Raw genomic sequence first — 57,671 nt, 5'->3', positions numbered from 1 at the left:
GCACGCCCAGCGCGAATCCCTCGCCGGCTGGTAGCAGCCTGGCCACCGCCACCACCGGTGGTAGCCCGCACCCCGGCCCGCCGCGACGCCCCTGCCCCAGGGCAGGCGAGTCCGCCCGCCGGTATCGCATGGCGGACCAGCTCAGCCGCTGGCAGCACCAGACGCTGGGACGCACCCACCACAGCCGCCCGCAGGCGGGGAAGCGCCGTTGAAGCCCGGTCACGGCCCTGTTGGGCTTACCGACACAGCGGATAAGCCCCTCGCCCCCGCTGCCACCGCCCGCATGCCGCGCGCCAGCCATGAGCGGCTCGGCGTGCGGGCGGCCCCACCCGATAACCCCCACCCGCAACGAGGCAGGCAGCTAATGGCCCACGCGCAGGTCCGCGACGTCCCCCGCACCGCCTCCGCACGCGGGTCCTTCCCGAAGGCATCGGGCCACCACTGCCCCACCGCCCCCCAGCCCCTACCCGCACCCGCTCCGGCCTCCCCGCCGGCGCCGACCGGCCCCCCGCCGTCCTTCCGCGCCGTGCTGCGCCACCGATATTGCGGCCGCCTGCTGATCGCCTCCGTCACCGGCCGCCTGTCGCTGGGCATGGCACCCGTCGCACTGATCCTCGCGGCGCAGGCCGACGGCCACTCCCTGGCCACCGCAAGCGTTCTGGCCGCGCTCTACGGCATCGCCCCCGCACTGGGACTGCCCCTGCTGGGCCGCCTCGCCGACCACCGCGGACTTCCCTTCCCCATCTACCTCGGAGCGGGCCTGGTCGCCGCGGCACTGAGCATGCTCGCCCTCGCCGGCACCGCCAACCTCCCGCTGACCGCCGTGTGCGTCCTGCTGGCGGGCGCCGGATGCCCGCCTCTGGAAGGCGGACTGCGCTCCCTGTGGCCCACCGTGCTCCCCGACGGCGCCCACGTCCGCACCGCCTACACCCTGGACTCCTCAACCCAGGAGATCGTCTACGTCACCGGCCCCGCTCTCGCCATCGCCCTGGCGGGCGCGGTCTCCCCGGCCGCCGCCCTGGCCCTGGCCGCCGCCGCGACGCTCGCCGGATCTTTCGCCTTCGCCACCGCCCACCCCGCACGCACCTGGCGTGCCCAAGCCCGCGGTTCCGACCGGCTCGGCGCGCTGCGCCCGCCCGCCATGCGCCCGCTGCTGGCCGCCCTGGTCTGCCTCGGAGCCACCATCGGCGCCCTCGACGTAGCCGGGATCGCCACCGCCGAGCACCAGAACGCGGCCTGGCTGGCAGGCGCCCTGCCCGCGACGTTCTCCGCCGCCGGAATCCTTGGCGGCATACTCTTCGCCCGCTACCAGCCCTCCACTGCCCCCCGCCCCCGCCACCTGGCCCTCATCGCCGCCCTGTATGCGGCCTGTTGGCTCCCGCTGCTCGCCCCGCTGCCCGCCTCGCTGCTTCTGGTCGCGGCCATGCTCCCGGGAGCCCTGTTCGTTCCGCTCCTCACGGTCGCCAGCCTCACCCTGACGTCCCTGGCCCCTCCCGGTACCTCCACCGAAGCCATCGGCTGGCTCTCCAGCGCCATGCGCCTGGGCCTGGCAGCCGGCACCGCCCTCGCAGGTCCCCTCGGCGGCCACTTCGCCGTCCCCCTGCTCGCCGCCGCCCTGTGCACGCTCCTGCTCGGCACCCGTGTGTCCCTGCGCCCGACGGCAGGCGCAGCCACACTCTGAGCAGCCCCGAAGCACGCCGGTTCCGCACACCGGGACCGCACCCCAGACGACCATGCCGAGCCCTGACGCCGCGCCGTCCGCGCTCCGTTCGGCTCCGCGGCGAACTCGCAGGCTCCGCAGGAACTCTCTCCCCACACCCCGTCCGGAGCAGGCCTCTCCGCCGTTCGCCGACCGACAGGTCCGTCCCCCGGTCCGTGGGACGGACCGGGGCCGACGCCCCTGCGCCGGTTCCTCCCGCCTCCGAGACCGCGACGCCAAGTCGCTTCCCACCCCTAGGGATAAGCGGGCTATGCCCCGCTTTGCCCCTGGCAGAGTGCTGGCTTCCCTGCTGAGATCACTGCTGTCCGACCACATGACGCCCCTCTTGTCGAAGGAGCCTCACGATGACCGAGCGCCTGCTGAGATCCCGCCCGTACCGTTCGATCCGCTCATACGCAGCGGCCCGCTCGTGTCTGACCGCCGGCCTCGGCGAGACGCTCTGCGCGAGCCCCTGCTAGCCGGCCGCCGCCGCCCGTAGCGACCACGGCGCGTCTCACTCCTCAGCGCCCGCCCGGGCCCTCCGTCCAGCCAGCCCGGGCGGGCGCTGTCGCGTCCGAACTCCGCGCACCCCGCCTCCCAGCCACCCCGCTGTCCCAAATGATCCCGGCTCCCGGCGTGGGCACCGCCCTGGGAGGCGCGCTCGCCCCCGCTCGCCGGGGCCGCGCTGCCCTCACCATCCTGTTCACCGCCAAGCGCCACCGCGCCCCGACCGCCACCCGCTGAAAGGCCTCACACAACCCCCGGACTCCGGACCCCGCGAAGGACAATCCGTGCCCGACACCAGCCGCCTGTACGCGCTCACCAGCATTACCACCAACCCCTGGTGGCCGGGCGAGCCCGGCCCTTCCTTCCTTATCAACGACCCCGTCATGGCCGCGCGCTGGTACCTCGCCAACGAGCAGGAGGAGAACCTCGCCGTCACCGCCCGCATCAGCACCGACAACGGCGCCACCTGGCAAGATCTGCCACCGCGCGACCTGTGGGCGCACGCCCTCAAGCACCTCGACACCACTGGCCAGAGCCCGGACGAAACCGCCCGGCAGGCCGCGGCCGCGCTGCGCGGCCGACTCGAAGCGGAGGCTGCCCGGTGGCTCGACGGCCGCATCCGTTTCGTCGAACCCGACGCCCCCAGCCCGTACCGGCCGCCCACCCCGACCCTCTTCGCCTGGCAACGCGGCGGCGAGATCTGGGCTCTGGCCCTGGGCACCGTCCCCCCGGACCCCGTCCTCACCCACCTCGCCGCCCAGTACGCCGACCCCCAGCCCGAAGCCCCCGACATGGCGCGCACCGCTGCCCGCGAGGCTCTCGACACCCTGGCCACCGCCCACGTGCCCGCCCAAGCCGACGTACCTGAACTCCTCCAGGCCTAACACCGGTTGGAACTGCTCACCTTCTCCGCCGGCCAGCTCCGCGACCTCCTCCTACTGGCGCAGAACAGGATGCTGGACCAGCTCGCCGCCCGCCTGCCCGAGACCGCCGACGTCGTCGCCGCCCACCCCGACCCCCAGCACCCCGTCCGCCAGGCCGCCGCGACCTACCTGCACCGATTCGCACGTCTCGGCCGCGCCCCCGACCCGGCCGACCGCTCCATACGCGAGGCCCGCGACCAGATGGACGCCGCCCTCACCGCATCGGCGACCGACGCCAAAGCGGCCGTCCCGGACAACCCGCCCCCGGCGCTGCCTGACCACCCAAGGCTGATGGCCGACGTCGAGGCGGCAGCCGCGTGGCGGACACGCTCACCCGCCGCGCGCCACGACGCCGAGCGGTACATGGAAGACCTGGTCCGCGCCCATACCAACCTCGCCGTCGCCCAAGCAGCCGCCGCACAGCCCAGCGCCCGCCCGCGCAACCCCGATGAAGCCACCGAAGCCGACCGGCGGGACTACTTCGAGCAGCGGCTCAAGGAGCTCAACAACCGGCACTCCGTGCTCATGCACGGCTCCGTCCTGGCCGAAGCAGAAACTGCCGCGACACAGGCCAGACACCAGGCCGTCGTGGATGCCGCCCAGGCCACCCTGCCCCGCACACCCCGCACGACTGCCGCCGAGACCGAAGCCGACCACGAGGCCTTCACCACGCATATCACCGCCGCCGAGAAACGCATCGATCAGGCTCTGGATGAGCAGCGCCAACACGCCCGCAACGCCTTGGCGCGGCACTTCCCCACGGCCGTAGCAGACCGCGGCCTCCACCATTTGCGTACGCAGCTCATGGACCGTGCCGGCCTCGGGCTCGACTCCTACCGGCAGGCCCACCAGGCCGTCACAGACGCCAGCCGCACCGTATACGACCTCAAGAGCCGACTGGCCAGCGGACGGACGGGATTCGGTAAGTCCCCGGTCACCGCCGAGCAGGTCACCGAGGCAACCGCCCACTACACAGCCGCCGAGCAGCGCTTCGGCGACATCTCGGTGAGCCAGGCCCGGACTCTGGAGGCGCTCAACGCGCTCGGGCGGGTTGCCGCCCTCGCTCCGACCGGCCCGGAAGGCAGAGCCGCCCTGATCGCACAGATCACCGCCCAGTCCCGCGAACGCGCGCTGCCGACACCCGCCGAGCCCCGGCCCGCCGCAAATCAGGCCTGCACGGCCCACAGCGGCGGGCGGCAGGCCCACGACGGCCAGAACCCGCAGAACGCCCCGCGCCCTGGAATGCGCTGACGCGTGTCGGGACCGGCCGCCGGGCCCGGACGGCGGTGCTCAGGCGCCGGCGGGGACCGCCTCCGCGTTCTCCTGCACCGGCACGTCGGCTACCGGGGCGGAGACGTTCTCGGGCGTCGGCCACGTGTAGAACACGGTGCCCTGCTGGGTGCTCTTGTCCAGGACGCCCTTCGAGGCGAGCTTGTCCAGAGCGCTGCGGACGATCGGATCCGACTTCGCACGCTCGGGATGAGCGGCCTCCAGCTCAATACGGATCTCGCTCACCTTCTTCGGCTCACCGGGCTGCCCGGAAAGCATGTCCGCCAGCAGCTGGCCGAGCGTGGGCCCTGCAGCCTTCTTCGCGGGAGCTGACTTCTTGGCGGGGGTTGCCTTCTTGGCGGCCACCGCCTTCTTGGGAGCTGCGGTCGTCTTCTTGGCGGTGAGCTTCCTTGCCGCGGCCTTCTTCCTCACCCTCGGCTGAGGCACAGCCGCCGCCTCCGCGCCGCCGGCCGAAGCAATGCCCGCCGGCTCGGCGGAGTCCTGCGCCGACGCAGGATCAGGACCAACAGACGGCATGGACTGCAGCGTTGCAGCGAGCCACTTTTCCTCCGACCGGAGCTGAGCCAGACGCGCGGTCAGCGCGGCCTGCTCGGACTGGTTGCGCGCGAGGTCGGCTTCCAACTGCTCCGCATACTTGGTCTGAATCAGGGTGTTGACCGGTTCACTAGCCACGGCAGTCCTCGCTCCTCAAAGGGGGGATGTGTGTTGGGGCCGGATGCTACTCGTTGCAGACCACAGCCGGTTGGCGTATGCCCCACCCATCCCTCTACCGAGTCCCTTCACCCGGGTAAGCAGGCGTCAGCCGAACCTCCGCGATTCCGTGGGACGCGACGCTTCGGACACCCCACTCCGCCAGACCTCCCGTCGCGCGGGACAGCGTCCCGGCGCCCCGGCCGACGGCCCATGTCCTGCGGAGACTGCAGGAACGACGGCTGGTCAGGGAGGGCGGGCGGATGAGTACACCGGATCGGGACGGCCAGGCGGGGCCCCTGCGGGCGTTCCAGCAGGAGAAGCGGCAGGTGTGGGCGCGCGACAGAGAGACCGGGGCCCTGGTGTACCTACCCGACGGGCAGGCGGACGGAGAGATCAATCCAGGAGTGTCGTGGCGTGCCTACCTCGCGGGCGGCATGCTGCTGTGCCCGATGCCTGGCTGCGGGCCATTCGCCCGCGTTGTGGCCAGCCCTTCACGGCGCCACCACTTCGCCCACCCCGTCGGAGTCGACCACGTCGGCGGAACCGGCCCGGAGACCTTGTGGCACTTGAGCGCGAAGGAACTGCTGGCCCGGTGGGTCGCCGGGGAACCGACCCTGCGCGGGTGGCGGGTGCACGTCGATGACACGCCCATCACCATGCCCGACGGCTTGCGGCGGCCCGACATATTGGCCATTTCCCCCGATGGCGCGGCACGAGTCGCCTTCGAGGTCCAGTACTCCGAACTCACCGGTGAGCAGTGGCGCGCACGGCACAGCTTCTACGCCCGGGCCGGCGTCGTCGACATCTGGCTCTTCGCCCACCACGGGCCCCAGTGGCGCACCCGGGCGGTCACCGGCCCCGCGCGCCAGACGGAACTGGCACACCACGACCCGCGATGGACCGCCGCTGTCGGGCTCAGCGGCCTGCACCAGGCCATGCTCCAGGACGGCGTCACTCCGCTGTGGCTCGACCCGACCGCCCGAACTGTAGGAACCGCTACCGCGCGGTTCGCTCCCGCCGCCCCACCCCGCCGTCGGCCCAGCCGCCTCGTCCGCGATCCGGCTCTCTACGTCCTGCCCCCGCAGCAGGACTTCCGCGCGTGCTATCTCGAGGCCGACCCCCTGGAGGAGTGCCGCATCGATCTGGCCGGTGGCGAACTCCTCACCCCTGCCCGCGCCCGGCAGCGCCTGGAGCACGAGAGGCTGCTCGGTGACCAGGAGGAGGCCCGGGAGCGTCTGGCCGCCCTGCAGGAGCAGCGCAGCCGGGACAACGACGTTCGCCGTCAGCAGGAGCAGCAGCGGCGGCGGGAGAAGGCACAGGCGTACGCCGCCGAACAGGAGGAGGCCCAGCGGCAGGCGGACCTGCGCGCGCGCCAGGAGCAACAGCGGCGCGACGAGGAGCGGGCGGCGGCCCAGGACCGGCAGGTGGTACCGCCGCTGGACCAGTACCCGCGCCTGTTCGACGTCGGCCCGGCACCTGCGCCTCGAAGGCGCGGCTGGTGGCGCATCAGGCGACGTCGGCAGAGGTGACCTGCGGCAATACCACGGGGACACGGTCACAACCGAGAAGGGAAGGGTCGGCAGAACACATCAGCGGATCATCTCCCCAACGGCTTAGGGTCGTCTTGGAGAGAGCGTTTCGACGGGGAGGGGCCAGGGTGCTGAGCAGGGAAGACCACTGGAATGAGAGCGCGGCCTGCCGGAGCGTCAATCCGGACGAGCTCTTCGTGAAGGGCCCGGGCCAGAACCGCGCCAAGGCGGTGTGCACCGGATGCCCGGTCCGCACCGAGTGCCTGACCGAAGCCCTCCACAACCGGATCGAGTTCGGCGTGTGGGGCGGCATGACCGAACGTGAGCGCCGGGCGCTGCTGCGCCGCCGCCCCAACGTCACCTCCTGGCGGCAGGCCCTGGAGGGCACGTGCCGCGAACAGGGACAGCCACACGCGAGCTGAGCACCCACCACCACCGAACAAATGACCGTTCGGTGCGCGGGCGCGGCGCCAAGACGGCGGTCCTCGGGGGCCGATGAGCGTCTCCGGCTTGCCCTCTCCAGGAAACCGCAGGTCACACGTATGGCGGCCGGTCCGTAAAAGAAAGCTTTCCGTGCTGTATGGTCAGCGACGCTATACAAAAAGTACAGCGGCGTGTCGAGTACGGACTGCTGAAGCACGGGAGGGTGCCATGCCTGGCCTGGTTCACGATGAGGCAATGCCTGGCCTGGGGGACAGTGAGGCTGCGTCTCAGGAGCCAGATGAGCTGAAGAACGTGCGCGTGATCATCCGGCACATTCAGTCTCTGACCCAGGAGACCTACGTCGATCTCGGCGCCGCCATCGGTATGAGGGGACTCCTGGTGGGCCGTCGGCAGAACGGCTCCACCGACTGGTCCGTCAATGAGCTGGGCCGCATCGCCCGGCACTGGGGCTTCGAGCTCTCCTGCCTCTTCACCACCGTCAAGGACGCCGTAGCGGCGATGGACGAAGAGCGCCTGACCGAGCTGCGCGCAGCCAAGGGTCTCAGCCCCCTGGACCTCAAGCCGTCGACGCCCGTCGCGGCCTGACATGGAACGAGCCCGGGACCTTGTGGTCCCGGGCCCTGAAGGTTCCGCGTTCTCCCTCGCTAAAGGTCCGCGGTCCCTTCCCGATCAAGCCGTGATGCCGGTCTGAACCCACATCACTCGTCCCGGGTCACCCCGGGCGCGTACTCCACTGTAACGGGGAGACCGCGTTCATGGGGAGTCGCCGTACAGGGCGTGAGGGTGGAGAGGGCGGCGACACGGCGGGAAAGAGCACAAATGCAGACAACACCGGCACCAGGTCCCGGTTCCTCGGGACGTTCCTCACCATTGAGCGTCGCTCTCTGGTGCGCTCGGCAGGGCTGGTACGTCCATCCGCTGTCCCCCGGCCTGAAGGTCCCGGCAGCCAACTGCTTCCGCTGCCCCTCGGCAGCCAGCGGCCAGCAGCATCCCGACTACCCCGTGCACAAGCCCGACGCGTGCCCCTGCATCGCACTGGGCCGCTACTGCCACGGAGTGCGCGCCGCCACTATCGACCCGGACCTCATCCAGCGGTGGTGGGCAGAGAACCCCGGCTTCGGTGTCGGTGTGGCCGCAGGCCCTTCCAACCTGCTGATCGTCGACCTCGACATGCACCAGTCGACCCCGCCTGCCCCGGACAAGCTCCTGCCCGGCCTTGCCCTGCCCGCGGACCTGGACCTGGCATCGGTGCGCACCGGCGAGCACGCCCTCGGCCTGCTGTGCCGGTTGCGCCGCGCGCCCCAGCTCGTCAGCGACCCGCCCCAGACCTTCACCGTGCGCACCCCCTCCGGAGGCCTGCACCTGTGGTACCAGGTTGCCGACGGCGGTCAATGGCGCCCGGACAGCCGCGGCCACCTCGGCTGGCAGATCGACATCCGAGCCGACCGCTCCTACGCCGTCGCCCCCGGAACCCGCACCCGCGACGGCCTCTACGCATGCGAGGGCGCCATCCGCACCCCCGCCCCGCTGCCCCGCTGGCTGGCCCACGACCTGGCGCGTGTTGGGCTCAAGCACCGCACTCACAGCGCACATCGCGGCCGTCTTCCTGTCTCGCTGCCTCGCGTCGCGGCAGGCCGCGCATACGTTGCCGCCGCCGTACGGGCCGAGCTCGACGCCGTTGCCTCCTGCCGGGCCGGCCGCTCGGATCAGCTCAACCTCTCCGGCTTCGCGCTGGGCCAGTTCGTCGGGGCCGGCCTGCTGGACCGCGCCGAAGTTCATCGGGCCCTGACGGATGCCGCCGAACGCGCCGGAATCGACCCCGCCGAGCGGAAGGCGCAGTCCACCATTGAGCGGGCGCTCGAGGCGGGCAGCCGACACCCGCGCCGAACGGGGGCATCGGCATGACCGAGATGCCCACAGCCGCCCCCACCGTCCCGGCGCCGGGTGCTGCTCACACGCACGGCACACACTCGGAGAACGCAGCGGCTGCGGCGGCGATGACCGCACGGCTGCCCCAGCGGCCGGAGGAGGACAGCCCCCGCAAGGTCTCCCAGGCCGACATCCTGCGCACCATCGGCGAGACCGGCTACCGCTTCGTCCGCCATGACCAGACCATCTACGCGGTCGCCGTCGACGGCGGACCGGTCGCGCGCCCCATCCGCTCCAAGGGCGGGGGAGTGGGCACCGGGTCCCTGCGGCAGTGCCTCATCCGGGAGTTCGTGCTCTCGACCGGCCGCACTCCCAGCCAGGCAGCCCTCGCCGACGCGCTTGCCTCGCTGGAAGCCATGGCGATGGACACCGCCTCGCAAGAGGTGCACCTGAGGGTGGCACCCGACCCCGAGGACGCGAACACCACCTGGCTCGACCTCGGCCACACCGACGGCACCTCGGTGTGCATCGAACCCGGCCGCTGGTCAGTTCTGGCTCCCCACTCCGGCGACGGGCCGCTGTGGCGGCGCTCGCGGCTCCTGCGCGAGATGCCCATTCCCGAGCACCCCCCAGGCGGCTGGCAGCACGGCCTGGAACTGCTGCGCACGATCCTGCCCATGAGCAACGAATCCTGGCCGATGGCCGTGGCCTGGCTCCTTGCCGCACTGCGTCCCCGCATGCCGCGCCCCGTCGCCTACCTCACGGGCGAGTCCGGCACCGGCAAGAGCACCGGCGGACGGATGATGTTGCGAGTGGTCGACGGCATCGACGCCCACCTGCGGTCGGTCCCCAAGACCGAGGACGACCTGGCCGTCACCACCGCCGCCGGCTGGTGCCTGGCCCTGGACAACCTCTCCGGCATCCCGGGCTGGCTGTCGGACTTCCTGTGCCGCGTCGTCACCGGCGACGCCATGATGAAGCGGGAGCTCTACTCCGACGACGACGTCACCGTCGTGCTCTACCAGCGGCCCGTCCTGCTGACCGGCATCGACCTCGGCGCTCTCAACGGCGACCTCGCCGACCGGATGCTCCCGATCGAGCTCTACCCGATCCCCGGCCGGCAGCGACGCACCGAGCGCAAACTCTGGGACGCCTACGCCGAGGCCCACCCGCTGATTCTCGGCGGTCTCCTCGACCTGGCCGCGCTCGTCTGGCAGAAGATGCCGGAGGCCGACGCCCACCTCGACGAGCGGCCCCGCATGGCCGACTTCTCCGAGATGCTCTGGGCCCTCGACCAGGTCACGGGCTGGTCCACCCTGGCGACCTACAGCGGCGCCCAGGAGGCACTGATCGACGACGTCATCGACGGCGACGAACTGGCCACCGCCGTCCTGCAGTGGGCCCTGTCCCACGAGCAGCCCTGGACCTGGGAAGGCCCCGCAGCCCGGCTCATGAGCATCCTCACACCTCCGCCCCGGGCAGAGGACTGGCCGCGCACACCGGCCGTCCTCTCCGGCCGCCTGCAGCGTGCCGCACCGGCCCTGCGCCGCCGTGGTGTCGACGTGCAGAAGATGCCCCGGACCAAGACCGGAAGGCCACTTCGAATCTCCACCGAGCCCACCATCTGATCCCTCCACCTCCAAGCTCGCCCCCCGCCCAGCCAAGCCGACTGGGCGGGGGCTTTCTCGTTCAAGACCGAGAACGGGTAGTGGCGGGAGCCCAACCCCGTCCGCCCGCGCACACTGCCCTCACCGGCTGAGAGTGCATAGAACACCAGCCGGGCCGCGGGCGGCATGGGGCTGGTGACGCACTCTGTGACCTGGTGACGCACCGGTGACGCACTTGGTGACGCACTTCCCCCTCCCCAACAACTCCCTGACCTGCATAAAGAGGCCTAACCTCGCGAACACGGTGACGAGGTGACGCACTTTGCGCCCTTCTCTCTGTTGAGAAAATGAGAGGGAGAACAAGGGTAGAGAGAAGCCCGCAAAGTGCGTCACCTCGTCATCGGCGAGCCGGTCAGCCATAGAAAGACGCAGGTCAGACGCTGTTCTAGCAGGAAAGAAGTGCGTCACCACCTGCGTCACCTGACCGTCACCCTCGTCACCAGGTGCGTCACCCCTGCAACCCGCCCCTCCGGCGGCGGCCAGGGACACCGACACTCCCGGAGTGCTTCCCCGGGGCGAAGCCCCACGCTGCTTGAGGCTGCCCGCCACGGTCGCGAACGAACCGTTCGCCCCTGCCAGCCCGACGCGATCCGGCCAGCCTCCCGGCCGAGTCGCCCTGCGGGCAATCCCGCGCTGCGCAACCGGAGGCACACCCACCCGGCCCGTCGTCCCACCTCGCGGGACAGCGCCGCCCGTACCCGTCCTGGCCCCCGTGCCGCCGCACAGACTCGCCCTGGCGGACAGGACTAAGGCGCCTTGGACCGAACGGAAAGCCCCCTTTTGATTCACCTCGCACCAGAAGCCATCTACGCCGAGCACCAGGAACGGCTGCGGGACGCCGGACAGCAGCGCCTCGTCGCGGCCGCGGCCGCCGAGCGCCGCCGTCGGCTCCGAGCCGCGCTTGCCGCCCGCCCCGGCCGGATACGCCGTGCGGTCCGCACTCTGCGCCGGACCGCCGCCGAAGCCCTTCGCGCACGCCACTTCGCCAGCAGCAGGACGGCGCGAGCCGATGACCCGCCACCCGCACGACGACCGCCCTCTTCGGATGCGCGGTCTGGACCCGGCCGGTACATCTCGGCGCAACAGCCGTCCAGCCGGGCCCCGTTGGCGTCCGCCGGGAAAGAACCATCGCCGTCCGTGAGAGGACCGCGCAGGACGTAGTCCGAATCGCAGGCGAAGGGCAGCACGGATGTGTTCCCGTTCCACCAGAGCACCTTGTAGTCCCTATTGCTCAGGGTTCCCACTGGTGGACAGAGCGAGGGATCGGCATCAGGCGGTGCAGGAGGCACTGCTGCGCCAGTCCTTGAGGCCTTCACAGCACCGGACGGAATGGGCATCCGCAGCGCGGGCCAAGCGGGTGCACCACCTGAGGCACACGCCACCGCCCCCACCCCCTGCCCGGGCAAGCGTCCCAGGCCACGCTGCCGCACCTTTGCCTGAATTCACCAGCGCGCGCCCCAGCCGACAGCGGACAATCAGGCCGGAAAGACAGGAGGCGGCCGGATGGTTGCGGACATGAAGTTCGAGGACGGTACCCACATCAGGCTGCGGGCGCCGGAGCAGCACGGTGTTGCGGCGGTGGGACTGCTGCCCGGCCTGGGCGCGCACCGGCTGGCCGTACGCATCGACGTCGAGCCGCGCCACGTCGCCGAGGGCATCAACCACCTCACGCTCGCCGGCGAGCTCCGGGCGGCCGAAGGCATCGGCTGGATCGGTGCTGTCCTGCCTACCTTCGTGCCACTGCGTACCAGGGTCACCAGTGTGTCCGTGGAACTCGTCGTACAGGTCACCTCCGCCCAGCTCCTCGCCCTGGAAGAGCACCGCGCCGGCGGCGACCTCGCCGTCCTGCTGGATCTGCGGGGGACCCTGCCGCAGAGCACGGCACATCCTGCCGCAGACCTGCAGGAGACCTACCGTGTGGCCGCCAGTACGTGGGAGCAGCAACTCGAGACCGTGGGTCTGACCGCCTCGTTCACCGTCACCATCCCGCTGCCGATGACGCACGGTCCGATCCGCGAAGCCGCCGAGCACCTGCGCACCGCGGACCGGCAGATCAGGGCAGGCGAATACCCGGACGCGATCCGCGAGACCCGCCTCGCCCTGACCTCGATGCGGAAACTGGGCGTGTGGCCCCGCGGCGGGACCAAGAAGCGCGACGCCCAGGACCAGTCCGACCGGTACGGGATCCTCCTGGACCGGATCACCGGGCAGGCCGACGGCTACGCGGAAGTGATCCAGGCGGCGTTCAACCAGGCCAGCGGCCCCCAGCATAACGACGGCGCCATCGCCTCGGCAGCCTGGACCCGCGCGGATGCCGTCGCCCTCAACGCCCTCGCGGCCGCTCTGCTCCACCGCCTCGCCGCCGACTTGAGCTGACCGCCCGGCGCGCGGACTCGCTGCGCCTTCCGTGGTCCTACCGCAGGCGCGGCGACTGCGGGTCCGGACTGGGCTGGTGTCCGCGAAGGCTCTCGGACACCTCACGTGTCGGCGCAGGCAGCGAGGCAGCGGCCGTACGCCGGCGGCTTGCCTCCTGGAGCTTGGCGGCCATGGCCGCGATCTCCGCCTCCCGCCCCGCGAACGGCTCGCCCGCCTCGGCCCGGCGCGGGCGCTGGCCGGGCCTCAGCTCGCCGATGTAGTCGAACCGCGCCCGGTACTGCTCGCTGGCGTCATACCAGTGCTTGGGGGCGATGGCCGCGTCGATCGGTCTGTCGAACTCAGCAGTGTGCGTCACCCACGGCGTCTGCGGAGCCCGCCAGGCCATGCCCATCAGTTCCACCTCGATCCCCGGTGAATCGCGGTAGGAGACCCAGGTCGCCCGCACGTCGTGCCGCGGCACCTCCTGGCCGGCCGCCAGCCGCACCCGGAACGTGACGTGCGTGATGGCGTCCGCCGACGCCGGGTCGAAGACCTGTTCGTGCGCCATGTCCTCGAACGCGGCTCTCACTGTGGTGTGCCAGCCGGCGCCATGCGGGAGGCTGCCGTGCCCGATGTGATCCAGCAGCCGTTCGGCCCGCACAGCCGCATCCCGCTGCCCGTCGAACAGCACCCGCTGCAGCTCGGCCGGCAGCACCAGCCGGAGTCCGCCGTGCAGTTCCCCGGCCGCCGGGTCGGGCCCCTGTACCTGTGCCGGCCGGTATGCCGACGCCCACTGGGTCCCCTCGGCCTCCAGACGCTCGCCGTACCGGTACTCGGCCGTGCTGTGCCCGTCCAGGCCATTCATCCGGTTCAGGTAGGCGTTGCGGGCCCGCTGCGCCATCACCGCCGGGGCCTCGAAGTACTGGGCCCACTCCCGCGGCGGTCGGTTGTGGATGTTGCGCGCCGGGTCCGGGTCGGCATACCGGTTCCACCAGCGCGCTCCGTCCTGGGGCCGGCCGCCATGGTCGATCCATGCCGTCGGGTGCGCCGCATACAGGGCGTCCATCATCACCGAGGCCAGGTTGCGGCGCTGGAACTCCGGCTCCACCTCCAGCATCCACACCGACAGAGCCTGTCCGTCCGGGTGCACGATGAAGTCCAGGTGCCCGGCCTGCACGCCGCCCACCATCGCCAGCACGCGCTTGGGCGTCCACCCCGGCATGACGTCGGCCGGCCAGTCGGTCAGCCACAGGCCAGTTCCAGCGTTGTCGAGCTGCGCCTCAGCCCCCGCCATCCCCGGCTACTCCCGTGTCGGCGGCAGCCCGACCGCGGCCACGAGGCGGCCGCTGGCGCCCCGGACGCCCGGTAGCGCCGACACTGCGGCGACCACCGCCTGCTCCACCTGCTCCGCAGCTGCTGTACCTGGCAGACCCGTAAGCGCGCCCGGCCCGACCTCAAGCCCGACCTGCACGGTCAGCGATGTGCTCTGCCCGGCCGACATCGGATCGGGGGACGGGTGGGTGACCAGCTGTGCGGTGCACAAGACATCCCCCGCGCGGTGGGGCTGTGTGACGGGCCCGTAGATCACCTCTCCCACGCCGCTGAGCAGCCGCATCAGCCGTGCCACTTCATCGGCGGGGCCGGTCAGCTTTATTTCGGTGAACGCCGGACCGGGCGAGGGCTTGTCACTCATCACTGCTCCTGGGATCGTCCAACCCCGTCCCCTTCGGGCCGGGTTACCCAAAAGGGGGCGGCGATCTGCGCCCCCGGCGTTCAGTCTCTCAGGGGGCTGTGGCCGCTCAGAGCCGAGCCTGCCGCGCCCGGCGCCCGGACGGCGCGAGGTCGGCCGACGGATGCCAGGCCCAGACATCGCGACCGCGCCGTGCGTTCCGGCAGACGGGAAGGGACAGCACCACCGGCCATCCGGCGCAAGCTCCTCCGCCGCCGGCCGCCGCACCCTATGTCCCGTGGGGCGGACCGGCCAGCCGCCCCGGAGGGCTCCCGCTCCCGTCCGGCGGGAGAGCTCCCCCTGGGCGCGCCCGCGGCTGACGCCGACGCCGCAGTTTCGTGGCTACAGAACGAGGCCGCGGGGAGGGCGAGGGTGTCACCAGCCCGCAGGAAGAGCTCAGGCTCCAGCAGCACGGGCGGCATCCATGGAACACAGCTCATGCTCACGGCCGAGTACGAGGACATCACGGCCATGCGAGAAGAAGGCGATCTGGGAGCGTTCATGCGAGTCCTGATCAGTACCGTCCCCGCCCCGCCCGCCCCCTCGCCCACCGACTTCCGCGACCCGGCCCACATCCCGGGAGCCTGGCCAGCCCCCCGGCCCCTGGTCCCGGGGCACATGAGGGCACCTGGGGAACGCGTCTACTGCGGCTGCCTCCAGTGCCACGCCCTCGGGCAGCACTTCGAGTCCGAGAGCTGTGCGTGTCCATCCTGCGCACACCGCAAAGCGCAGAAGCCGGCCGGCCGCCTCGCGCAGTGACGGCCCCCTCTACCCCAAGGGCCGCGCCAGAGCCGTCTGCTCAGGGCGCGGCTCCGGCACCCCCGGGACGGCGCCGACCGCTACCCAGCCACCATCCGCCCCCCGGGCGGCCAGGCCATACCCGGCCAGGCCCTGCAGGTGTTGGACCACCGTGCGCCGGGTGAAACCGACGGCCTCGCAGAGTTCCTCCACCCCGCTCTTTTGGCCCTCGGCGGCCTTCAGCGCGCTCCACGTGCGCTGCGCAGACTGGCCGAGGCCCCCATCCGCCTTGCTCGCGAAGACCGACGGCTCACGTTGCGGCACCGGACCGCTGATGGAAGCTCTCTTCTGCGCGGGCAGGACCACGCTGCCCTGCCCCTCCGCGACGGCGCCCGGGGCAGGTGTGGTCGCGGCCGCGCCCCGGGCAGCCCGCTCCGTACGGGACCGGCCGCCCACCGGCCGGGGCGTCCGGTTCACACGCCGGTGCCTGCGGCCCTTCTCACGCTTGCCCACGTCGGCTCCTCCCAGCAACTCGCTTCCAGCTTCTGCCCTAACGACAGTTCGAGCCCGTGCGGTGCGGAGAATCACTGACACGGCCCAGCGCATCACGGGCCTGCGGCACCGCGACGATATGCGGCGCCACCGTATGGGCGACGTGATGGATCCTGCGAAGGCCCGAGTCATTTCGGCCCGGGCGGCTGCGCGGCCTTCGCGCACAGCCGCCCGGAGACTTCCGACCGCTACCGGCCGCGGCTGCGGGATCCGCTGGAGGGGCGGGCCTGGGCGAGGGAGGGGACCGTCAGATAGTGCTGCCAGCCGGGCGCGTCCTTGGAGTAGTACTGCCCGGGCGGCCCGGCCAGCGGCCGGACGCCGACGAGAGGACTGTCGAACTCCTCGAGTTGTGCGTCCTCCTGCGGGTGGGTCCAGCGCAGGACACGCAGCCGGTGCATCCACTTGTCCCCGAAGTCGAAGAGGTAGCCCAGCTTGAAGCCCGGCGCCAGCATCGCGGACAGGGGCGTTCGCGCGATCGGGATGTCACCGGGGGAGAAGGGCAGGGCGGCCGGCTCGGCCCCGGGGCGGTCGATGTCGATGCGCTCGAAGCTGGCGCCGTAGTAGAAGTCGTCCTCGCCGGGCGGGAGATCCCAGGTCAGGGACTGGATGAAGAACGCGGCGAGATGGTCGTCGTCGCGGGCGAAGACACCGTCGATGGCCTCCGCCAGGTGGATCCAGGTGTGCGACGCGTGGCAGGCGAGTGTGAAGTCGATCGGCACGGACAAGGACGCGCCGCTGACCATGATGACCAGACCGCGGCCCGGATCGGGCGACCCGGCGCGGTGGACGACCCGGCGGCGCGTGGAGCGGCACAGCTCCTCGTCACGCTCCAGCAGGACATCGAGTGCGGGCTCCCTGCGCGCCCGGTCGTAGGAGGGGCGGTAAGGCAAGGACGGCGGAACGTGGGGCATCAACTCCTGGTGCGGATCCACCCCGGTGACCTCGGCCAGCGCGGACCGCAGAAGATACTCGCCGGGCCGGTAGCCGTGATGGGTGTGCCACTGCTTCCACAGCCAGGCGCCGACCATCTGCCCGTCGTGGACGGCCGAGCGGGGCACCGCCGGTCCGTGCTCGGCGATCCAGCCGCGCAGGGCTTCGAACCGTGCCAGCCACTCCTGCCCCGGCTGCGCGTCCAGTCCCCGGCGCGCGAGGTTGCTCTGCTGGCCGGGGTTCAGGTTCTGCCAGCACCGGCCCACCGCCATCAGCGCCTGCGCCCAGCCGATCCCGGGAGCGGGGCCGGTGCCATCGGTACCCACCGACTGCCCGCGGTCGAGCAGGACGGCCAAGACCTCCTCGTCACGGTCCGCCGGGTACCCGGCATCGGCCGGTGCTGATGGTGCTGTCGCCTCCGGGGAGCCGAGGGCGGCGGCGAGCGCGTCGACCGCCTTCTGCCGTCCGACGCGGTCCAGAGGCCGAGGAAGCCGGCCCTGTTCGGCAGCGAGCCGGACGCGGCGCAGGGCTTCCTGGTAGCCGCAGGAGGTCTGCGCGTGCAGGGCCTTGGCGATCTGCTGCTGGTGGGTGGTGTTGCGGTGCTGTGTCACGTCGCTCTTCCGCGCCTGGCACGACCGGCCCACCCCGAACCTGCCTGGCGTAGCGGAGCGTCCCGGACCACGGCAGCACCATCGATCACACGCCGTGTCCTGCGGTCGCCTGGTTCTCCAACAGCCGGTGGTGGGACCGGCCCTGAAACGCGCCACGACGCACGCTCGACGGCAGCCTACCCGGGTGGCGCGACACAGGAAGCCCATCCTTGACTATCGCGATCGTTGAACTCGCCGACCTGCTCCACGCGATGCCCGAACCGGGCACCTTCGACCCGGACGACATCCTCGCCGACGTGCGCGATGACGTGGACCGCAAGCGCAAGCAGTACGCCGACGACCTCACTCCAGTGCCCCGAATGACGCCCGGCCCGCCCTCGGACAGACGGCGGCCATGAGCGCGAAGCCGACGGTGGCGCCAGGCCAAGAACGTGGCTGCACCCGAAACAGCCGCAGCTACCAGGCCCGGTTCCCGTCTGGCGGAACAGCACGCCTGATCGCGGTGCCAGGTCTTGGGAGCACGGCTCGACACGCCAGGGCGAAGGGCCAGCCCGGCGGCAGGCTCGCACCGGACGGGCCGCTACCCAAGCAAACCGCCTCTCTCTTACGACACGACGTGCCGTGCCATACGCGCCACCGGCCCGCCCGTTCGCACACCCGCCTCTCACAGGAGAACTTCGTGAAGACCCTCGCCCGCAGGACTCTCACCCGCGCCAGTGCCGCGCTCGCGCTGACCCTCGCCATGTCCGGGGCCGCCGCCGTCACGGCGACCTCCGCGCAGGCGGCCCCGTCCGTCAACAGCTGCTACATCACCGCCTCCGCCGCGAACGTCCGCTCCAAGGCGAGCACCAGTTCCACGATCGTCGGTGTCGCCTACCGCGGGTGGACGTGCACCGCGCTGGACTACTCCTACCCCGGCGGCATCCAGTGGGCCAAGATCCGCGTCAACAAGACCGGCGTGGTCGGCTGGGTCCGCGACGAGCTCGTCCACTCGCCCGGTGAGGGCGTCACGGTCTGCCTCCCCGGCACCTGCTGAAGCCGGCGCCCGCCGGCGTACACACCGACACCAGGCCGCCGGGCGGCGCGCCCCCGCCGTCCGGCGGCCTTCGGATCCCACACCGCAAAGCTCGCCCACCGCAGTGCTTCCAGCTCCTGGACCTGCGTCATGGACGCCGCTCTCACAACCGGCGAAGGTGCCGCGCGATGGGCCGGTGCGCGACGCCGGGGCAAGACCACCACCCCCTGCGACATCCGTCCTTGGGGCGCGCTCGCGCCGCAGGAATGCTCGCCGATGACATGAAGGAGGAGTCACCGTGGTGCCATCGGCCGCGGCACCCCAAGAAGCCACGACGCTGCCGCGCCCGACCAGCCCGCCCGCCTCTTTCACCCCCACTCTCGCCCGTGCCAACGTGCTGCGCGGCGGCGACGCACTGGCCACCGTGATCCTCACCTACGCCCTGCCCCTGCTGGTTTTGACCTCGACCGGGTCGACGACGCTGACAGGACTGGCCTTCGCCGCCGAGTGGGTTTTGCGCCTGGGCGCTCTGGCCGGCGCAGGCGCCCTGGCCGACCGGTACGGAGCCGCCCGCCTCTTCCGCACCGCGAACGCCTGCCGCACCCTGCTGACCGCACTGGCCATCCCGGCCCTGATCACCCTTCCCCTGGGCAGTGCCGTGGCCGTTACCGCCGTGGTGCTGCTCGGCGCCGCGTGCGGAGGGCTCGCCGAGTGGTCGTTCGTGTCCGCCGAGACCACCGGGGCCAACCTCAGCCGCCGTGCCGGATCATACGCCCACCGCGTCCAGGCCTGGCAGATGGGCATCGACCAAGGAGCCATGCTCACCGGCCCCCTGCTGGGCGGCCTCCTCCTGCTCGCCGGCGCAGGGGCGATGCTCGCCGCGGTGGCCGCCCTGTCCGCCACCGCCTTGCTGGTTCACCCCGCCCCCGCACCCCGCCCCGAGCCCGCCACCACTGCGGCCACTGCCGGGCTGCGCACGGGGTGGCGCACCCTCAAAGCTCTGCCCGGGCTCGGTGTCCTTGTCGCGGGACTCGCCGCCTCGTACTTCGCCTCGGGCCTCCTGCAGGCCAGCGCCCCGATCACCGTCACCCACACCTTCGACCGCCCCCCGGCGGCCGTCGGCGTGATCTGGAGCGCGGCCGCAGCCGCGATGCTGGCCGCGACCGCCCTGTGCCGCCTCCTCATCGACCGCTTCGGCCTGTGGCCCATCGGCGCCACGGCCGCCGCTCTCGCCTCCGCCGCCTGCCTGGCCGCCGCCCTCGCCCCCACCCTGCCCCTCTACACCGCCTTCACAGCCCTGCTCATGGCAGCCCAGGGCGTACTGGGAGTGGTGCTGCGCACCATACGCGCCCGCCTGATCCCCGCCCACGTCTTCGCCCCCACCCTGTCCCTCACGGTCCTGCTGACCGTGGCGCCCATGCCCGCCGCCGGCCTGCTCGTCGCCGCCGTCCCCGCACCCCTGCTGCCGGTCCTCACCGTGTGCTGCGCACTGGTGCAGACCACCGCACTGGCCTGGTGTTTCACCAGTCTGCGCCGCCACACCGCCTCCACATCCCCGGGTGAAGCCCGCCCGCCCATGACCGCCAGCCCCCAACCGTCCTGCCTTTCTCCGGCTCACCGGCGCGGCAGGTGCCCCACGCCTGCCGCAGGCGCAACCTCCCGGCCCGCCACCGAACCGACCGCACCCCGCCTGATCCAGGGACACCCGACCGGAGCCCGTACCGTCCGCGCCCAGCCCTCACACACGAGAAGAGAACACCCATGACCCTCCCCGGCCTCCTGCCCGACCCGAGCCTGGTCCAGGGCGGCGACCTCACGCGCCTTCCCGAGGGGATGATCACCCTCGACCTCAGCCTGTGCACCAACCGGCTCGGCCCGCCCCCGGCCGCCGTGGCCGCCCTGAAAGACTTCCTCGACCACCACGCCGGCCGGCTGATGCCCCCGCCGTACGAGGCGCCGCAGCGCCCCTTTCGGGCCGAGCGCCGCTACCTCGACGCCTTCGCCGACCATCTGGGCACCGACGAGCAGGACATGCTCGCGGGCCGCGGCGTCACCGAGTTCCTCCTCATCCTGGCCCGCCTCCTGCGCGGCGCCCGCGTCGCCGTCATCACCCCCGAATACACCGAGACCATGCGGCGCTTCTCCTACGCCGACTTCATCGGCCCCACCGACACCGCGCGCGACACTCCCGCCGCGCGCGCCGACCGCGTGCGCACCGCGATGCGGACCCACGACTTCGTCATCCTGTCCAACCCCAGCAACCCCCTGGGCCACTTCATCGAGAAGGATGAGCTGCTCGACGCGTGCCGGGCCCATCGAGCCTGCGTGCTGATCGTCGACGAGGAGTACATCCAGTTCCAGCCCGCAGCGCCCACCACCGCCGGCGCGAGCGCCGACAACCTGATCGTCCTGCAGTCCACCGGCAAAACCTTCGGAATCACGGGCACCCGGGCGGGGATGCTGTGGACCCGCAACAGCCGCCTGCGCCAGGCCGTCGCAGACCAACTGCCCACCTGGCCGCTGTCCCTGCTCGACATCGCCCTGGCCACCGCCGCGCTCACGGACGACACCTGGTTCCCGAGCGTGCTCGACCGGATCCACCCCGCCGCCCACCGCCTGCACCACCTGCTGACCGGATGCTTCGGCACCGCCGTCACCCCGTCCGACGTGCACTACCGCTTCCTCCACCTCCCCGACCCGCACCCCGTCCTTCAGCACCTGCACACCCACGGCATCACCGCCCGCCTCTTCACCACCGCCACGCGCGGCACAGCCCCCGGCCTGCGCCTGGCGGCCCCCTCCACGGAAGCGGAGTTCAGACAGCTCCAGCACGCCCTGGACACCCTCCCCGGCCGGCTGCGGCCATGAGAATCACCATCGACACCGAGACCGAGAGCTACGCCGACGCAGCCACCCGCCTGCGCACGGCATACACGCCAGCACCACCCCACGGCCGCGTCCCCGCTCCCTACGCCGGCAAATTCGTCCTGGAACCCCTCCCCGCCGACATCGCGCCTGCAGGGTGGGCGCTCACGTCCATGACGGATGAACGGCCGAAGCCGTAAGGGCAGCCGGCGGATGAGGCGCGCCGCGCCGACGTCTCCAGCCCGGACCCGACCGGTCAACCGGCCCAGACGGGGCCGCGGGAGCCTGCCGGTGCTCAGCGTCTCGCCCGCCGGACCGGCCCGCCGACACAGCCGCCGCTTTCTCCCTCCGGGCGGGACAAGCCCCTGAATCCCCGCCCGGCTCTGCCCCGCTGGCGCAGACTCCGCATACGGGTTCGGCGCCACGGCGCAGCCCGGACCCGTCACCCTACGCACCCACATGCCCCTGAAGAACACAAGGAAGGGATCCGATCATGCTCGCAGGATTCGATGTCACCCGCGCCGACCAGGCGTCACGGCGACAGGTCACGGACGGCATCGCGGTCACGATGCTGCGAGAGGGCACCGACGACGAGCTGTCGGCGATGCTCATCGACTTCGAGCCCGGCGCCGTCTTCGGCGAGGAGCTCCACCAGACCTCGGAGGTCCTCTTCGTCCTGGAGGGCGAGTTCCACGACGGTCAGCAGATCCATCCGGCGGGCACGCTGATCACCGCCACGGCCGGCAGCGTGCACTGGCCGCAGTCCGAGACCGGCTGCCGCCTCCTCGTGCTCTACCCCGACGGGATGGCGGGCGAGTAGCCCCCGCACCGCAACCCTGCAGTCACCCCCACACCCTCCCGGCCCCGCAGGGCCCGTATCCCCACAGCAGCACCCGGTTCGGGAGGGACCGCGCCCTCCCCCTTCCGGACAGCCGTATTCCGGCATGGAGTCCGGATGCCTGCGCCGGACAGCAGCGGAAAGCCCTCGCGTGAACCGGCGCAGGGCCTCGTGAACCGATGACCGCCCACCGCCGCAGCACTCACCGCACCGGTCCCCATCGCCCTCCGCCTACAACCGGCGCCCACCTGGGCGAGGTTCAGCCCTACGCTGCCCCCCGACGACCGGCACCACCGGCAGCCTCACCTCTTGCGGGAGACATCTTGGACACCACCGTGCTGCGGCACCCTTTGATCGCCCAGACAGTCGCCACACTCGTGACCGAAGGCGGCGGAGTGCTCACCTACGACCAAGGCATGGGCGGCCGCGAGACGCTGATCGCGGCGGCCGCCGCTCTGGCCGCCCGCACAGGGGCCCATCTGACGGTCGTGGAGTCGGTCGTCCTGCACGACGAGATCCGCTCCACCATCGCCGCACTGCATCCCACAGTGCAGTACACCGTCCTCTCCGCCCACGACGCCGCCCAGCAGCCCAATCCGGTGCCCGGCGGCGTCCTGGCCGTACACGCCGACCAGCTACGCAACCCCGCTGTGCGCCGGCCCCTGCTCGACCTCGCCCGCGCCGCCGACCACCTCCTCGTGGCCCGCCACGCCTACAGCGACACCACCCTGGACGACCTGGCCGGCCCTGCCCACTCCCTGGACCACCGCGCGTTCAGGAGGCTGGGCCCCGTCCCCAACAGCCCCGGCTTCGTCGCCGCGGCCCAGGACTTCGATGCCGGGCTGCCGTCTTTCACGCCCACTCTCCTTGCGCCAGCCGATCCGCCCGAGGGGCTGGTCGAATGGCAGGAGTCGTTCCAGGACCCCACCTCTCACCTCATGTCTCAGATCGTCGAGGGCAAGCGGCGCTTGATCGAGCAGCTCAAGCAACAGAGCGCCCCCCGCCCGGCCCCGGACGGCGCCGAGCCCATCGACGTCGCCGACCTCGCCGAAGACACGCACGGCATCGACTTCGAGCGGCTTCTGGCCGAGGACACCCGGCAGACCGTGGCGGCCATCGAGCAACGCGTCGCCGAACTGTGCGAACAGATCAAACGCGACACCCAGGCTCGCGCCGCAGCCCCCGCCCACCCCCGCAAGGCCCACCAGCAGGACCAGGCGCAGTCGACCGCCCAGCAGCACCCCGCACCCGGCCACCAGACCCCGGGCCGCTGACCCTTCCTCCGCTACGATGGGCGGCACAGGGCCGGTGCGCCGGCCTGCTGCCCCGTTCCCGCGCCCACGCCGCGAGGGGAACCCTGAGGCCAAGAGTCTGCGACTCGCGCACACCCACAGTGCAGTTCTTCTTGTCGGCAGGCTTGGTCTTCCAGCGGCCCGCGAGGCGTGGAGTGCCGGGCCGGGGACGAGGATCGGCATGTCCAAGAACACCAACCGCCAGCACGACCGGGCCGTGCGTGCCTACATGGCCGAGCACGCCGTGTCCTTCAGCCAGGCACGGCGCGCCCTGGCCGCGACCACGCAGAGCCAGACCAGCGTGCCCGCACCTTCGCAATGGGACGGCTTCACCCCCGAGGAACGCCGCCGCTGGGACGGGGTGAAGCTGTCGAGCCTGGCATCACGGCAGGAGCTGCGCCTGCTCGGGGAGGTGGCCGACGAGCTCGGCTGGTCCATGTACAAGCTCGACGTGCTCCGCTGGAACGACGAACCGGTGATCATCGCCGACCTCGACACTTTCGACGACTACGTCATGCCCCGGCTGCCGCGGTGCAGCGACCGCCAGGACCAGGCATGGCGCGCCCGGATGGCCCGCGCGTTCTGCGACCTCGCCGAGGACCTGCGGGCCGGCAAGGCTCCCATCGCCCGCTGCCACGCCGAAGACCTCGCGCTGATGGTCGCCGCCCACAGAACCCGCGAGGTGGTCGAGCAGGCCAGAGAAATGGACGGTGACCCGGACGCGGTCAACCCCGGCCAGAAGCCGCTGGACGCCGCCGGCCACCTCGCCGACTGGTATCCCGCTCTGGGGCGGGTGAGCCTGCGGCGCAGCGACGCCTTCACCTACGAGGCCCTGGAGGAGGCACTCCTCGGCGCGGCGGAGGTCTATCTGCTGTGGGGCGACGACCAGGGCTTCGAATGCCCCGACCACCCCCTGGGCTGGAAGATGATGAGAGAGGACATGCGAGCCGAACGCTGGTTCGACACCTTCGCCACCACCATCCCCCGCGACCCCGACCGCGGCTTTCCCAAGGAGGTGTGGTCCCGGCTCACCGACCACGCCCGCCGCGCCCTGGCGCACGAGCCCCTCTGGCTCGGCGCCGACCCCGAGCCCGCCACCGACCCGCAGCAGGATTCCACCGCTCCGTACCGGCTGGCCAAGGACGTGCCGCTGGGTGTTGTGTCGGCCGCGAACTTCCTCATCGCCGCATGGCGCCAGCAGGTCCTCAACCTGATCGGCGAGGCGATGCGTACCCGGCACCATGTGTGGCACGTCGAAAGCACCGACCAGGCCTGGCAGACCGACGGACGTACCGTGTTCAGCGACATCCCCGCCGTCGCCCTGGCGCAGGCCCGCCGCCTGCTGCCCAGGGCAACACCCCGGCAGGGTGAGGTCGTCGACATCTACTGGGCCCGTCCCGCACCGGTGGGGCACTACTACCGGCCGCTGTGGTTCCGGGTCAGGGTCTGGGAGATCGAGGACCACTCCACCGGCCCGCGTGATGTCCCCTGGATGCGCATCCAGTGGGCCGACGGCACTCTGAGTCCGGCCCACGCGTACGCGGGTGACTCCGGAATGCCCGCCCGTACCGGTACGCACCGCCGGTCCGGCCCACGCGTACTCGGGTGACTCGATCGCCCGCGTCGACACCAAGGCCTCCTTCCTGTCCGGCCCACGTGCACATGGATGGCTCGTGGTCGGCGTCGATCATGGCTACGGTCACGTCGGCCGGCCCACGTATGCGGGTGACTCGACAATCGAGAACTGGCCCCGGCCGGTCTGGCGGCCCGGCCCACGCGTACGAGGGTGACTCCCGGGTCTGCATCCGCTCGACGGCGGCCCGGGTGCCTGGCCCACGCGTACGCGGGTGACTCGACGACCGTCTGCCCGGCCTGGTCGGTGTCGGCGTCCGGCCCACGCCTGTGCGGGTGACTCCCACGGCCACCACAGCTGCGCGGCATCCGCTATGTCCGGCCCGTCAAGGAGGCTGGGAAGGACCTCTTCGTGAAGGTGTCCGTGCGCGATCCGTCGAAGGTGGCGGGGGAGGTCTCAACGACGAACCCCGCTCCGTGGGAGCGGGGTTCGTCGTGTCCCGCGAAGCCGGTCGCGGGGTACCGTTCTGTTGTCGAAGCAGAACAGGAGCCCAGTATGCACTCTCTGCCGCAAGACCACACCGGCGTACGTATCGCGCGTCTGCGCCGTGAGCGCCACATCACCCAGAAGCAGCTGGCCGACCTCGCCGGAATCTCCTACAGCGCGGTGACGAAGGTTGAACAGGGCACCCTTGAGGCCTCGCCGTACGTCGTGGCGGCCTGTGCCCGCGCCATGCGGGTGGAGGTGGCCACCATCCAGGGCCAGCCCTACCAGGACGACCTGCGCGCGGATCAGCTCGACGTCCTGATAACGCCGATCCGGGCCGCCCTGGACGTCTACGACCTGGGGGCTGACCCCGAGATCTCACCGCGCCCGCTCCGCGAGCTCCGCGAAGCCTGCGAGGACCTGTGCGCCGGTGTTCGTGCCGGCGAGATCAAGAGGGTGGCCGGGGAGGTCGCGGCGCTCATTGAGGAGACGACCACCGCCGCGCACACCCACGGCAGCAGCGACGCGTGGCTGATCCTCGCGTCGCTTTACCGCACGGCGTACGACGTGGCGACGAAGCTGGGCTTCACGGACCTGGCGCAGCTCGCGCTCGCGCGGATGGAGTGGACCGCCCAGCGGGCGAGCGATGCTGTGTTCGGCGGCGCCTACCACTACTTCCGAGCCCTCGCCTATATGCGTGAGGGGAAGTTCCGCACGGGCCAGCGGCTCATCGACCTCGGCCTGAGGACGATCGGGCAGGCGGACGCCTCCCGGGAACGCGACGTCGTCACCGGCCAGCTCCACCTCGGCGGCTCGGTCATGGCCGGCCGCGCGCACGACGAGTCCCAGGCCATGGGCCATCTCGCGCACGCCAAGAGGATCGCGGATCGGACCGGCGAGAGCCCGAAGGTGCTGTGGATGGCCTTCGGAGGGACGAACGTCGAGGTCCACCGGGTTTCCGTCCTCGCCGAACTCGACAAGTACGACAAGGCCGTCGACGCAGCCGACCAGCTCCTCCTTCCCGACGACTGGCCCAAGTCCCGCAAGAGCCACCACTGGGCGGAAGTCGCCCGCGCGCAGATGTGGACGGGACGTCTGGAAGCCTCGTTCGCCAGCCTGCAGAAAGCCCGCAAGGCTGCCCCGCAGCAGGCGAAGTACCACCCGCTGGTGCGGGACACCTACGCCAGCCTCGAGGCCGCGCACCGCCGCCTTCCCGATTCGTTCCTGTCCTACGGCAGCTGGCTGACTTCACAAAGGTGACCCACGGTTAACCTTTGGCCCCAACTATCATTTATTGATGGTAGTTGGGGCCTGGTCATGCCTCCACCATGTCGTTACCGCCGAGCGACATGGAGCCCACCATGACGACAACACTCGCGGAGCAGGAGCACTCACGTCGAAGCGCTCCTGCTCTAGCCCCAGGAGCCGCAAGGCGTGTGGGCCCCCGCCCCGCCATCAGGCTCTCCATCAAGCGGTGCCCCGCCCCCGCGTCCGGGGAGATCTCCGAGGAGAACGCCGCCTGGACCCCGCGCCTGAGGCAGATCCTGCGGGCCCGGACGCGGCACTGGACCTGTCCCGATCTGCTGGACAGCGCCGAGCTGCTGCTCACGGAGCTGCTCACCAACGCCTTCCGGCACGCCTCCGCCCCCATCGTGGGCGTCTGCATCCACCGCCGGGGCGGCCACCTCAGGATCGCGGTGGACGACCACTGCACCCGCGGCCCGCTGCCCCGCCCCACGGGCCTCTACGAGGAGCACGGCCGCGGCCTCGTCCTCGTCGACGCCCTGGCCGACGCCTGGGGCATCAGCGAGGACCGCACGACGACCTGGTGCGTTCTGCGCCTGCCTGACGGACTTCCCGAGCTGAGCACCGGCCCCGCACCGGTCCGCCACGAGAGCATGCTCCAGGTTCCCGGCGACCTTGACGGTCTTCACCTGGCCGGCATCCAGGGCCGAACCGCCCTCGCCCTCCTGGACTGGCCCGGTGACCAGCACGCGGCGCTCGAGGCGTTACGGATCCTGGCGAGCAACGCCGTGCAGCACGGCATCACCGAGCAGCGGCCCGGCCGAGGCCTCACGATCTGGCTGCGCGTCACCGCCGCTCACGAGCTGATCATCGACGTCCAGGACCCCAACCCGACGTTCCCCCGGTTCCAGCGGGCCGTCGTGGGAGAGGTGGGGCGCGGCCTGTGGGGCGCAAGACGACTGGGAGCCGTCGTCACCTGGTCCCCCGACCTGGAGAAGGGCGGCAAGACGGTCCGGGCCGTCCTGCAGCCGGGAGAAGTGATCCTGTGACCGCCCCGGCCCAAGAACGGCTGGTCCAGGCCGACCCCACGGCCGAGGAGTCCGGGCCCGCGCCGGAACCGGCCGCCTACATGGGCGACCTCGCCACGGTGCCCGGCCGCTTCATGGGCGTCGTGCTCGACCGCCCCACCCGCGAGCTTGTCCGTGGTGCCTCACGATCCTCGCCGAGACCCACGATCAGGCCGTCAAGAAGCTGAAGACCGCCGCCCGGAACCGGCGCCCCGCCACAAGCCCCCGGCGCGGGAGGACGTACCCGACACAGTCCCCCACTGTGAAGGACACCTCCCGCGCCGGGCTCTCGGCTCGCAGACTGCCATCCCTGGACAGCCGGTCGGCGACAGGGCCGGGCCCGTGGAACTGCACAACAGCTCGACGAGCCCGGCCCGCCAATATGCACGTCCCGCTCACACATCCCGCCCCGGCCCGGCATGCTGGGCCGTACGAGCAAGGAGAACCCGCGATGACCGTGCTGGACACCGAGCGTGCCCCTGGCGCTTCGCTCAACTTCCTGTCCCTGGAGCTCACCGCCCGCTGCCAGTTCACCTGCCCGTCCCAGTGCTACGCCGAGGCCGGCCCGACCCGGGGCCACGGCAGCATGACCGCTCAGGACTGGCACCGGCTCATCGACGAGGCTGTCGCCCTCGGGACGACCACGGTGCAGTTCATCGGCGGTGAGCCCACCCTGTACCCCCAGTTCGCCGAGCTGGTCGAGCACGCGCTGCGCGTTGGCCTGGATGTCCGGGTCCACTCCAACCTGTTCAAGGTGCGTGCCGAGCACTGGCCGCTGTTCGTGGAGCCGAGGGTGACCGTGAAGACCACCTACCACAGCGACACCGCCGCCGAGCATGATGCGATCACCGGCCGGGCCGGGTCCCACGCGGCAACGCGCGCCTCCATTGAGGAGGCCGTGCGCCGGGGTGTGAAGGTGCAGGTCGCCGTTGTCGACCACGGCAACGGACAGCAGGCGCAGCAGGCCCGCGCCGAGATGGAGGCCCTGGGGGTCACCGCCTCCGTCGACAAGGTCCGTGCGATCGGGCGTGCCGCCGGCGGTCTCTTGCCGTCTGTGTCGGCGCTGTGCGGGAACTGCGCCAGGGGCAAGGCGGCCATCCTGCCCGACGGCCGGATCGCACCGTGCGAGATGGGCCGCTTCCTGGCCACGGGCAACGTGCGGGAGACGTCGCTCGCGTCGGTCCTGGCCAGCCCCCAGTGGGCGCGGACGCGCGCGAGCATTCCGCACCGGACCTCGGCGGACCCGTGCCCGCCGGACTGCGCGCCGTCCGGCGATAGCTGCGGCCCGTCCAAGGGCGAATCCTGCGGACCGATGGACAACTGATCGAGCGGGGCACGAAGAGAGGGAGAGGGCGGGTATGGACTGGCGGGATCGTGCGAGACAACTGGCCGATGAGGTCACGCCGGCGTTTTCGCCCTGGCGGGCGGCGGTTGCCACGACACCTCGGCACGAGTTCGTGCCCCGGTGGTGGGTGTGGGACAAGGAAGCCGGCGGCCGGGTGGTCCGGGACGGTGAGACGGACATCGACCAGTGGTTGTCCACCGCGTACGACGACTCGACGATCCTGACGCGTATCGGACCCCTGCACGCGGACCACGCCCGGCCCGGAGACATCGCCACCGGGGCACCGACCGCGTCATCGACGCTGCCGACCCTGGTCCTCGACATGTACGAGCACGCCAGGATCACCGACGGATCCCGCACGCTGGTGACGACCGGCACCGGCTACGGCACCGCCCTGGCCTGCCAACGCCTCGGCTCCCACCTGGTGACCAGCGTCGACATCGACCCCTACCTCGTCACCTCCGCCACCGCCCGGCTCGCCTCCATCGGACTCCACCCCAAGACCGCGGTCTGCGACCTCACCCAGGGGCCGCTGCCCGGCGAGTACGACCGGATCGTGTCCACCGTGTCCGTCCCCACCATCCCGCCCGCCTGGCTCAAAGCCCTGCGCCCCGGCGGCCGACTGGTCACCACGATCACCGGCACCAGCCTGATCCTCTACGCCGACAAGACCCCCGACGGCGGCGCCCGGGGCCGGACCGCCTACGAGCCCGCCTCCTTCATGCCCCCCCGCCAAGGCGACGACTACACCAAGACGATCCCCGACTCCCTCTGGGAAGAGGCGAAGAACAGCGACGGCGAGGTGAGCGTCAGCCGCCACCTGCTCCTGTTCGTCCCCGAAGCCTGGAGCGTCCAATCCATGCTCCAGCTCCACACCCCCGGCATCGAGCACCGCCACCACTGGCACCCCGACCGCAGCCACACCGTCTGGATGACCCACCCCGACGGCTCATGGGCCCGCGCCCACGCCACCGCCCCCCGGGAAGTCCCCGTCGTGCACCAGGGCGGCCCGCGCCGCCTCTGGGACCCCCTGGAAGGCATCCTCGACCGCCTCAACTGGATGGGAGAACTCCCCGTCTACGGCGCCCGGGCCACCATCACCCCGGACGGCGAGACCACCCTGACCCGCGGCAACTGGTCGGCGACCCTGCGCCCGACCGCTTCGGCCTGGCCGGCGAACTCGCCATGTACGGGCATGGCCATCCTCCCGGCGCCGGCGAGGAAACGAACCGGTGTCAGTGGCGACTGATAGACCACCGGCCATGACGGACCTACCGGCAGCCGCGACCGACCACACTGTGGTGCTTTCCCGCCTCTTGAGCGACCTCGCCGAGGTCACTGTGCCGGAGAGAATCCAACGGGCTAGGGCATGGCTTCGGAGCCAGGAGCGGGCTATGGCGGAGGTGTTCCTGGAAGAGGGGCGCAGAGAGCTGCCCGTGGACGGCGACTACACCGACTGGCGTCAGGCCCAGCAGCGCCGGCTCGGGGAAGCTCGGCGAAGCTGGCTGCGGACGCTGGCGGAGGCAGGGTACAACCCCATTAGTGAAGGCGGCCGATCGCTGGCCTACCTGCGTCCCGATCTCCTGGACGAGTACGACTCCAGCCACCCGGAGAATCCGGTCAACCTACCGTTCACTACACGGGTGACCGCGTCGCAGAGCGTGTGGTGGCGCTGCCTCCGGGATGAAAGTCACCAGTGGAGAACCTCGTTCAACAACCGGCATACCGTAGGAACGGGTTGCCCCAGATGCGGCAGGAAAGGAGTCTCCCGCCGGGAGCAGGAGATCTTCACCGCCCTGCGCGAGCGTCTGCCCGATCTGATCAGTCCAGGCTCTGTACCACGGCACGAACCACCCCGGGCAGGCCGCCGCCTCAGGTCGTGGCGGGTCGACATGCTGCTGCCGGGCACTGCGCCGGTCGCCGTGGAGTACGACGGTGCCTACTGGCACAAGGACACCGTCAGGAAAGACCAGAAGAAGGCGGCCGACCTCACAGCCTCCGGGTACATCGTGATCCGCGTACGTGAGCAACCGTTGCCCACCATCACCCCCCACGACATCGTCTGCACGCCGGAACAGTCGGCCGATGCGGTCGCCGAGCTGGTGTACCGCAAGATTGTGGAAGTGACGCCCGATTTCGCTCTGGAATCCCCTGACAGCCCGGAGCCCGCGGAAGAAACCCAACTGCAGCTCTTCCCCGACGACACTCCTACCTGCGAGACCACCCACAAAGACGTACATAGCCAGGCTCAGCGAATCGCCCTGAAAGCGCTGGTGAACGAGCTGCTTCTTCAAACCCAGACCACGTCGGTCAACCAGGACCTGGTCCTGGGGGAACACCTGGTGTGCGGCCGGCCGCTGCAGGATGTGGGAGTAGTACTGAGCCAGGACGCAGGCGGGCTACTTGCTTTGAGCCACGCGGCACGCCGAATCCTCAGGCCGTCTGAGTGAGCAGCTCGGCGGGCCGGGCACCACGCCGCGCGAGTTCGGCGAAACCGGTCTCAGGCCGTCCCGGCTACCCGTAGACCACCCTCGGCGGTCCAGCTCTTCACCGGATACCCCGTGCCGTCGGCGGTGGCGATGAGAGCAAGGACGGTACCGGGCTTGCCGTACAGCCCGAGCCACTCCGTGAAGACCTTCTCGGCGGTCTCCACCTCGGACCAGACGCCGAGGATGGCGGGCCCGTCCGGCCGGAAGCGCAGGGTGACCTCGTACGCGTACGCGATGTCTTGGTCCCCAAGGACTGTGCTGCCCACGGCGATGGCCTTCCCGCTCTGATCGGGGCGTCCGGCGGGGAGGCGTCGGCTTCACGGGCGCGACCCCGCCGGACACCTCCAGCGTGGCACACCGGTCTTTCACCCTGCGGGTCGGCCTGCCGCATCCGGCCTTGGGCGGACGATCAGCCGACTGTCACGCCCCAGCCGATGTCCCCCGTGAGGCCCCACTCCGGATCACCGTCGGCTCCCCGGCCGGTGTCGCCGTATCCCCATCCACTGTCGCGGTCCATCGCCGTCCCCTCCCTGTCGTGCGGCGCCGGTCCGGCGTCATAGATCGACCATACCCGCAGATCAGAACTCTCTGGAGAAGTACGTCAGGTCTCCCAGCACTCCCTATGCACGCGATTCGAACTCACTATGCACGCAGCAAGTACGTGATAAGTGCGTTTCGCGGGCTAGGGTAGGTCTGGAGGTATTTCATGTCCGAGCTGTTCGATGCGGTTGATGCGCTGCTTGCGTCCCGCGCTGTTCTGCCGCCGCCCGAGGAGCGCAAGCGCCTGCGCCAGGCCCACGCTCTGACGGTCGACGAGGTCGCCTCGGCCCTGAAGGTGCGCCGGGCCACGGTCGCGAGCTGGGAGTCGGGCCGGACCGAGCCGCGGCCGCCGGAACGCGACGCCTACGCCCGACTCCTGGACGGACTCGCCCAGCTCTACCCCGCCCCGGCCGATAAGCCCGTGGACGAGGACCCGGCGGCCGCAGCGGTCTCTGCACCCGCCGAACCCGCCCCGGTTCCCGAGACGCTCACCGGGACGCCCGCCCCGGTGGAAGCACGGACCGAGGCCGCGAAGGAGCCGCCTGGGGCGGCGGTCACAACGGCGGCCGAACCCACCCAGGCGCCCGCTGTCGCTGCCCCGGCCCGTACGGCGCCCGCCGCCAGTGCGTCGGTAGCGTCACGCCGTCCCGACGCACGCAAGACGGTCCCGGCCGGCACGCCGGTACCCGGCAACGATGCGCGCTTCGCGAACGGTCCGCTGGCGGTCGTCGACGTCGACGAGTCCGGGCAGGTGCTGGCGTACTGCACCGGCGGCCTGGTCCTGGACGTGCCCGCGAAGTCGCTGCCCTCTTTGGTGGACTGGACACTCAAGGAGGCCAGGCTCGGGGCCCCGAAGCTGTCCGGTCCGGGTAAGGACGCCGATCCGCTGCTTGTCCTCACCGAGGCCGCGTGTGAGCGTTACGGCCTGCCCGCCACCCTCACCGAGGAGGAGAAGCACGCCGGGCGCCTGCCGGAGGGCCACAAGGTCATCAAGCAGCTCACCCGCGCGGAGTGGAAGCTGACCAAGCGCGGCTTCGGCCCGTGGGCGCGGATCTACCGCCCCGCCACCGGTTCGGAACGTGCGTGCGTGCAGCTGTGCATCCCGTCGTGGAACGCGCTGGACACCCGGCACTGGGGCGCCGCCGGGCAGCTCCCGCCGGCGGAGCTCGCCCGCGTCCTGGGCGTCTATGCCTCGCGGGTGATGACGCCGCGCGGCTCGACGGCCGTGACCGGTCTGGAGCTGATGACCGCGCTGCACCCGCCGACCCGCGCTTCCGAGCCGGACGCTGATGGCAAGCGGCACTCCGAGCACAACCCCGGCTCCCTGGGCAGGGACGCCATCGACCCGATGAACTGGCCGCCGTGCGAGGTCCCCGAGGGCCACCCCGCCCTCAAGGACCTGCCCCGTTTCCATGTGCGGGGACCTGCGGAGAAGCTGTTCGAGGAGGCCTACGACTGGGCCCGTCCGATGACCGACGCGGAGTGCACCCTGCGCCACCTGGTCGGCATCGACGTCAACATGGCCTTCGCCGCCGGCGCCAACGGCCTGATCGTCGGCCTCGGCGAGGCCACGCACGTCACGAACCCGGCGTTCGACCCGAAGCTGCCCGGCTCGTGGCTGGTCGACCTCTCCCACATCGACCTGTCCCGCGTGAAGGTCGGCAAGCAGTGGACGGAGCTGGACGGCTCACTGCTGCCCTCGCCGTTCACGCCGAAGGGCGAACGGCCCGAGGGCCCGGCCTGGTACGCGACGCCCACCGTCGCCTACGCGGCAGAGCTCGGCTACGAGGTGCGCCCGCTCGAGGCGTGGGTGCGGCGGGAGCACGGCCGCTACCTGGACGGCTGGTACAACCGGCTGCGCGACGCCTACCTCGCCACCATGGCCGACCTCGGCGTCGACGCGGACCTGTCGCCCGAAGACTTCCTCGCGGCTATGGACGGCTACAAGAGCCGTGATCCGGAGCTGGCCATCGTCACCTCGGCCATCAAGGCGACGGTCAAGGGTGGCCTGGGCAAGCTGCGCGAGCGGCCCCGGGGCGAGGGCTGGCGGCCTGGCGAGCCGTGGCGCGCTCTGTCCCGCCCGACGTGGCGCCCGGACATCCGCGCGGCGGTCATCGCCCGCACCCGCATCAACCTGCACCGCAAGATCGTCAAGCACGCCGCGTTCACCGGCCAGTACCCCATCGCGGTCCTGTCCGACTGCGTCGTCTACGCCGCGAACGGCCCGAGCCCACTGGACTTCCTGCCCTACCGCGACGGCAAGCCGCTGCCCGGCGGGTTCAAGCTCGGCATCAACCCCGGCCTGGTCAAGCACGAGGGCACGCAGTCCGTCCTGTGGGGCGAGGAGGTCCGGGAAAAGTTCAACACCCCGGAGCTCAATCTCGCCCGGTACATCAAGGACGGCACCGTCACCGACGCCGACAACGGAGAGTAGGAGTAGGCCACGATGAGCCTGTTCGGGGACGGCCTGGAGGCCGCGGTGCACAAGGCGTTCACCCGCCCGGCGCCCAAGACCGCAGGTGCACAGGTGCGCTACCTGGTCAAAAAGGTCGGCGGCACCAAGGCCGCTGCCGACCTGCTGGGGATGTCGCAGCGGCAGGTGGAGCGGTACGTGGCGGGCAAGGCCAAACACCCGCGCCCTGCCCTCGCCGCACGCCTGGAACGCGAGGTGAAAGCACGCTGGCAGCCCCAGATCCGGGCCAAGGCCAAGGCGAAGGCCGCCTCCACCGGCGGCATCATCATCGACACCCGCGCCCGCATGGGCTACACCGCACCCATCGGCACCACCGACCAGGACCGCATCCGCCACCTCACCATCGCCCTGCCACCCCACCACGCCGCCCGCCTCTTCGACGCCCAGGACGCCGGCGCCGGCGAACGCGAACTCGAACGGATCGCCGCCGAAGCACTCAAGGAGGTCTACTTCCAGGACGGCGGCCGCCGCGCCGGATCCCTGGAAGAGGTCCGCTTCACCGACGTGGAGCACCTGGAGTTCGAGCTGTAGCACGGCTCCGCGCACCACGCGCCTGGCCCCCTGTGACTGAGCGCTTCAGGTGGCCGGTGAGCGGCCGAGTTGGCCGGCCGAGCGTTCGGTGTTAGGCGCCTGGCGGGTCCAGAGGGTTAGGTCGCTGCTGGTAGCGACGGCGAGGGTGCGTCCGGACGGCGAGAAGCCGGCTGCTCGCAGTTCGGAGTGGCGGGAGTCGAAGATGTGCCACCAGCTTTCGCCGTGCGGTCCGTCGTGGGGGAGGCCTCCGTCTGTGGACAGCAGGACGCGATGGTGCGGCCACTGGGGGCTGACGGCCTCCAGGGTCCAGCCGTCCTCGGTGGTGGTGTGCAGGCCGCCTCCGAAGAGTCCCGCGATGCGCACACGGGTCGAGGCGATGGGGCCGAGCCCCGGGCAGGAGAGATCCGGCACCGCGTCCGGGGTGCTGCCCTCGGGGTCGGGGTCACGGTCCCGGGCGACCTTGTCGCCGGTGACGGTGTCGAAGAGCCCGTGGCCGCCGGCGGAGACCACCATGACCAGGTCGCGGCCATCGTCGGGAGCGGGGGCGAAGCCGATGCCGAGCAGGCCGCCGATGGCGATGATCCCATTCGGTACCGGGCGCCACGGGTCAGGCGGCGCAACAACAGGGACGGACAGCAACCGCTCGCGCAGACGCCGCTGGTAGTCAGAGAGCACAGTTCCTTCTCGCCTCGGCTGGACGTTGACCGCCCCAAGGCGATGACGTGAATCGTGCCAGATTCGCACGAGAGTACGTCTCGCACTCGATCGGCCAACTGAAGCGCTCAGTCACACCCCCCGGACATGAGAGCTGACGGGGGGCCAGGCGTTTCGCATCCTGCGGTCAGCCGGCCGGCCGGGCAAGGCGACGTTCCCGCCAGGTCGCCGACGGCGCGGTGGCGGTCTAGGCCGTTTCCTTCGGATCACCTTCAACGGTCTTGTCCAGCCTGGATACGGTGATGGCATGACGACAATCCTGCGGCACCCTCGGCCTGGATTCATGTGGGATTGGTGGGCAGTGGACGCTGAGGGCTTCCTCGTGCAGTTCAGTGGCGGGGCTGCTCCTGAGCGTCTACTGGTGCATGTGGATCGTGTCGACGCCGCGGCTGCATGGGCCGAGGAGAACTGTCCCGCGTGGTTCAGCGATGCTTCCCCATCGCTTCACGCCTTCAACTGCAACGGCGAGCTGCCGGTCTACACCCGCAACAGCGTTCCGGACTCCTCATTGCGACTGTCCGACGCTCCGGCAGCCATCGCCGACGTTGCAGCCCTGGTTGAACTGCACAAGGCAGTGGGAGACGCCTGGACGGTTTACCTCGACCAGGGATGGGTCTAGGAAGCCGCGATCTTCATCTGGTCCGCGAGATGATCCGGAAGAGGCATCCAGCGGCGATGCGTGGTGGCAGTGACCTGCTCAGTCGTCGAACCACACGACGAGGCGCACGTTGTCATCACCGTGCTGTGTTGCGAGTTCTTTCATGGCTTGCCAGATGGGTTGCCACTCGCCGGTTTCGGTGACGGCATCTCTGCGGCAGATGGTGACGGATCTGTAGAGCGTGTCCCCGACGAGCCACTCACTTCCTTCGGGCCACTCCCGAACCTCACCGGCTTTGAGACCGACAGCCGCGGCGAATGCGCCACTCCAGGATGCCTTGCCCGTCATCCGGAGCCCGTTTGGCGTCTGGCGGTATTCGTGCAGTCGGCTGTCGGGCTTCTCTGCGGGCTCGTCCCAGTCGACGGCCTTCACCTCGGCCCACGTGATCCACGTGGTGCCGTGAAAACCGTCCGCGCCGTACCACTCGGTCAGCTGGGCGAACCGCGCACTCACAGTGGCCGAGGCGTCGGTGGGAAACCCCCGGCCTGCGGCCACGGGACGGAAGTTCGCGTAGTTGCGGACCCCGAAGAGACACCCGAACGCGTCGTAGTTACGGACATCGTTGAGAGAGCTGAGGTCGTGTGCGCAGTACCAGATCGGCTCCTGATCGTCCTGCGGCGCCCGGTACTCGAGGAAGCCGCTTATGTCTGTACCCATGCCAGGCATTCTCTCGATGCCGTCAAACGATTTTGTCTGCCCCCGGACCGACCACCTACGCATACGTGAGCTGCCTAACCAGGAGCTTTGACGCAGGCTGACTATCCTCGCATCGTGAACAGTCAGGTGTTCGAGCTGATGTGGGGTGGCGTCGCTCTCGTGGGCGGGGGGCTTTTGGCCACCAATGTCCGAGGGGTAGCCGACCGGTTCCAAATGATGTCCTACGCCTACCGATCATGGCCCAGCAGTGTCATCACGTGCAGAGTGATCGGAGCCGTCTTCGCCCTCGTCGGGGCAGGGATCCTTGTTGCTGCCGGGCTCTGAACCGTCGGCGGTGCAATGACACCCCTACCGCTCCGCGGCGTTCGGCGGTCAAGGTCTGAGCCATAGCCGGATCGCCGCGACTGTGACAGTGCCGTGGAAGACGTAGGCCCGCTTGCCATAGCGGGTTGCGACGGCCCGGGAGTTCTTGAGCCGGTTGATCGTGCGCTGCCGCCGGCGATCCGGGCCCGGCCCGCGCCGCCCACGCAGGCGAGCCCCGCCAGCAGCATGGTCCGGCCGCGTTCGGCCAGCGTCCCCACAGCATCTGGTTGGCGGTGCCCGCCGCCCGAAGGTCCGCCACCGCCACTATCAGCATGCCCACGTAGTGCTTCTCGTTCCCGCTCCTGGTTCTGGTGGTTGCGGGCGCGGGTGGTCAGCCACCACGTCAGAAGGGCGACGATCCCGCTGGAAACGAGTGCGCCGAGCGCCTCGATCAACTTGTCCATACGCGCCCACTGCCTGCTCACCGGTCCCCGACACCGGCCTGTTGCCCCCGCCCGGCCGGGCCCGGCTGCTCAGTGAGCCTCCGCCAACCTGAAGTCGCTGGTCAAAAGGCTGGTGTGTCCGGCGCTCGGGGTGCTCACGCTGGTCGTGGGCGGGAGTCTGCGGAGAAGATCATTCGGCAGGAGTCGGGAGGCATCGCCAGCGTGGTAAAGCAGTCCATCCTGAGGAACCCATGCCAGTACGGTGGCGCGATGGTTCAGGTACAGGAGATGAATGAGGCCGACATCGAGGCCGTTTCGACGATCCGAGTACGAGGATGGCAGGCGGCGTACGTCGGCATCGTTCCTCAGTCGTATTTGGATGCCATGACGGTGGAATGTGATGCCGGCCAACGGCGGCAGCGGTTTTCTCAACCCGGGCGAACGTCACGAGACCTTGTGGCGCTCGGTGACCGTGGCCCGGTGGGGTGGATCTGCTTCGGGCCGTGTCGAAGTGAGATGCCCGGTCTGGAACGGGTCGGTGAGGTCTACGCCCTGTACATCTCGCCGGGTCTGATCGGCCAGGGCATCGGCCGGATTCTCCTGAGCGAGGCTCATGCTCATATGAAGGCCCAGGGCTTCGAGACATCAGCTTTGTGGGTGTTGTGTGACAACCAACGAGCCCGGTGCTTCTACGAGCGGGCCGGCTACCAGACTGACGGTGCGGCTCAGGACGATGTCTACGACGGGATCACGCTCACTGAGCTCCGCTACCAGCGCGTGCTTTGACATGGGCCTATATGTCGGTTCCCGCTCACCGCGACCGGGCGGCCTTCTACCATCCGGTCCATGCTGGATCCCGAGCTGCTGGAACGGATCACCGCGCGTCGCGCGGAACTGGACGAACTCGAAGAACAGCTGGCCAAACAGCTGACGGAAGTACGCACCGAGCGGGACGAACTCGCCGTCGCCGAACGCGTCCTCGAACGGATGACCGGGCAGCTCGCCGACCTCACGGGCCATGACCGGTCCGGCGGCCTGCCGCACGGCGGCGATGATGCGCTGGTAGTCCCACGGGAGCGAGTCCTCCTCGACGCCCGGCTCGTGGTGCGGGATCAGCATCACCGCCCGTCCGCCCACCTGCCCCGGTGTCGGCGGGGCTGAGGAACGCTCTTCGGCGAACTGCCCGGTCACCCGCTCAAGGACTCGTTCGGCCACCGCGAGTTCGTCCCGCTCGGCCCGCACCTCCCCCAGCCATTTGTCCAGCTGCTCTTCGAGTTCGTCCAGCTCCGCGCGCCGCGCGGTGATCCGTTCCAGCAACTCGGGATCCAGCATGCACCGGATCGTAAAGGGTCATCCGGCCCCAGCAGGCGGGAATTAGTTGTACGGGGATGTCAGGTGCCTGGATCAGCGGGCCGGGAGGGAAGCCAGAGAGAGATCCCACTGGTCAGCCGCCTGAAGCAGCGCTGCGGCGTCCAGCCTGACCTCCACGACGTACTGGTAGATATCAGCCCCGTCCTCACCCTGCTGCCACGGAGGTGCCGCCTCCAGAGACAGATGAACGCGAATCACCGTAGTCCCGCGTTCGATTCGATTGGCGAGACTGAAAGCCACGACCGGCTCGATGAACCACGTGTCCGGCGACAGCTCACCTTCGGCATCAGGCTCGGTGACGTCCACCGTCCCCGCGGCCACCGCGCGCAGCCACGCGGACACCTGGCGGGCCTCATCGGTGAGCAGACACGGATCGGCGAAGGACCAGCCTCCCTCAGGAGTCATCACCGTGCCGTCAATGACCAGCCAGTTGTCGTCGTACGAGTCGCCCCGAACGGTGGCGAACTGATATCGCACTGGGCGGAGGTCGACACTGCTGGAGAGATCGTTCAGGAGCACTGAGCCAGGATGTCACGTGCTGGCCAGCGGGACGGACTGCGCTTCCCAGCCTAGGTGCATGGGCCAGCAGCGTTGCCTCCGACTCCGTTTCGGAGACAGTCCCGACCTCTGACAGACGATCTCCTCGATGGATTCCCGCCCACCAGCAGTGTGAGTACCGCGAGAAACAGTCACACCAGCCCTTTGACCTGCTACTTCAGGTTGGCGGAAGCTCAGTGCTGTTCGGGCGGGTTCTCCCGCCGGTGCCGGGCGTGGGCGGCCATGCATTCCCTGGTCCACTCCATCAGCAGGTGCGCCCCTTCCGGAGCGCGGCTGGTGTCCTTCCCTCCGCCGTCGGTGAACCACTGGACGAGAAGACCGGCGGCCGGGCGGTCGACGTCACCGGTGTCGCAGGCCGCGCACAGCTCCAGGTGGATCGGCCGCCCCTGCTTGTCGTTCTCCGGCGCTACCGCGCTTACGATGAGTTCGCCTCCGCAGCGCGAGCACCGCGGCAGCCGGGCCGAACGCCTGACCCGCTCCATGCCCGGCTCCCTTCGCCGTGGACGTACTGCTCCACCCAAACTCCGCCGGCCTGCGCCGTCAACCGCGCCGACGCAGGACAAACGCTCACCGACGACGTCTTCCCTCGCGCCGATGCCGCCGGAGGTTCAGGCCTGGGCGGGGATGATCCGGACGTCGGACACGCCGTCCCCGGCCTCCTTGTAGTCCTTGTAGTCCTCGGCGGCCGACGGACTGTGCGTGACCGCCGACTCCCGCTCCCGGCCGCCTTGCACCCAGACGATTTTCACGTTCTTCATGCCGCTCCTCATCGCTCCATCGTCTCTGGCGGCACGTCCGCCGGACCTGATCAGGGTTGCATCCGGCACTGACAGTCCGGCCGGGCGGTCCCATCATGGAGTGGATGATTCTCTCCGGCGGGGCATGGAGGCTTCACACACACGCACGGTTCCACAACAGGCTCATGAGAAGGCCTGTCGGGTCTGATGGAGTCTCCGCGTGTAGGGACGGGTCCCAGCACACCGCCCGATTCCGACGTCAGTCTCTCGTGCCAGCATGCTGGCATGCCCTCTACCAGTGATCAGCGACCTTCTGAGTGCACTCTCGGTTTCCTGCGTGACGCGTTCCCGTCTCAGTGGCGGGTGCCGGCGCTCGGCTATGTCGCTGTCGAGGTGTGGGAGGCGGAGAACGAGGTGGTCCTCCCAGAGCCGTACAGGACCTTCGTCGCGGAGATCAGCAATGGGTCACCCTTCGGACCGGCCGGTGAGGACGGTCTCCAGCCGCTCGGCCATCTGCCCGACGCCTGGCCCGTTCTGCGCCCGCGAAGGCCCGGACAGCCCTTTCCTCTGGAAGAGGCCTGGTACTGGTCTGAGGATCCGAACACCGACTACGAGGACCCGCGGATCGACGCCGCGTTCCACGACGGATCGATCGTCCTGGGATCCGAGGATGGAGAGAGCTTCTGGCTTCTGCTGACCACAGGTCCCTGCCGCGGGGAGGTCTGGATGGTCGCCCAGGACGCTGCTCTTCCGGCGACGGGCGAACCTACCTGGGGCTTCGAGGAGTGGGTGCGGTGCTGGCACACCGGCAGGGACTGGTGGTACTGAGACGGAGTTCCTTCTGGGACGGCCCTCTGTGAGGGCTGGCGGTTTCGATGCCGGTGACACAAGATCGGGTTCTATGTCCCAGGCTGCATACGTTCAGAACACGAACCTCTTGCACACGAGTGCGTCCGCTCTCTGGAAGCGGCTCAGGAGCCTTCTCGAAGACCAGGGACTTACCCCGGCGGCGACCGTGCTGGTCAACCTCTTCCCGGACGGAGGTGACCATGAGTTCGGCCAGTGCATGGACGAGGACGGCCGTGTCTACTCGTTCGATCTTGTCTACGACCGGCAGATGCCGAAGGCCGAAGGCAGAGCCGTCCTTCGCAACTGGACCGACGTCACCGACACATGGCAGCACCGTTCATTAGCGGACGAGACCGCCAACGCCTTCATCTGGCGTCCACCGTCACGCAAGACCGCCCTACCTGCCTGATCGCAGGCGAGGGCGGGGAAGTGTCCGGCCTTGTGTTCGTAGCGGAGGCGGAGCCTTCGGCCGGATGTGTACGGGGACAAAACGGTGGGCACCGAGGTCGGCATCAATGTGGACATGGACGTGCTCAAGTGCTGATCCCGGGCACAGCGAGACCGCCCCCACCGCTGAAGCGGTGGGGGCGGTCTCATGCCCCACGAGGGTGGGGAGCAGGCCAGAATCTATGAACTCTGGGGTCATCCCCAGTGGATGGGGATGAGAAAGCGACTGTAGCGGACGCCGCCGGCAAGGGGGAGACGGTTCTGCTCCTGGACCGGCCCGTGCGCGCCTTTGGCCTCCCGTGGGGAGCCGGGAGGCGGGCGCGGCCCTGCCCTCGACCGGCCTGGGACAGGGCCGGAGGGTGGCCCGCTCGGGCAGGGCCGGCGGCATGTCCCGCGAGGTGGGGGCGGGGTGCCGCATGCCATTCACACTGCCACCGGCTGGTGAGAGTGCGCTAGAGGCGTGCACGCACCGGCCGATGGCATATGCGACTCACGGGGTCAGCGCTGGCGGCTGCGGGCGTACCGCTCATGGCAGCGGGAGCAGTATTCACGGACGCGACAAAGCCGCCCTTCCTGATGTGTACAGCGCCGGGAGGGCGACTTCATTTCGAGAGCACCATGTGCGCGGCGCGTTGGGCTCGTCCCTGAACTCCGGCGGTGGGCCTTCGTGTTGAGGTCAGGGCATGTCTGAAAACTTCGTCACCCATACGGGTAACTCTATGGTTGACCGTAAGGGTAACCGAGTGGTTGTCTAGGTGTCGTCCGGGCGAGTCACCGCCCGGACGACCGGCACCGACGCCTTGCCGGGCGACGGCCACCACCAGGGAGTAGACCATGCGGTTTCTTCTGTCGACCAACGAATCCGTCACCCCCGACCTCGACGAGGAGACACGCGAAGCCCTCGCGGCCCTCGCCCAGGCCGGCGCGGAGATGCGCTCGTCCTACTCGACCGACAGCCACGGCCACAAGGCCGCCGAGGTCTGGCTGCGCGGCTACGACACCACCGACGGACAGGAGCGGTGGGCCGTCATCAGCACCGGCCCCGACTACTCCGACGTCTCCGACACCGCGAACTGGGCCGAGGCCGAGAAGGCCTACGAAGAAGAGGTCCGCACCCTGGCCGACTGCGCCGGAGAGGACGACGCCCCGTGGTGGACGTCCAGCGACGTCAAGGGCATCCCGCAGGCCGCCTACACCCTCCTGATCCAGCGCGAGCGACACGGCGAGTGGGAAGAGCAGGAGATGCAGGCCTGCCTCGGCCGCGTCCCGACCCTGCCCTACCAGTACTACAGCGACGACGGCTGCGTACCGACCACCCTCGAAGGCGCCGCCCGCGAGATCGCGGCAGTCATCGCCCGCCAGCAGGCCGACACGAACGATTCCAAGGCGCTCATGGACGCCCTCGGCATCCCGATCCGCGACGAGAGCGCACAGACGATCCGCGTCACCATCACCGGCATCGGCGCCGGCGGCGAGGAGACCCACACCGAAGAGCGCCAGATCCCCACCGTCCTCCCCACCGAGGAGGACCTCGAACGCCACCGCCGCGCCGAACGCCAGGAAGAGCAGGACCAGGAGGACGACGCCTCCGCCTACGAAGACCTCCACTGACCCCACCCCCGGGCCCGGCCACACGGCCGGGCCCCTCACCCATGGAGCACCCACGTGCAGGACACCCCCCAGGACGACGAGAGCCAGGCGATCGCAGACGACCCGGTCCGCCGCTTCCTCGCCGCCGACGCCGGCGGGAAGGCCGCTGGCGAAGCCGCCGCGAAGGCCGCCGCCGCCCCCTACGACCAGGCCGCCCTCGAAGCACTCCAGGACCTGATCGACGGCCACGGCGGAAACATCGCCGCAGCCGCCCGCGAGCTCGGCATGAGCAAGCAGGCTCTCTACAAGCGGATGGCCAAGGCCGGCGGCACCGTGCCCGCCCGCCCCGCGGCGAAGAGCGCCGTCCAGTTCCAGCCCGCCCTGTGGTTCGAGAGCCGCGAGGACGCCCGGGACGCCCTGATGGACTGGCACCTGCGGTCCCAGAGCGTCAACGACGAGCGCGATGCGTTCCTCCTCGGCGCCCTGGCCGTCGGTCTCGATCCGATCGCCATCAGCGAGTACACCGAAGTGCCCCTGGAGACCCTGCGGCGCATCCGCCCCGCCGGGAACGTCACCGTCTCCGCGCTCCGCCGGGACAACGAGGAGGTCTACGACGCCTTCGCCCGAGCTGTCCACGCCCACGCGACCCGCCTGATGGACCACGCCAAGGCCCCGACCGCCAGCGAAGACCCCCACACCGCAGGCGCCTACAGCGTCGCCCGCATCTGGTACGACACCGCCGAATCCATCATCGGCAACACAGCCCCCTACGCCCTCATGCCCGACCCCACGATCCGCGCGGAGGACTACCCCTCCGCGGAAGCCTTCCTGGAAGCGCTCGCCACCCGCGAACCCACGCAGGAGGAGCTGGACATCGACAAGCGGCCCCAGAGCGACGTCGCCACCATCAACGGCCCCGACGCCTTGCTGGCCACCACCTACGTCCGGTACCGGCGCGAAGCCGCCAAGGAGACCACCGCGACCGACCCCAACCCCGAGATCACCCAGGCGATCCGCCAGGCATTCAGCGACATCGCCGACGCCATCGCCTACCTGCGCACCACCGGCGAAGTTCCGCCCGCTCTGCTGGAGGCGTCGTGAGGTATCCACACGTCGCTCTGGTCACCGACACGGACATCGAGGCCGCCGTCACCTTCGCCCGGACTGCTTCCCCGACCGGGTTCATGGAACTGCTCTTCGACGGCCCCACCCAGAGCAGGACCGCCTACCTGCACCCGCGCAGTTACGGCGCCGTTGGGCTCACCCTCACCCAGGGCGGCCCTGGCCTGCCGGACTTCCCCCGGTTGCTGCCCGTGCTCAACGCGGTCGGGCGGGCGCAGGCGCCCGATGCTGGGCTGTGGATGCCGGTCGGCGCGGTGATGCTCGCCGGAGAGATCGCCGCCCGCTATCTCCACCAGCAGCTCACCCGCGAGCACCACCCGGCTGTCCTCGCCCCCCTCCGCCAGGCCATCGCCGTCAACTGGCCCCGGTACTACATCCCGCCCCACCTGACCGGGCCCGCAGCCGGCAACCTGCTGCGCCTGACCAACGGCCCCCAGCGGCGCTCATTCGCCCCTGCCGAGATCCAGGCGATGCGGCTCATCGCCCGCATGCTCCCCGGAGGCCACGTCGACCAGGGACTGCGGCTGCGGTGCGCCACGCAGCTCTGCGGCGTCTTCGCCCCCGGCCGAGGCCGGTACCGGGCGCAGGAGCTGAGTGCCGTCCGCGAGGAGACCATCGCCTTCCGCGCCGATGGCCGCCGCGCCGACGAGCAGCACAAGGACACCGCGGAGGACGCCACGGGCCCGGACGAGCCGGGCAGCCCGCAGGACGTCTGGGACTGGGACGAGCCGGACGCCGACGAAGACGAGAAGACTCCTGCCGCCTGCCGCGCCGTCCCGGCCACGGAGGCATCATGACCCAGCTCCCCGTCACCCGCGTGAACGCCGGGGACATCCGCGCCGCCGACCGGACGGCCCACTTCGCGGACCTGCTCTTCACCGTCCCCGACCACGGCCCGGCCGCTCACATGCCCGCGCAGGACCGCGCTGCCGCCGCCATCGCCCTCACCTGGAACCCGGGCCCCTCGGACCTGGACGAGACCCGGCTCCTGCGCGTCATCCACGCCACCGGCCGGACCCACCGACCCGGCGGCGAAGGCGTCCCGTCCCTGCATGTCGGCACGGTGATGCTCGGCGGCGAGATCGCCGCCCGCTACCTCCACCAGCAGCTTGCCCATAAGCACGGCCCCGACGGGTTCGAACCGTTGGAGGCCGCCATCGCCACCCTGTGGCCCCTGCCCGGCGAGACCCTCCCGCGCGTGCAGGGAGACGTCGGCATGAACCTGCGGCGACTGGTCACCGGACCGTACAAGGTCCTCTTCGCCACCGCCGAGATCAAGGCCATGGAGCATCTCGCCCGTGCCATGCCCGACAGCGTCGACCAGGCCACGCGGCTGTTGTGCGTGGCACGGGCCTGCCGGTACATCGTCCATGACCGCACCAGACTGCTGGACGACCTTCCCGCCGTGCGGGAGATGATCCTCGCCGCCCGCACCGACAGCCAGAGCGCCGGCCGCGAACCCGCTGTCCGGCAGGACGTCCACAGCGAGGGCACGCCCGGCGCCACCCCGTCCTTTACTGCTTCTACCTGACCGGCCCGCTCCACTGCGCCCGCCCGGCCCCCGGGCGGGCGCAGAGCCGTTCCGGTCACCCCCCCCCGCAGGGCCGGCCCGCACACCAAGACCCTGAGCAATGGCGGTGAGCCCGGGAGCCATCCGCATTTGTGTAGTGCGCTTGACACGCAATCCCGCCCTCGGGACCATAGATGTCAAGCGCGCTACACAAACAGCGAGATCCCCGGCGTACCGGCCTCGACCGCAGGCGAGACCCTCCTCCAGGAAATCCGCGAGGCCCGCACCGAACGCGACCGCGTGAAGACCGAGGCCGACGCCGAGTTCAACGCCCTCATCCGGGCAGCCGTCAAAAGCCGGAAGGTACCCGTCATCGCGATCGCGGAGGCCGCCGACATGACCCGCTCACGGATCTACCAGATCCGCGACGGCCGCCGGTGACCCCCGCCCCCCACCTGGTCACCCGGCGGGAGGCCGAACCGCTGCTCGGCTACGCCCCAGGCAGCCTCAAAGCCGTCATGCGACAGCAGCACACGCGCTGGCCCGCCCCGGTGGCCTGCCGCGTCAAAGGCCGCATCCTCCTCTACGACCTGGAAGAAATGCGCGCCGCCGCCCGCAACGGCAACCGGGCTGCGCTCTCCCACCGCCCCGCGGGCGCCGACGCCGACGGCCTGGTGACCTGCCTGTCCTGCGGACAGCGCTACCGCTCCCTCGGCCCCCACCTCGCCCGCGCCCACCACATGACAGCCGCTGAATACCGGACCGAGCACCGTCTCCCGGCCACCACCGCCCTCATGGCCACTGATGCGCGCTCCGCCCTGTCCCAGGCCCGCCTCTCCGCGATGGCCGACGACCCCGAACTGATCGCACGGATGCGCTCTGCGACACCGCCCGTGCAGGAGCTGGCCCGCCGCTCGACGGAGAGCCGAGCCGGCACCGACGAGCTGCCCGCCGTTCGAGCCGCCCGTGCCGCCGGCGCCCGAAAGACCCACCCCGCCGCCCAACAGGCGCTTCGCGACGCCCTGGAGGCACGAGTAAGAGCAGCGGGATACGCCTCGGTGACAGCGGCGATCGAGGCGACACGCCACCTGTCGAACCGAGCCGCAGCGACGCGGATCGGTATCGGTGCCAGCACCGTCAGCCGCTGGCGACAGCGCCTTCAACACGGCTGAGCCATCCAGGCATTGGCACTGGCCGGGCGCACTCCACGCCCGGCCAGTGTGAATGGGCGCAGTAGTGGCACGGGAGGGTCGACAGCAAGGACGAGCGGGTCCAGGCCTGCTCCATGCTGTGCAGTGGTAGTGATCACGGCTGTCGCTCCCCGAGTTCATTAAAGCTCTCCTGCCCCAGCGCGTGGCACGCTACCCGCGCACCGCGCTGTTGACCCTGGGCGAACCCGGCCTTCGCAGGCTCGGCGGATGGACACGGGCGAACGCCTATCTGAAGGACCCCGCCCAGGTACCGGATCTATGGCTCCGCGAGTTCGCCACATGGCGTGAAGCGGTCGACAAACACCTCGCCTGACCCGACAGGCGCATGGGCCCAAGGCCGGTTCACGGTCAGCGACGCCGACGGGGCACTGCACGTCGCCACACACCGCGTCCCGGCCTACATGCCGCACTCTGGTGAGTCACTTCCCCTCGGCTTCCCCACCGGTTGAAAGGCGGCTGCCGGGCTGAAATGCGTGGTGGCGGCCGGGCGCGGGGCTCTAGCGTGGTCCGACCGGCGTATGCCGGTGAGGAACCTGGTGAACTTGGAGTACCGATGGCTCTGCCCGCACGTCTCACCGCCGCCCTGGGACGACACCCTGACGACCTCACGGAGGACGATCTGAGGCGCGCGGTCGACAACCAGATACCCGAAGGCGTCGACCTCGACTGGAAGAAGGATTTCTACCTGGGCAGCGACGCGGGTAAGAAGGAGCTCGCCAAGGACGTGTCGGCCATGGCCAATACTGTCGGCGGCCTGCTCGTCATCGGCATCGACGAGGGCAACAAGGGTCACGCCCACGCCCTGGCACCTGTCGAGCCGGAACCCAGGCGGGGCGAGGAATGGATCCGCTCGGTCCTCGCCGACTGCGTTCAGCCTGTCGTCCCGAACGTGGGCGTACGCTCGTTGAAGTCCCCCGACGAGGGCAAGATCTACTGGATCATCACCGTGCCGCCGAGCACCCAGATGCCGCACGCCGTCGCGGTGTCGGGCAACGACTACCACTTCCGCGTGCACGTCCGGCACGGCACCACTACACGCACCCTCGCCGAATCAGAGATCGCCCAACGCTACCGCGACCGTTTCCACGCCGCCACCACGGACACCGGTCACCTGCACGACACCGCCGCCGCCGGCGCCCGCCACCTCACCACCTTTGTGACGAGCGAGGTTCCCGCCGCAGGCTCGCGAGTCTCGTGGTATCCGGTCTGGATCAGCGTGAGCGCCGTCCCCGCCGTACGCGGCAACTACCCCCTGACCAACCAGAAGGAGCGCGAAGCGGCCCTCCAGCGCTTCACGGAACTCGCCCTCAGGGGGGTGACCGACGGGATGAAGCCGGACCACCACGCCCTGGTCGGCCGCCGGCAGGTCCGGTTCGAGGGATCCCCCACCGGTCACCTCCACCAGGACGGCTCCAGCTTCACCGCGAGATCTCTCCATATCCAGAAAGACCCCTACGACACGGAGGCGCCCAGCAAGCTCGACCAGCGCGGACTCGAGCTCCAGCTGGTGACCCAGGTGCAAGCGGCAGCCGCCTGGGCCGCAGAAACGGGCGGAGCAGGCGACATCATGCTCTCCGCGGCACTCCACTGCTTCGACGACGACCTCGCCTCACTGCGCGTCGTCACGTCCGAGGACGACTTCCAGCGCGGTCCGGGCCAGCCGATCCCAACGATGCCCGCACAAACCACGGCCAACCTCCAGGCTCTCGTCGCGAACAAGCACGAGGCCGTCAGCGCGGCGTACGTCCTCGCCGCTGATCTCCTCGCCGACATGAGCGTCCACCAGCCCTACGTCCTGACGCCCGAGGGCCACATCCAGACGGACCGGCTCAACAACGACTACCGCAGCCAGCTCACGGGCTGGTAAGTACACGACAGCCTCGGCGCCCGCGAGGCCGGCAGGCAACGGACAGGGCTTCCGCGGCCGGCTCGGAAGCCCTTCCGGTTCAAGGGGGGCGAGCCGTACGGGCCCGGGCGCGGGCTCGCCGGCAGACCGGGTACGGGGGCGATCCCGGTGTGCCGCGCCCACCGGGACACCGTCACCGGCCCCTCCGACCACTTGGAGGCCCGGACCTCGTCCAAGAGCGCGCCCGCGTACGCGAGGGGGAGTTCACCCGTCCGGGCGCCCCGGGCGCCCCGGGCGCCCCGGCGAAGCATCCCCGCACCTGGAACGCTTCTGCCATGGGCGAGGAGGCCGACGGGGACTTGACCGTCAATCCGAAGGGAGCCGCGCAGCGGCTTGGAGCCCGGGTGTTCCAGCGCGATGAGACGGCAACGTGCACGATGCCGGGTGGCACCCGCGCCTACGCCCCCTCGACGCAGTGGGCGACACCCCGGCGGTCCGGGCCCGGCCCCCCACCGCACTCTTGCCGAGGGAGACGCCACCGGTACCAGTGCCCGCCGGCCGATCACGGGCGGCCTCTACTGCGTCCTCGCACCGTCCTGCGCACCTCCCGCCCCGGCTGCCCGACCCCGACGACGTGGCCGAGTAGCCCGGTCGTGACCATCACCCCTCACCACAGGGCGGACTGCACGCCCGAGATGCGGTCCGGGCGGGGCCGGGGCGCGGGGCGGTCGCTGGCCGGTGGGGCAGCAGGCCGACGCTTGTTGATCAGGTCTTGGGCCAGCACGGCTCCCAGACGGCGCCCACCCTTGAGGTAGTCGCGCGCACGCTGACGGGTCTCGTCGGGCCACGACATCAGCGGCAGCAGGTGCTCAAGAACGACGCTGGCGGCCGTGAACGGGTCCGCCAGGTGCGGCACGACCACATCGCGATGCCAGGCCGGCCGCAGCGGTTCCTCACGCACCCGCACCACCACCCAGCCGGGCCGGTGAAGTTCTATGGCCTGCGCCTTCAGCCGGTCGCGTTCTTCGGCGCCGCGGTGCCAGTACGAACCGTCGAACTCCACGACCATGGCCTGGTCGTCGCCCACGGGGAAGAGCATGTCGAGCCGATAGCGGCCGTGCGGCGTCCGCAGCGGGTACTGCTGCTCCCCGCCCGTAAGGACAAGCTGGAGCTCGGCGAACAGTTCCGTCTCCTGCCGGGAGACATTGGTCCGCTTCCGGCAGCGCGGGCAGCCCTGCCTGCCCATGAACACGTGTGCCACCTGGGCCGACCAGGGCTCGTGTCCAGCACGGCACACCCACCAGACCGGCACGTTGGCCCCGGCGGTCACCTCCGCCGCAGTGAGGTCCCCGTTCAGGGACGGATGCCACAGCGCCGCGAGCTCGGGACTCTCGCTCGACAGTGCCTGGTAGCGCACCCGGCCGGAGCAGGAGGGACAGGTGGTCACGCCCCGGACACGGTGGAACACCTTGGCCCGGAACTCACCGGCGCACTCGCTGCACTTCCACCAGACCAGACGGTGCGAACCGGCGGTGACGGCTTCGACCGTCAGCCCGCCGTTGCGTACAGGGTGCCACTGCGCCGCCAGATCCGGCCGCGCCTCGGACAGAACAGGAGCACGCTTCCGCCCGGCGCAGACCGGACAGCCCGACCCGGCGACAGCCCGGTGGCTCACCTTCGCCTCCCAGCGGTGACCCTGGGAACACCGCCACCCCAGCCGCGCGGGGGAGTTGACCAGCAGTTCTGCCACATCGGCCGGTGCGGTGCCGGGGTCCACCTGGGCGAACAGCTCGGGCATGTCGGCCAGGCGTCCAGCTGGGGCATAGTGGCCGGCCCGGGCGCAGTCCGGGCAGCCGGTGCTGCGGCTGCGGTTGGATATACGCGCCTGGTACTCGTGCCCGACCGGGCAGCGCCACCAGACCTTGCGCTGAGAGCCGGGCCCGAACCGGTCCGGCGAGGCGTCGTTGCGCGGATGCCACTCTGCTACGAGGTGGGGCGAGTGCTCGCTGAGTGTGGTCCGGCCACGGGGCACATACCCGGCGCACTGCGGGCAGCCGGTCCCGGCGACACGGGAGTGGACCTGCGCCTGCCACACGTGCCCGTCATCGCACCGCCAGAACACAGCCTTGTGCGAGCCGGGGCCGATCCGTGCCAGATCCAGGCCGGCGTTCAGATCCGGATGCCACTGCGCGGCGACGGCCGGGTACTCATTGACCAGGAAACGCGTGCGGCGTGTCATGAGCACGCACCATAGGGCGTGCCACTGACACATCCCTGCAGAGGGCGCCAGTTTGGAGCGCCCCGGGCCCGCTCCGCTTCACCCGATCGGTCTTTGAAGCTGTCCTCGTAGGCAGGCGAGTTGGCAACAGCCCCGAGTGCCGGGAGGACAACGACGGCCGCCACCCGGCCCTGCTCTGACGGGTCACCGCTACGCCCCGATCACGATTGCCCTCTGCCGCGGCCGTCGTCGACATCCCCGGCGGCCGGCTCTCCGTCGCCTGGTCGGGCGACGCCCATGCCTACTTTCTCCGCACTGCCCCCTGAACCGCGCTCTCCTCAGGGAGCGGCCTGCCGCCGGCGCTCGTCCTGGAACACTGGAGGCCACCGTGCCGACGAGGAGGAGCGAGCAGATGACGGTCCTGCCTTCACCGGAGGAGATCGAGGCCGCCCGCACGCCCGCCGGCGGCTGGAAGCGCGACCAGCTAGCCGCCTGGGGCGTGCCCTGGCCCCCGCCCAAGGGCTGGAAGGACGAGCAGCACCAGCTCTGGACGGCTGCCCGTCAGGACGGCTCACCGCCGCCTCCGCCCCATCCGGCCCCGGCGCCCGACGGCTTCGCGCAGGAGACGCTCGACTTCGGCTGACCAGCGACCACGGGGCCGGGCGGGAACACCCTGACCGGCCCCGCTGCTCCCTTCCGTCTCCTGGCCGCGCCCTGCCGACCGGGCCCAGATAACCGTTCCTCGTGCGAACGTGCTTACGAGAACGGGAGGCCCGTCTACGCCACCCGCCTACGGGCGAGCGTAGGCGGGCCGAAAAAGATCGGCTCCGGTTTCGGTAACCGCCAACTCCCCCCAGAAGGTGCGGATAGAGTTTCCACCATCTCGTTCAGCGGCCGACACCTGTCAGGCCGCCCCTTGGCGGGAGTTCCGGGCTTGCCCCGGGCCTCCATCCGAGGGGTGCGCACCGGGCGCAGCCCGCGAACGCGAGAGAGGGGCTCACATGGTGAGCGCCGTCCAGGAGCCGGAGCCGCCGGAACGTCCCTGGTGGAAGCGCCTCTTCGACGCTGTGCGTCGTGGCGCCGTCGCCGTAGGACCGATCGTGGTGGTAGCCACCTTCGTGGTGGAGGTCGTGCTGCTGGTGAGGGGCTGATTGGCCGGACCTGTGCTCACCAGGTCCGGCCAATCAGGCTTGGGGCCCGCCAATTGGCGGGCCCCAATGTTTTTGGGGTCACATATTGGCGGACGTAATTGGCGAGCTAATGTCTGCGGACAAATTTATTCGCCACCGACACTCTAATGGTGGTCCAACCTCACGCACTTGTCAGTACGCTAATTTCCCGACACGAGCCGTGAAGTTTGGCCGACGATTCCGGTACTTAATCGGGCAAACCATCCCTGCGAGTGCGGTCCTGGCCATCGATCACACGGTGACAGGCCTCGCGAGACGCCTCTGACCGCCCCTCGCCCTGCGCTCTCGCCTGGTCCCGCGAGTAAGTCATTGCGTCACCCGTATGGGTGTACGTCTGTGCAGACCCGGCGCCCGGCCGCCCCGGAAGTCCCGTGTGCACGCCGCCAGCCAGGAACCAGGGAACAATCGACGGAGCCGGACAGGGTGATCCTGTCCGGTTCTGCCGCCCGCCCCGGCTGCTCACCGGCTGAGACGGATGCCTGGTCCCCACGCGGACCCGAGGTCGTCCAGGAAGACCGTCTCCAGCGCCTTCTCCCACCGGCCGCGAAGGAGAAACGGAGCGCTCTCCATGCGCTCCAGGATGACCAGGGTCTCGGGCTGACCGATCAGTGCGTACCGGCCGTGCGCCGCCGGAGCGCTGCCCGGCCCGTACGCCCGCAGCAGCTCCTCCAGGCGGGCGCGCTGCTCCTCGACGAACGCCTCCAGGCGCTCGATGTACCCCTCGCGTTCCTCGGGACGCACCGCGCTCAGAGCGATGTTCAGGAAGTCACTGCCGTCCGGCCAGTGGCGGACACCCGGCGCGGCCACGGCCCACGTGAACCGTTCCGCGGCCGCCAGGACGTCCTTCGCATCCAGTTCCACGGCCGGGCCCGGGTCTTCCGCCGGGGCCTTGGCCGGGGCGGGGGAGGGCGGCTGCTGGAGGTGGGCGAGGAGCATGGCGCTGGAGGCGGCGCGGCCGCGCCCCGCGGTGGCGGTGGTGTCGGCGATGCGCAGCAGGTAGCTGGCGACGTCGCGGACGCCGGCGAACTAGCCGTCCTCGAACCGCGGCTCGGACTTGTGCGGAGGGCTGCTCTCGGAGATCCAGGTGTGGGCGCCGGCCACCGCCCCGGCCTCCAGCTTCGCCACGGTGTCGTCGGCCTGCTCGTGTCCGATCCCGGCGGCCAGGGCCTGGAAGACCGTGAACCGCGCGTCGGTGGCCTCGTGCTGGTGGTGGCTGATGCGGGCCAGCTCCTGGCCGTACGCGTCGGCGTCGTACTGCTCAGTGCTCACGCGGTGCCTCCCTTGTCGTGATGGGTGCGGTGGGCGACCCAGTCCGGATCGCGCACGGGTACGGCCACCGGCGCCCGCAGGGGTGTCTTCGCGGCCGAGGCCCGCGCGATCTGCCAGCTCGCGCGCGGCTCGGTGAGGAGATAGGCCAGGATCAGAACGGCCTGACGGCTCCGGCCGCCGAGCACCCAGGGGCCGGTGAACCGGAACTCCTCGACCGCCCAGTCACCCAGCCGCCGCCACGGACGCACCCGGCCGAGGAGATAGCCGGCCGCGAGCGCCCCGACCACGGCGACGCCCACACCCATCACGCCCACCTCATCCCGACCTTGGAGAGCTGCTCGATCCGCTCCGGGGAGAGCGACGCCGCCCGGGTGCGCTGGTTGGCGACCCACGCACCGAGCTTGAGCGACACCTCCCGCCGCTCCTGGTCCCCGCTCTCATCGTCGCCGCCGAGCACGACGGCCTCGACGTGCTTCCTCGGAACCGTCAGATGCCCCTCGCGCTTGAAGAATTGGCGGGCGGCGGCGTAGTGCATCGCCCACTTCTCGGCCTGGCTCACCCGGGCCTTCGGCTTCTCCTCCTCGGCGGCCGGGGTGATGCCGAGGACGTGCTCGCACATCCACTGCTGCACGCTCGTCAGCTTGTCGAACCCGAGCCGCTGCGCCCGTACCCACCGCCCCAGATCCTCGCCCTGCCGTACGACCTCCCCGGCCGCCACGGGCAGCACCCCGCCCTCGTCCAGGTGCTGGCGGACGAGGTGGAACGCCCTCTGCCACTCCACCGGCCAGCTCGGGCACCAGGACGGGTCAATCTCCTCCAACTGCTCGCGCCGTGCCTCCGACAGCGCTCCGGCCCACGACTCCACGGGGAGCCCCTCGGCCTGGCGCTGCTCGAGCTTGGCCGCGCGCCGGGCGGCGGCCCGCGCGTTCTTCAACCAGATCCCCACCGCCGCGCCCTGGTAGACGGCGTCGAGCGGGGCCAGGAGGTGCCCGTTCTCGGCGGCCCACCCGCGCGCCGCCGTCAGGCCCTCTTCCCAGGCGACGTCATGGTGGGACCAGACCATGCCGAGCTTCTCCAGCTCCTCCACGCGCTCGGGGGCCATGTCCCCGCGGGCGTAGAAGCGCCGGGCATCGGCGATCCACTGCCCCAGCGGGAAACCGGCGAGCGCCGCCGGCCACCCCTCGCTCTGCACCTCCTGGCCCTCCTCCTTCACCGGCGCCCGGAAGGTGAACGGCACGCGCAGGTCCCCGTGGAGCCGCTGGTAGAGGGACGCGGCCTCGATGCCGCGCCGCCAATGCTCGTGCTCGGGGTTGAGCACCCGCAGCCTGATGAACGCGGCGAGCGCGGCCGGGTCGCGGGGCGTGGAGAACTTCAGCAACGCCCTGGCCGGGGCGCTGACGCCCTTGGAGCCCTTCCCGCTCCCACGCGCGCCCGATCCGTCCCCGTCGTCGGGCTTGCTGGCGGGCGTGTAGCGGCTCGGTCGCTGCTGCTCCGCCAACGCCTCCACCACCCGCGCGTCGTGGGCCCGGAGCGCCTCCAGGAGCTTGGCGAGCCCGCCGAACGCCCGGGAGGTCAGCATGTTGTCCGCCGTCTCCCCAGACCCCAGGAGCACCGGCACGACGAGCGAGGCGACCTTGCCCTCGCCGGGCTGCATCCGCAGCGCGCGCCCGACGGCCTGGACGAGGTCGGGCATCGAGCCGCGTACGTCGGCCCAGTACACCGAGTCGCATCGGCGGGTGTCGACGCCTTCGCCCAGGACCTTTACCGATGACAGGAACGCCTTTTCCACCACGTTGCCGTTCTCGTCGACGCCGTCCTCGAACTCCCCGAGCACCCGGCGGCGGTAGAGGGGCTTGTGCTCCCCGCACAGCCAGTCGGCCCAGATGGTCCTCGGGTAGAGCTCGGGGTCGGCGTCGTGGAGCTGCGCGGTAATGCCGGGGAGGCCGGCCGCGAACGCTTCGGCCTCCTTCACCACGTGGTGGAAAACGAGCGTGCGCCGGAAGCCCTCCTCCGCGGACGCCTTCACCAGGGCGGTCTGGAGCGCGGCGAGCCGGGCCCCGCGGACCTCCGCCGAGCGGCTCTCCGCGCCCAGGAGCTGTGCGGCCTGGAGCGCGGTGTCGATGACGTCCACGCACACGACCTGGTAGGGGGCACAGACTCCTCGGTCGATGGCCTCCGAGAGTGTCAGGGTGAAGCAGCGGCTGCCGAAGGGGCCCTCGGGGTCGTCTTCCATGCTCGCCACCAGCTCGCCCGGGGCGCCGGCCTCGTCCTCGTCCCCGAGCTGCCACAGCCGGGGCGTGGCCGTCATGTACAGGCGGCGCAGAGACGGGATCTTCTGGTTGTCGTGGACGACGGCCCAGGGCTTCCCGATCCGGCCCGAAACCCTGTGAGCTTCGTCGACCACGATCAGGCTCCACCCCGGAAGGCCGGCGGCGTGCGCGCGCTCCAGGATGCCCATCCCGAGCGAGGCATACGTGGCGAACACGGTCACTTTCTCCAACGGCCTTACCCAGTCGACGAGTTCATCCACGCTGGTGGTGTTGGGGAAGGCCGCCTCCTCGCCCCGCAGCGACGAGACTCCGATCATCGGGCCCCGGCGCCCGGCCGCGCGCCAGGCGGCCTCGGTCTGCGCGAGCAGGTCCAGCGAGGGCACGAGCACGAGCACCCGGCCCGCGTGGAGCTCCTCCGCGCTGCGGGCGGCTACGAGGGTCTTGCCTGACCCTGTCGCCATGATCACCTGCGTGCGGAGTCCCCGCTCGGGTACGGTCGAGCGTGCAGACAATTCAAGGGCATGTTGTACCGCCTCCACGGCCTCTCGCTGATGAGGACGAAGTTCCCTAGCCGTCATACAGATGCCCTCTTCTTCAGACCTGCTGGGGCTGCCGTAGACATGCTTTCATCGGAAAGTCCCACGTCAACGGCACGAGGCCAGCTACTGTGATGCAACCCGGACTCGGCGAAGCCCCACACCGAGGAGAGAGCCTCATCGCCGAACCCTCTCCGCATCACAGCTATCCTGAGATTCCAGTATCTATCCTAGCTTTAAAATGAAGCGCACATGTCTCAGAAGAGAGCAAGCACATGAAAGTAGAAATCGACGGCACACGGATCCACTCCCAAGCGGATCTCCACAGAGCCCTCGCCGACATGCTCGACTTCGGCCCCTACTACAGAGCCAACCTCAGCGCACTGTGGGACCGGCTGACCACAGACGTGGAACGCCCCATCGAGGTCATCTGGCACAACACCGAAGCCAGTCGAGACCATATGGGCGAGGAACAGTTCGCACAGATCCGGGACCTCCTCCAAGCGGTTGCCGAACAGGACAGGGCATACGAACAGTCCAACCGATTCACCGTCAGCTTCCTCTAAACGCCGCCCCTTACTGCTGCTCGGGCCGTGAGGCCCGTAGGTGGGCCGCGCGAAGCGTGGCGCACCGTCAGGGTGCGCAGCACCCCTCGTGGCTGGAGCGCAGCGGAGGCCACTGGATCGGGCGCAGCCCGATGCCCCGGCCCGCGCAGCGGGCCGGCCTCCCTCCGTTACCGCCGGGGGAGCGAAGCGGACCCGGTCTGCGGTGAGCGCAGCGAACCGCCTCCGCTTCCGCGGAGCGGGAGCGGAAAGGATCCGCGGAGCGGATCCTTTCGCTTGCATCGCGCGAAGCGCGATGGTACCCGCTCCGCGGG

Annotated in this window: 56 protein-coding genes and 1 pseudogene (1 of these 57 running past the window's edge); 40 read left to right on the top strand and 17 right to left on the bottom strand. The window is 70.5% G+C overall.

What is annotated here, in order from left to right:
* The 5 genes from ACFYNX_RS26260 to ACFYNX_RS26240 form a co-directional block, all read left to right on the top strand.
* Positions 1-34: the final stretch of a hypothetical protein gene (locus tag ACFYNX_RS26260; protein ID WP_388664670.1), read on the top strand. The gene continues 611 nt to the left of window position 1, outside the view; only the last 34 of its 645 coding nucleotides appear in the window; its start codon lies off the left edge, out of view; its stop codon occupies positions 32-34.
* A gap of 330 nt (positions 35-364) precedes the next feature.
* Positions 365-1,681 carry an MFS transporter gene (locus ACFYNX_RS26255; RefSeq protein ID WP_388664668.1) on the top strand — a complete coding sequence of 439 codons (1,317 nt, stop codon included), beginning with the start codon at positions 365-367 and terminating at the stop codon, positions 1,679-1,681.
* 636 nt (positions 1,682-2,317) lie between these two features.
* Positions 2,318-2,443, top strand: coding sequence for a hypothetical protein (locus tag ACFYNX_RS26250; protein ID WP_388664666.1), 126 nt, complete (start codon positions 2,318-2,320; stop codon positions 2,441-2,443).
* 47 nt (positions 2,444-2,490) lie between these two features.
* Complete coding sequence (locus tag ACFYNX_RS26245; protein WP_388664665.1) at positions 2,491-3,090, top strand: hypothetical protein; 600 nt, start codon at positions 2,491-2,493, stop codon at positions 3,088-3,090.
* 6 nt (positions 3,091-3,096) lie between these two features.
* Positions 3,097-4,380: a hypothetical protein gene (locus ACFYNX_RS26240; RefSeq protein WP_388664663.1), complete on the top strand. Its 1,284-nt coding sequence runs from the start codon at positions 3,097-3,099 to the stop codon at positions 4,378-4,380.
* 39 nt (positions 4,381-4,419) lie between these two features.
* Here ACFYNX_RS26240 and ACFYNX_RS26235 read toward each other — a convergent pair whose 3' ends face one another.
* Positions 4,420-5,091, bottom strand: a complete 672-nt coding sequence (locus ACFYNX_RS26235) for a hypothetical protein (protein ID WP_388664661.1) — start codon at positions 5,089-5,091, stop codon at positions 4,420-4,422.
* A gap of 587 nt (positions 5,092-5,678) precedes the next feature.
* Here ACFYNX_RS26235 and ACFYNX_RS26230 point away from each other — a divergent pair.
* The 6 genes from ACFYNX_RS26230 to ACFYNX_RS26205 all read left to right on the top strand — a co-directional run bounded on the left by ACFYNX_RS26230 (position 5,679) and on the right by ACFYNX_RS26205 (position 12,997).
* Positions 5,679-6,641, top strand: coding sequence for a hypothetical protein (locus ACFYNX_RS26230; RefSeq protein ID WP_388664659.1), 963 nt, complete (start codon positions 5,679-5,681; stop codon positions 6,639-6,641).
* Between the two features lie 131 nt (positions 6,642-6,772).
* Positions 6,773-7,063 carry a WhiB family transcriptional regulator gene (locus ACFYNX_RS26225; RefSeq protein WP_388665062.1) on the top strand — a complete coding sequence of 97 codons (291 nt, stop codon included), beginning with the start codon at positions 6,773-6,775 and terminating at the stop codon, positions 7,061-7,063.
* Positions 7,064-7,376: 313 nt separating this feature from the next.
* Complete coding sequence (locus ACFYNX_RS26220; protein WP_388664657.1) at positions 7,377-7,670, top strand: hypothetical protein; 294 nt, start codon at positions 7,377-7,379, stop codon at positions 7,668-7,670.
* 285 nt (positions 7,671-7,955) lie between these two features.
* Complete coding sequence (locus ACFYNX_RS26215) at positions 7,956-8,990, top strand: bifunctional DNA primase/polymerase (RefSeq protein ID WP_388664655.1); 1,035 nt, start codon at positions 7,956-7,958, stop codon at positions 8,988-8,990.
* A gap of 92 nt (positions 8,991-9,082) precedes the next feature.
* A complete protein-coding gene (locus ACFYNX_RS26210; protein WP_388664653.1) occupies positions 9,083-10,582 on the top strand; it encodes a hypothetical protein in 1,500 nt (499 codons plus the stop codon).
* A 1,554-nt stretch (positions 10,583-12,136) separates the two neighbouring features.
* Positions 12,137-12,997: a hypothetical protein gene (locus ACFYNX_RS26205; protein WP_388664651.1), complete on the top strand. Its 861-nt coding sequence runs from the start codon at positions 12,137-12,139 to the stop codon at positions 12,995-12,997.
* Positions 12,998-13,034: 37 nt separating this feature from the next.
* On the opposite strand, the gene ACFYNX_RS26200 is transcribed toward ACFYNX_RS26205, so the two are convergent.
* The 4 genes from ACFYNX_RS26200 to ACFYNX_RS26185 form a co-directional block, all read right to left on the bottom strand.
* Complete coding sequence (locus ACFYNX_RS26200) at positions 13,035-14,270, bottom strand: hypothetical protein (protein WP_388664649.1); 1,236 nt, start codon at positions 14,268-14,270, stop codon at positions 13,035-13,037.
* 6 nt (positions 14,271-14,276) lie between these two features.
* On the bottom strand, positions 14,277-14,669 hold the full coding sequence (locus ACFYNX_RS26195) for a hypothetical protein (protein ID WP_388664647.1): 393 nt from the start codon (positions 14,667-14,669) through the stop codon (positions 14,277-14,279).
* Positions 14,670-15,473: 804 nt separating this feature from the next.
* Positions 15,474-15,956, bottom strand: coding sequence for a hypothetical protein (locus ACFYNX_RS26190; RefSeq protein ID WP_388664645.1), 483 nt, complete (start codon positions 15,954-15,956; stop codon positions 15,474-15,476).
* 227 nt (positions 15,957-16,183) lie between these two features.
* Entirely contained in the window at positions 16,184-17,536 is a 1,353-nt protein-coding gene (locus ACFYNX_RS26185; protein WP_388664644.1) for a hypothetical protein, read from the bottom strand.
* 209 nt (positions 17,537-17,745) lie between these two features.
* On the opposite strand from ACFYNX_RS26185, the gene ACFYNX_RS26180 reads away from it, so the two are divergent.
* The 12 genes from ACFYNX_RS26180 to ACFYNX_RS26125 all read left to right on the top strand — a co-directional run bounded on the left by ACFYNX_RS26180 (position 17,746) and on the right by ACFYNX_RS26125 (position 31,712).
* Complete coding sequence (locus ACFYNX_RS26180) at positions 17,746-17,934, top strand: hypothetical protein (protein WP_388664643.1); 189 nt, start codon at positions 17,746-17,748, stop codon at positions 17,932-17,934.
* A gap of 281 nt (positions 17,935-18,215) precedes the next feature.
* The gene (locus tag ACFYNX_RS26175; protein ID WP_388664641.1) at positions 18,216-18,572 is read left to right on the top strand and encodes an SH3 domain-containing protein; all 357 of its coding nucleotides are present in this window, start codon (positions 18,216-18,218) and stop codon (positions 18,570-18,572) included.
* A 277-nt stretch (positions 18,573-18,849) separates the two neighbouring features.
* The gene (locus ACFYNX_RS26170) at positions 18,850-20,316 is read left to right on the top strand and encodes an MFS transporter (RefSeq protein ID WP_388664639.1); all 1,467 of its coding nucleotides are present in this window, start codon (positions 18,850-18,852) and stop codon (positions 20,314-20,316) included.
* Positions 20,313-21,419: an aminotransferase class I/II-fold pyridoxal phosphate-dependent enzyme gene (locus ACFYNX_RS26165; protein WP_388664637.1), complete on the top strand. Its 1,107-nt coding sequence runs from the start codon at positions 20,313-20,315 to the stop codon at positions 21,417-21,419. Before ACFYNX_RS26170 ends, ACFYNX_RS26165 begins: the two co-directional genes overlap by 4 nt.
* Positions 21,420-21,909: 490 nt before the next feature.
* Positions 21,910-22,236 (top strand): cupin domain-containing protein, encoded by a 327-nt coding sequence (locus ACFYNX_RS26160; protein ID WP_388664635.1) that lies wholly within the window; start codon positions 21,910-21,912, stop codon positions 22,234-22,236.
* 395 nt (positions 22,237-22,631) lie between these two features.
* Entirely contained in the window at positions 22,632-23,528 is an 897-nt protein-coding gene (locus ACFYNX_RS26155; RefSeq protein ID WP_388664633.1) for a hypothetical protein, read from the top strand.
* A gap of 199 nt (positions 23,529-23,727) precedes the next feature.
* Positions 23,728-25,155, top strand: a complete 1,428-nt coding sequence (locus tag ACFYNX_RS26150) for a hypothetical protein (protein ID WP_388664631.1) — start codon at positions 23,728-23,730, stop codon at positions 25,153-25,155.
* A gap of 519 nt (positions 25,156-25,674) precedes the next feature.
* Complete coding sequence (locus tag ACFYNX_RS26145) at positions 25,675-26,865, top strand: helix-turn-helix domain-containing protein (protein WP_388664629.1); 1,191 nt, start codon at positions 25,675-25,677, stop codon at positions 26,863-26,865.
* Between the two features lie 176 nt (positions 26,866-27,041).
* Entirely contained in the window at positions 27,042-27,899 is an 858-nt protein-coding gene (locus ACFYNX_RS26140) for an ATP-binding protein (RefSeq protein ID WP_388664627.1), read from the top strand.
* A gap of 469 nt (positions 27,900-28,368) precedes the next feature.
* Positions 28,369-29,241, top strand: coding sequence for a radical SAM protein (locus tag ACFYNX_RS26135; RefSeq protein WP_388664625.1), 873 nt, complete (start codon positions 28,369-28,371; stop codon positions 29,239-29,241).
* A gap of 175 nt (positions 29,242-29,416) precedes the next feature.
* Positions 29,417-30,511 (top strand): protein-L-isoaspartate(D-aspartate) O-methyltransferase, encoded by a 1,095-nt coding sequence (locus ACFYNX_RS26130; protein WP_388664623.1) that lies wholly within the window; start codon positions 29,417-29,419, stop codon positions 30,509-30,511.
* A 145-nt stretch (positions 30,512-30,656) separates the two neighbouring features.
* On the top strand, positions 30,657-31,712 hold the full coding sequence (locus ACFYNX_RS26125; protein ID WP_388664621.1) for a zinc-ribbon domain-containing protein: 1,056 nt from the start codon (positions 30,657-30,659) through the stop codon (positions 31,710-31,712).
* A gap of 50 nt (positions 31,713-31,762) precedes the next feature.
* On the opposite strand, the gene ACFYNX_RS26120 is transcribed toward ACFYNX_RS26125, so the two are convergent.
* Positions 31,763-32,017, bottom strand: coding sequence for a hypothetical protein (locus tag ACFYNX_RS26120; RefSeq protein ID WP_388664619.1), 255 nt, complete (start codon positions 32,015-32,017; stop codon positions 31,763-31,765).
* 440 nt (positions 32,018-32,457) lie between these two features.
* On the opposite strand from ACFYNX_RS26120, the gene tap reads away from it, so the two are divergent.
* Together tap and tpg are read left to right on the top strand one after the other, a co-directional pair.
* Entirely contained in the window at positions 32,458-34,725 is a 2,268-nt protein-coding gene (gene tap / locus ACFYNX_RS26115; RefSeq protein WP_388664617.1) for a telomere-associated protein Tap, read from the top strand.
* A 12-nt stretch (positions 34,726-34,737) separates the two neighbouring features.
* On the top strand, positions 34,738-35,295 hold the full coding sequence (gene tpg / locus ACFYNX_RS26110) for a telomere-protecting terminal protein Tpg (RefSeq protein WP_388664615.1): 558 nt from the start codon (positions 34,738-34,740) through the stop codon (positions 35,293-35,295).
* A gap of 45 nt (positions 35,296-35,340) precedes the next feature.
* On the opposite strand, the gene ACFYNX_RS26105 is transcribed toward tpg, so the two are convergent.
* On the bottom strand, positions 35,341-35,970 hold the full coding sequence (locus ACFYNX_RS26105; protein WP_388664614.1) for a hypothetical protein: 630 nt from the start codon (positions 35,968-35,970) through the stop codon (positions 35,341-35,343).
* Between the two features lie 286 nt (positions 35,971-36,256).
* Between ACFYNX_RS26105 and ACFYNX_RS26100 the strand changes: the two genes are divergently transcribed.
* Positions 36,257-36,628, top strand: a complete 372-nt coding sequence (locus tag ACFYNX_RS26100; protein ID WP_388664612.1) for a hypothetical protein — start codon at positions 36,257-36,259, stop codon at positions 36,626-36,628.
* Positions 36,629-36,706: 78 nt separating this feature from the next.
* Here the strand turns inward: ACFYNX_RS26100 and ACFYNX_RS26095 are convergent, their stop codons facing one another.
* Positions 36,707-37,324 carry a hypothetical protein gene (locus tag ACFYNX_RS26095; RefSeq protein WP_388664610.1) on the bottom strand — a complete coding sequence of 206 codons (618 nt, stop codon included), beginning with the start codon at positions 37,322-37,324 and terminating at the stop codon, positions 36,707-36,709.
* A gap of 372 nt (positions 37,325-37,696) precedes the next feature.
* Positions 37,697-37,816, bottom strand: a pseudogene (locus ACFYNX_RS26090) (IS5/IS1182 family transposase); the annotation flags it as partial.
* Between the two features lie 524 nt (positions 37,817-38,340).
* Here ACFYNX_RS26090 and ACFYNX_RS26085 point away from each other — a divergent pair.
* Both ACFYNX_RS26085 and ACFYNX_RS26080 read left to right on the top strand, forming a co-directional pair.
* Positions 38,341-38,856, top strand: a complete 516-nt coding sequence (locus tag ACFYNX_RS26085) for a GNAT family N-acetyltransferase (RefSeq protein WP_388664608.1) — start codon at positions 38,341-38,343, stop codon at positions 38,854-38,856.
* Positions 38,857-38,916: 60 nt separating this feature from the next.
* On the top strand, positions 38,917-39,231 hold the full coding sequence (locus ACFYNX_RS26080) for a hypothetical protein (protein ID WP_388664606.1): 315 nt from the start codon (positions 38,917-38,919) through the stop codon (positions 39,229-39,231).
* Between the two features lie 243 nt (positions 39,232-39,474).
* Here the strand turns inward: ACFYNX_RS26080 and ACFYNX_RS26075 are convergent, their stop codons facing one another.
* The 3 genes from ACFYNX_RS26075 to ACFYNX_RS26065 all read right to left on the bottom strand — a co-directional run bounded on the left by ACFYNX_RS26075 (position 39,475) and on the right by ACFYNX_RS26065 (position 40,757).
* A complete protein-coding gene (locus ACFYNX_RS26075) occupies positions 39,475-39,960 on the bottom strand; it encodes a hypothetical protein (protein WP_388664604.1) in 486 nt (161 codons plus the stop codon).
* Positions 39,961-40,172: 212 nt separating this feature from the next.
* Entirely contained in the window at positions 40,173-40,481 is a 309-nt protein-coding gene (locus ACFYNX_RS26070) for a DUF6300 family protein (protein ID WP_388664602.1), read from the bottom strand.
* A gap of 126 nt (positions 40,482-40,607) precedes the next feature.
* Complete coding sequence (locus ACFYNX_RS26065) at positions 40,608-40,757, bottom strand: hypothetical protein (protein WP_388664600.1); 150 nt, start codon at positions 40,755-40,757, stop codon at positions 40,608-40,610.
* 264 nt (positions 40,758-41,021) lie between these two features.
* Between ACFYNX_RS26065 and ACFYNX_RS26060 the strand changes: the two genes are divergently transcribed.
* The 10 genes from ACFYNX_RS26060 to ACFYNX_RS26015 all read left to right on the top strand — a co-directional run bounded on the left by ACFYNX_RS26060 (position 41,022) and on the right by ACFYNX_RS26015 (position 49,332).
* Positions 41,022-41,564 carry an SMI1/KNR4 family protein gene (locus tag ACFYNX_RS26060; protein ID WP_388664598.1) on the top strand — a complete coding sequence of 181 codons (543 nt, stop codon included), beginning with the start codon at positions 41,022-41,024 and terminating at the stop codon, positions 41,562-41,564.
* A gap of 187 nt (positions 41,565-41,751) precedes the next feature.
* The gene (locus tag ACFYNX_RS26055) at positions 41,752-41,994 is read left to right on the top strand and encodes a hypothetical protein (RefSeq protein ID WP_388664596.1); all 243 of its coding nucleotides are present in this window, start codon (positions 41,752-41,754) and stop codon (positions 41,992-41,994) included.
* 872 nt (positions 41,995-42,866) lie between these two features.
* Positions 42,867-43,643, top strand: coding sequence for a hypothetical protein (locus ACFYNX_RS26050; protein ID WP_388664594.1), 777 nt, complete (start codon positions 42,867-42,869; stop codon positions 43,641-43,643).
* Positions 43,644-43,697: 54 nt separating this feature from the next.
* A complete protein-coding gene (locus ACFYNX_RS26045) occupies positions 43,698-44,723 on the top strand; it encodes a helix-turn-helix domain-containing protein (RefSeq protein WP_388664592.1) in 1,026 nt (341 codons plus the stop codon).
* Complete coding sequence (locus ACFYNX_RS26040) at positions 44,720-45,541, top strand: hypothetical protein (RefSeq protein WP_388664590.1); 822 nt, start codon at positions 44,720-44,722, stop codon at positions 45,539-45,541. The genes ACFYNX_RS26045 and ACFYNX_RS26040 overlap by 4 nt, the downstream gene beginning before the upstream one ends.
* Positions 45,538-46,275, top strand: coding sequence for a hypothetical protein (locus ACFYNX_RS26035; RefSeq protein WP_388664588.1), 738 nt, complete (start codon positions 45,538-45,540; stop codon positions 46,273-46,275). The genes ACFYNX_RS26040 and ACFYNX_RS26035 overlap by 4 nt, the downstream gene beginning before the upstream one ends.
* Positions 46,276-46,554: 279 nt before the next feature.
* The gene (locus ACFYNX_RS26030) at positions 46,555-46,695 is read left to right on the top strand and encodes a hypothetical protein (RefSeq protein WP_388664586.1); all 141 of its coding nucleotides are present in this window, start codon (positions 46,555-46,557) and stop codon (positions 46,693-46,695) included.
* Entirely contained in the window at positions 46,692-47,426 is a 735-nt protein-coding gene (locus ACFYNX_RS26025; RefSeq protein WP_388664584.1) for a MucR family transcriptional regulator, read from the top strand. The genes ACFYNX_RS26030 and ACFYNX_RS26025 overlap by 4 nt, the downstream gene beginning before the upstream one ends.
* 181 nt (positions 47,427-47,607) lie before the next feature.
* Complete coding sequence (locus ACFYNX_RS26020) at positions 47,608-47,778, top strand: hypothetical protein (RefSeq protein WP_388664582.1); 171 nt, start codon at positions 47,608-47,610, stop codon at positions 47,776-47,778.
* A 240-nt stretch (positions 47,779-48,018) separates the two neighbouring features.
* Entirely contained in the window at positions 48,019-49,332 is a 1,314-nt protein-coding gene (locus tag ACFYNX_RS26015) for a helix-turn-helix domain-containing protein (protein ID WP_388664580.1), read from the top strand.
* Positions 49,333-49,978: 646 nt separating this feature from the next.
* Here ACFYNX_RS26015 and ACFYNX_RS26010 read toward each other — a convergent pair.
* Positions 49,979-51,550: a zinc-ribbon domain-containing protein gene (locus ACFYNX_RS26010; RefSeq protein ID WP_388664578.1), complete on the bottom strand. Its 1,572-nt coding sequence runs from the start codon at positions 51,548-51,550 to the stop codon at positions 49,979-49,981.
* 391 nt (positions 51,551-51,941) lie between these two features.
* On the opposite strand from ACFYNX_RS26010, the gene ACFYNX_RS26005 reads away from it, so the two are divergent.
* Positions 51,942-52,172, top strand: coding sequence for a hypothetical protein (locus ACFYNX_RS26005; protein ID WP_388664576.1), 231 nt, complete (start codon positions 51,942-51,944; stop codon positions 52,170-52,172).
* Positions 52,173-53,178: 1,006 nt separating this feature from the next.
* On the opposite strand, the gene ACFYNX_RS26000 is transcribed toward ACFYNX_RS26005, so the two are convergent.
* The 4 genes from ACFYNX_RS26000 to ACFYNX_RS25985 form a co-directional block, all read right to left on the bottom strand.
* Complete coding sequence (locus tag ACFYNX_RS26000; protein WP_388664574.1) at positions 53,179-53,655, bottom strand: hypothetical protein; 477 nt, start codon at positions 53,653-53,655, stop codon at positions 53,179-53,181.
* 90 nt (positions 53,656-53,745) lie between these two features.
* Positions 53,746-53,988, bottom strand: coding sequence for a hypothetical protein (locus tag ACFYNX_RS25995; protein WP_388664572.1), 243 nt, complete (start codon positions 53,986-53,988; stop codon positions 53,746-53,748).
* A complete protein-coding gene (locus ACFYNX_RS25990) occupies positions 53,985-54,293 on the bottom strand; it encodes a hypothetical protein (RefSeq protein WP_388664570.1) in 309 nt (102 codons plus the stop codon). The genes ACFYNX_RS25995 and ACFYNX_RS25990 overlap by 4 nt, the downstream gene beginning before the upstream one ends.
* A complete protein-coding gene (locus ACFYNX_RS25985; RefSeq protein ID WP_388664568.1) occupies positions 54,293-56,836 on the bottom strand; it encodes a Helicase associated domain protein in 2,544 nt (847 codons plus the stop codon). Before ACFYNX_RS25985 ends, ACFYNX_RS25990 begins: the two co-directional genes overlap by 1 nt.
* A gap of 233 nt (positions 56,837-57,069) precedes the next feature.
* Here ACFYNX_RS25985 and ACFYNX_RS25980 point away from each other — a divergent pair, with 233 nt between their 5' ends.
* The gene (locus ACFYNX_RS25980; protein WP_388664566.1) at positions 57,070-57,360 is read left to right on the top strand and encodes a barstar family protein; all 291 of its coding nucleotides are present in this window, start codon (positions 57,070-57,072) and stop codon (positions 57,358-57,360) included.
* The last annotated feature ends 311 nt before the right edge of the window (positions 57,361-57,671 follow it).

This window comes from Streptomyces sp. NPDC007872 (genome assembly GCF_042868165.1).
GTDB lineage: Bacteria > Actinomycetota > Actinomycetes > Streptomycetales > Streptomycetaceae > Streptomyces.
Note: the sequence above shows the minus strand (reverse complement) of the source record. Positions and strands in the feature narration are given on the sequence as shown.

Bases quoted from the DNA above. Each gene is read 5' to 3' on its own strand.
- ACFYNX_RS26255 (WP_388664668.1), top strand. From the start codon at position 365: ATGGCCCACGCGCAGGTCCGCGACGTCCCCCGCACCGCCTCCGCACGC.
- ACFYNX_RS26250 (WP_388664666.1), top strand. From the start codon at position 2,318: ATGATCCCGGCTCCCGGCGTGGGCACCGCCCTGGGAGGCGCGCTCGCC.
- ACFYNX_RS26210 (WP_388664653.1), top strand. From the start codon at position 9,083: ATGACCGCACGGCTGCCCCAGCGGCCGGAGGAGGACAGCCCCCGCAAG.
- ACFYNX_RS26205 (WP_388664651.1), top strand. From the start codon at position 12,137: ATGAAGTTCGAGGACGGTACCCACATCAGGCTGCGGGCGCCGGAGCAG.
- ACFYNX_RS26200 (WP_388664649.1), bottom strand. From the start codon at position 14,270: ATGGCGGGGGCTGAGGCGCAGCTCGACAACGCTGGAACTGGCCTGTGG.
- ACFYNX_RS26195 (WP_388664647.1), bottom strand. From the start codon at position 14,669: ATGAGTGACAAGCCCTCGCCCGGTCCGGCGTTCACCGAAATAAAGCTG.
- ACFYNX_RS26165 (WP_388664637.1), top strand. From the start codon at position 20,313: ATGACCCTCCCCGGCCTCCTGCCCGACCCGAGCCTGGTCCAGGGCGGC.
- ACFYNX_RS26160 (WP_388664635.1), top strand. From the start codon at position 21,910: ATGCTCGCAGGATTCGATGTCACCCGCGCCGACCAGGCGTCACGGCGA.
- ACFYNX_RS26150 (WP_388664631.1), top strand. From the start codon at position 23,728: ATGTCCAAGAACACCAACCGCCAGCACGACCGGGCCGTGCGTGCCTAC.
- ACFYNX_RS26145 (WP_388664629.1), top strand. From the start codon at position 25,675: ATGCACTCTCTGCCGCAAGACCACACCGGCGTACGTATCGCGCGTCTG.
- ACFYNX_RS26135 (WP_388664625.1), top strand. From the start codon at position 28,369: ATGACCGTGCTGGACACCGAGCGTGCCCCTGGCGCTTCGCTCAACTTC.
- ACFYNX_RS26125 (WP_388664621.1), top strand. From the start codon at position 30,657: ATGGCGGAGGTGTTCCTGGAAGAGGGGCGCAGAGAGCTGCCCGTGGAC.
- tap (WP_388664617.1), top strand. From the start codon at position 32,458: ATGTCCGAGCTGTTCGATGCGGTTGATGCGCTGCTTGCGTCCCGCGCT.
- tpg (WP_388664615.1), top strand. From the start codon at position 34,738: ATGAGCCTGTTCGGGGACGGCCTGGAGGCCGCGGTGCACAAGGCGTTC.
- ACFYNX_RS26100 (WP_388664612.1), top strand. From the start codon at position 36,257: ATGACGACAATCCTGCGGCACCCTCGGCCTGGATTCATGTGGGATTGG.
- ACFYNX_RS26095 (WP_388664610.1), bottom strand. From the start codon at position 37,324: ATGGGTACAGACATAAGCGGCTTCCTCGAGTACCGGGCGCCGCAGGAC.
- ACFYNX_RS26085 (WP_388664608.1), top strand. From the start codon at position 38,341: ATGGTTCAGGTACAGGAGATGAATGAGGCCGACATCGAGGCCGTTTCG.
- ACFYNX_RS26080 (WP_388664606.1), top strand. From the start codon at position 38,917: ATGCTGGATCCCGAGCTGCTGGAACGGATCACCGCGCGTCGCGCGGAA.
- ACFYNX_RS26070 (WP_388664602.1), bottom strand. From the start codon at position 40,481: ATGGAGCGGGTCAGGCGTTCGGCCCGGCTGCCGCGGTGCTCGCGCTGC.
- ACFYNX_RS26065 (WP_388664600.1), bottom strand. From the start codon at position 40,757: ATGAAGAACGTGAAAATCGTCTGGGTGCAAGGCGGCCGGGAGCGGGAG.
- ACFYNX_RS26060 (WP_388664598.1), top strand. From the start codon at position 41,022: ATGCCCTCTACCAGTGATCAGCGACCTTCTGAGTGCACTCTCGGTTTC.
- ACFYNX_RS26050 (WP_388664594.1), top strand. From the start codon at position 42,867: ATGCGGTTTCTTCTGTCGACCAACGAATCCGTCACCCCCGACCTCGAC.
- ACFYNX_RS26035 (WP_388664588.1), top strand. From the start codon at position 45,538: ATGACCCAGCTCCCCGTCACCCGCGTGAACGCCGGGGACATCCGCGCC.
- ACFYNX_RS26015 (WP_388664580.1), top strand. From the start codon at position 48,019: ATGGCTCTGCCCGCACGTCTCACCGCCGCCCTGGGACGACACCCTGAC.
- ACFYNX_RS26010 (WP_388664578.1), bottom strand. From the start codon at position 51,550: ATGACACGCCGCACGCGTTTCCTGGTCAATGAGTACCCGGCCGTCGCC.
- ACFYNX_RS26005 (WP_388664576.1), top strand. From the start codon at position 51,942: ATGACGGTCCTGCCTTCACCGGAGGAGATCGAGGCCGCCCGCACGCCC.
- ACFYNX_RS26000 (WP_388664574.1), bottom strand. From the start codon at position 53,655: ATGCTCCTCGCCCACCTCCAGCAGCCGCCCTCCCCCGCCCCGGCCAAG.
- ACFYNX_RS25990 (WP_388664570.1), bottom strand. From the start codon at position 54,293: ATGGGTGTGGGCGTCGCCGTGGTCGGGGCGCTCGCGGCCGGCTATCTC.
- ACFYNX_RS25985 (WP_388664568.1), bottom strand. From the start codon at position 56,836: ATGACGGCTAGGGAACTTCGTCCTCATCAGCGAGAGGCCGTGGAGGCG.
- ACFYNX_RS25980 (WP_388664566.1), top strand. From the start codon at position 57,070: ATGAAAGTAGAAATCGACGGCACACGGATCCACTCCCAAGCGGATCTC.